Source organism: Mesorhizobium sp. ORM8.1, assembly GCF_053005525.2.
Genome location: NZ_CM132600.1, coordinates 3093537 through 3151207, shown reverse-complemented (window position 1 = coordinate 3151207; position 57671 = coordinate 3093537). Strand labels below are relative to the sequence as shown.

General features: G+C 63.2%; 49 protein-coding genes, 1 other RNA gene and 6 pseudogenes (2 of these 56 cut by a window edge). 41 read left to right on the top strand and 15 right to left on the bottom strand.

Annotation, left to right across the window (positions count from 1 at the left end; genetic code table 11):
• The 6 genes from ACVDG8_RS15925 to ACVDG8_RS15900 all read right to left on the bottom strand — a co-directional run.
• On the bottom strand, window positions 1-59 hold the beginning of the coding sequence (locus tag ACVDG8_RS15925; protein WP_447255507.1) for a hypothetical protein. The gene continues 175 nt to the left of window position 1, outside the view; 59 of the gene's 234 nt are visible here — the first part of the coding sequence; it begins with the start codon at window positions 57-59; the stop codon falls past the left edge of the window.
• A gap of 92 nt (window positions 60-151) precedes the next feature.
• Window positions 152-1291, bottom strand: coding sequence for an ABC transporter permease (locus tag ACVDG8_RS15920; RefSeq protein ID WP_447255506.1), 1140 nt, complete (start codon window positions 1289-1291; stop codon window positions 152-154).
• Entirely contained in the window at window positions 1291-2388 is a 1098-nt protein-coding gene (locus ACVDG8_RS15915) for a microcin C ABC transporter permease YejB (RefSeq protein WP_447255505.1), read from the bottom strand. Before ACVDG8_RS15915 ends, ACVDG8_RS15920 begins: the two co-directional genes overlap by 1 nt.
• A gap of 30 nt (window positions 2389-2418) precedes the next feature.
• The gene (locus ACVDG8_RS15910; protein ID WP_455707782.1) at window positions 2419-4368 is read right to left on the bottom strand and encodes an extracellular solute-binding protein; all 1950 of its coding nucleotides are present in this window, start codon (window positions 4366-4368) and stop codon (window positions 2419-2421) included.
• Complete coding sequence (locus ACVDG8_RS15905; RefSeq protein ID WP_447255504.1) at window positions 4286-6163, bottom strand: extracellular solute-binding protein; 1878 nt, start codon at window positions 6161-6163, stop codon at window positions 4286-4288. The genes ACVDG8_RS15910 and ACVDG8_RS15905 overlap by 83 nt, the downstream gene beginning before the upstream one ends.
• A 167-nt stretch (window positions 6164-6330) precedes the next feature.
• On the bottom strand, window positions 6331-7011 hold the full coding sequence (locus tag ACVDG8_RS15900) for a c-type cytochrome (protein WP_447255503.1): 681 nt from the start codon (window positions 7009-7011) through the stop codon (window positions 6331-6333).
• A gap of 193 nt (window positions 7012-7204) precedes the next feature.
• Here ACVDG8_RS15900 and ACVDG8_RS15895 point away from each other — a divergent pair, with 193 nt between their 5' ends.
• Both ACVDG8_RS15895 and ACVDG8_RS15890 read left to right on the top strand, forming a co-directional pair.
• Complete coding sequence (locus ACVDG8_RS15895; RefSeq protein ID WP_447255502.1) at window positions 7205-7933, top strand: 3-deoxy-manno-octulosonate cytidylyltransferase; 729 nt, start codon at window positions 7205-7207, stop codon at window positions 7931-7933.
• 10 nt (window positions 7934-7943) lie between these two features.
• Complete coding sequence (locus tag ACVDG8_RS15890) at window positions 7944-8807, top strand: prephenate dehydratase (RefSeq protein ID WP_447255501.1); 864 nt, start codon at window positions 7944-7946, stop codon at window positions 8805-8807.
• A gap of 40 nt (window positions 8808-8847) precedes the next feature.
• Here the strand turns inward: ACVDG8_RS15890 and ACVDG8_RS15885 are convergent, their stop codons facing one another.
• Genes ACVDG8_RS15885 through ACVDG8_RS15875 form a run of 3 tightly spaced genes read right to left on the bottom strand, consistent with a single transcriptional unit; the run spans window position 8848 to window position 10565 of the window.
• A complete protein-coding gene (locus ACVDG8_RS15885) occupies window positions 8848-9150 on the bottom strand; it encodes a Dabb family protein (RefSeq protein ID WP_447255500.1) in 303 nt (100 codons plus the stop codon).
• A gap of 10 nt (window positions 9151-9160) precedes the next feature.
• Window positions 9161-10102 (bottom strand): NAD(+) diphosphatase, encoded by a 942-nt coding sequence (gene nudC / locus ACVDG8_RS15880; protein ID WP_447255499.1) that lies wholly within the window; start codon window positions 10100-10102, stop codon window positions 9161-9163.
• A gap of 43 nt (window positions 10103-10145) precedes the next feature.
• Window positions 10146-10565 carry an HIT domain-containing protein gene (locus ACVDG8_RS15875; RefSeq protein WP_447255498.1) on the bottom strand — a complete coding sequence of 140 codons (420 nt, stop codon included), beginning with the start codon at window positions 10563-10565 and terminating at the stop codon, window positions 10146-10148.
• A gap of 187 nt (window positions 10566-10752) precedes the next feature.
• Between ACVDG8_RS15875 and ffs the strand changes: the two genes are divergently transcribed.
• The 12 genes and pseudogenes from ffs to ACVDG8_RS15815 all read left to right on the top strand — a co-directional run bounded on the left by ffs (window position 10753) and on the right by ACVDG8_RS15815 (window position 22353).
• Window positions 10753-10849: signal recognition particle sRNA small type (gene ffs, locus ACVDG8_RS15870), an RNA gene on the top strand.
• 205 nt (window positions 10850-11054) lie between these two features.
• Window positions 11055-12872, top strand: a complete 1818-nt coding sequence (locus ACVDG8_RS15865) for a DNA polymerase III subunit gamma/tau (protein WP_447255497.1) — start codon at window positions 11055-11057, stop codon at window positions 12870-12872.
• A gap of 66 nt (window positions 12873-12938) precedes the next feature.
• A pseudogene (locus ACVDG8_RS15860) lies at window positions 12939-13261 on the top strand (YbaB/EbfC family nucleoid-associated protein).
• Window positions 13262-13478: 217 nt separating this feature from the next.
• Entirely contained in the window at window positions 13479-14471 is a 993-nt protein-coding gene (locus ACVDG8_RS15855; protein ID WP_447255495.1) for a cell wall hydrolase, read from the top strand.
• A 160-nt stretch (window positions 14472-14631) separates the two neighbouring features.
• Window positions 14632-15237 (top strand): recombination mediator RecR, encoded by a 606-nt coding sequence (gene recR / locus ACVDG8_RS15850; RefSeq protein ID WP_447255494.1) that lies wholly within the window; start codon window positions 14632-14634, stop codon window positions 15235-15237.
• 19 nt (window positions 15238-15256) lie between these two features.
• On the top strand, window positions 15257-16507 hold the full coding sequence (locus ACVDG8_RS15845) for a lytic murein transglycosylase (protein ID WP_447255493.1): 1251 nt from the start codon (window positions 15257-15259) through the stop codon (window positions 16505-16507).
• A 234-nt stretch (window positions 16508-16741) separates the two neighbouring features.
• Window positions 16742-18379, top strand: a complete 1638-nt coding sequence (locus tag ACVDG8_RS15840) for an ABC transporter substrate-binding protein (protein ID WP_447255492.1) — start codon at window positions 16742-16744, stop codon at window positions 18377-18379.
• 18 nt (window positions 18380-18397) lie between these two features.
• Complete coding sequence (locus tag ACVDG8_RS15835; RefSeq protein ID WP_447255491.1) at window positions 18398-19465, top strand: ABC transporter permease; 1068 nt, start codon at window positions 18398-18400, stop codon at window positions 19463-19465.
• A complete protein-coding gene (gene nikC / locus ACVDG8_RS15830) occupies window positions 19462-20382 on the top strand; it encodes a nickel transporter permease (RefSeq protein WP_447255490.1) in 921 nt (306 codons plus the stop codon). Before ACVDG8_RS15835 ends, nikC begins: the two co-directional genes overlap by 4 nt.
• A 10-nt stretch (window positions 20383-20392) precedes the next feature.
• Window positions 20393-21232 (top strand): ABC transporter ATP-binding protein, encoded by an 840-nt coding sequence (locus tag ACVDG8_RS15825; protein WP_447255489.1) that lies wholly within the window; start codon window positions 20393-20395, stop codon window positions 21230-21232.
• Complete coding sequence (locus tag ACVDG8_RS15820; RefSeq protein ID WP_447255488.1) at window positions 21229-21978, top strand: ABC transporter ATP-binding protein; 750 nt, start codon at window positions 21229-21231, stop codon at window positions 21976-21978. The genes ACVDG8_RS15825 and ACVDG8_RS15820 overlap by 4 nt, the downstream gene beginning before the upstream one ends.
• A 39-nt stretch (window positions 21979-22017) precedes the next feature.
• Complete coding sequence (locus tag ACVDG8_RS15815; protein ID WP_447255487.1) at window positions 22018-22353, top strand: hypothetical protein; 336 nt, start codon at window positions 22018-22020, stop codon at window positions 22351-22353.
• Between the two features lie 12 nt (window positions 22354-22365).
• Here the strand turns inward: ACVDG8_RS15815 and ACVDG8_RS15810 are convergent, their stop codons facing one another.
• The 3 genes from ACVDG8_RS15810 to ACVDG8_RS15800 are packed head-to-tail and all read right to left on the bottom strand — an operon-like array spanning window position 22366 to window position 27667.
• Complete coding sequence (locus tag ACVDG8_RS15810; protein WP_447255486.1) at window positions 22366-25467, bottom strand: efflux RND transporter permease subunit; 3102 nt, start codon at window positions 25465-25467, stop codon at window positions 22366-22368.
• Complete coding sequence (locus ACVDG8_RS15805; RefSeq protein ID WP_447255485.1) at window positions 25467-26540, bottom strand: efflux RND transporter periplasmic adaptor subunit; 1074 nt, start codon at window positions 26538-26540, stop codon at window positions 25467-25469. The genes ACVDG8_RS15810 and ACVDG8_RS15805 overlap by 1 nt, the downstream gene beginning before the upstream one ends.
• The gene (locus ACVDG8_RS15800) at window positions 26537-27667 is read right to left on the bottom strand and encodes an efflux RND transporter periplasmic adaptor subunit (protein WP_447255484.1); all 1131 of its coding nucleotides are present in this window, start codon (window positions 27665-27667) and stop codon (window positions 26537-26539) included. Before ACVDG8_RS15800 ends, ACVDG8_RS15805 begins: the two co-directional genes overlap by 4 nt.
• 243 nt (window positions 27668-27910) lie before the next feature.
• Between ACVDG8_RS15800 and ACVDG8_RS15795 the strand changes: the two genes are divergently transcribed.
• Window positions 27911-29188: a 4-aminobutyrate--2-oxoglutarate transaminase gene (locus ACVDG8_RS15795; RefSeq protein WP_447255483.1), complete on the top strand. Its 1278-nt coding sequence runs from the start codon at window positions 27911-27913 to the stop codon at window positions 29186-29188.
• 118 nt (window positions 29189-29306) lie between these two features.
• On the opposite strand, the gene ACVDG8_RS15790 is transcribed toward ACVDG8_RS15795, so the two are convergent.
• Together ACVDG8_RS15790 and ACVDG8_RS15785 are read right to left on the bottom strand one after the other, a co-directional pair.
• Window positions 29307-29537: a ribbon-helix-helix domain-containing protein gene (locus tag ACVDG8_RS15790; protein ID WP_447255482.1), complete on the bottom strand. Its 231-nt coding sequence runs from the start codon at window positions 29535-29537 to the stop codon at window positions 29307-29309.
• A gap of 37 nt (window positions 29538-29574) precedes the next feature.
• Window positions 29575-30827 (bottom strand): annotated as a pseudogene (locus tag ACVDG8_RS15785) (NAD(P)/FAD-dependent oxidoreductase).
• A 434-nt stretch (window positions 30828-31261) separates the two neighbouring features.
• Between ACVDG8_RS15785 and ACVDG8_RS15780 the strand changes: the two are divergent.
• From ACVDG8_RS15780 to ACVDG8_RS15690, 19 genes and pseudogenes are all read left to right on the top strand, one after another.
• Complete coding sequence (locus ACVDG8_RS15780) at window positions 31262-32551, top strand: imelysin family protein (protein WP_455707781.1); 1290 nt, start codon at window positions 31262-31264, stop codon at window positions 32549-32551.
• Between the two features lie 66 nt (window positions 32552-32617).
• Window positions 32618-32929, top strand: coding sequence for a (2Fe-2S)-binding protein (locus tag ACVDG8_RS15775; RefSeq protein WP_447255480.1), 312 nt, complete (start codon window positions 32618-32620; stop codon window positions 32927-32929).
• The gene (gene bfr / locus ACVDG8_RS15770) at window positions 32895-33380 is read left to right on the top strand and encodes a bacterioferritin (RefSeq protein WP_447255479.1); all 486 of its coding nucleotides are present in this window, start codon (window positions 32895-32897) and stop codon (window positions 33378-33380) included. Before ACVDG8_RS15775 ends, bfr begins: the two co-directional genes overlap by 35 nt.
• Before the next feature lie 12 nt (window positions 33381-33392).
• The gene (locus tag ACVDG8_RS15765; RefSeq protein WP_447255478.1) at window positions 33393-34988 is read left to right on the top strand and encodes a di-heme oxidoreductase family protein; all 1596 of its coding nucleotides are present in this window, start codon (window positions 33393-33395) and stop codon (window positions 34986-34988) included.
• Window positions 34988-36067, top strand: a complete 1080-nt coding sequence (locus ACVDG8_RS15760) for an imelysin family protein (RefSeq protein WP_447255477.1) — start codon at window positions 34988-34990, stop codon at window positions 36065-36067. Before ACVDG8_RS15765 ends, ACVDG8_RS15760 begins: the two co-directional genes overlap by 1 nt.
• Before the next feature lie 12 nt (window positions 36068-36079).
• Window positions 36080-37185, top strand: a pseudogene (locus ACVDG8_RS15755) (DUF1513 domain-containing protein).
• Between the two features lie 256 nt (window positions 37186-37441).
• Entirely contained in the window at window positions 37442-38131 is a 690-nt protein-coding gene (gene tsaB, locus ACVDG8_RS15750) for a tRNA (adenosine(37)-N6)-threonylcarbamoyltransferase complex dimerization subunit type 1 TsaB (RefSeq protein WP_447255476.1), read from the top strand.
• Window positions 38131-38624: pseudogene (gene rimI, locus ACVDG8_RS15745) on the top strand (ribosomal protein S18-alanine N-acetyltransferase). The gene tsaB and the pseudogene rimI overlap by 1 nt, the downstream one beginning before the upstream one ends.
• Before the next feature lie 126 nt (window positions 38625-38750).
• On the top strand, window positions 38751-39551 hold the full coding sequence (locus ACVDG8_RS15740) for a lysophospholipid acyltransferase family protein (RefSeq protein ID WP_447255474.1): 801 nt from the start codon (window positions 38751-38753) through the stop codon (window positions 39549-39551).
• A gap of 220 nt (window positions 39552-39771) precedes the next feature.
• Window positions 39772-41073: a tRNA (N6-isopentenyl adenosine(37)-C2)-methylthiotransferase MiaB gene (gene miaB, locus ACVDG8_RS15735; protein WP_455707841.1), complete on the top strand. Its 1302-nt coding sequence runs from the start codon at window positions 39772-39774 to the stop codon at window positions 41071-41073.
• 83 nt (window positions 41074-41156) lie between these two features.
• Window positions 41157-42149, top strand: a complete 993-nt coding sequence (locus ACVDG8_RS15730; RefSeq protein WP_447257362.1) for a PhoH family protein — start codon at window positions 41157-41159, stop codon at window positions 42147-42149.
• 9 nt (window positions 42150-42158) lie between these two features.
• Entirely contained in the window at window positions 42159-42656 is a 498-nt protein-coding gene (gene ybeY / locus ACVDG8_RS15725; protein WP_447255472.1) for an rRNA maturation RNase YbeY, read from the top strand.
• Between the two features lie 27 nt (window positions 42657-42683).
• A complete protein-coding gene (locus tag ACVDG8_RS15720) occupies window positions 42684-43760 on the top strand; it encodes a hemolysin family protein (RefSeq protein ID WP_447255471.1) in 1077 nt (358 codons plus the stop codon).
• A 113-nt stretch (window positions 43761-43873) separates the two neighbouring features.
• Entirely contained in the window at window positions 43874-45463 is a 1590-nt protein-coding gene (gene lnt / locus ACVDG8_RS15715) for an apolipoprotein N-acyltransferase (RefSeq protein ID WP_447255470.1), read from the top strand.
• Between the two features lie 138 nt (window positions 45464-45601).
• Window positions 45602-46024, top strand: coding sequence for a helix-turn-helix domain-containing protein (locus tag ACVDG8_RS15710; RefSeq protein ID WP_447255469.1), 423 nt, complete (start codon window positions 45602-45604; stop codon window positions 46022-46024).
• Window positions 46025-46201: 177 nt separating this feature from the next.
• Window positions 46202-47466 (top strand): annotated as a pseudogene (gene metK, locus ACVDG8_RS15705) (methionine adenosyltransferase).
• On the top strand, window positions 47463-48173 hold the full coding sequence (gene trmB, locus ACVDG8_RS15700) for a tRNA (guanine(46)-N(7))-methyltransferase TrmB (protein WP_447257361.1): 711 nt from the start codon (window positions 47463-47465) through the stop codon (window positions 48171-48173). The pseudogene metK and the gene trmB overlap by 4 nt, the downstream one beginning before the upstream one ends.
• 162 nt (window positions 48174-48335) lie before the next feature.
• Window positions 48336-48635: a type II toxin-antitoxin system TacA family antitoxin gene (locus tag ACVDG8_RS15695; protein ID WP_447255467.1), complete on the top strand. Its 300-nt coding sequence runs from the start codon at window positions 48336-48338 to the stop codon at window positions 48633-48635.
• A gap of 3 nt (window positions 48636-48638) precedes the next feature.
• Entirely contained in the window at window positions 48639-49148 is a 510-nt protein-coding gene (locus ACVDG8_RS15690; RefSeq protein WP_447255466.1) for a GNAT family N-acetyltransferase, read from the top strand.
• Window positions 49149-49249: 101 nt separating this feature from the next.
• Here ACVDG8_RS15690 and ACVDG8_RS15685 read toward each other — a convergent pair whose 3' ends face one another.
• A complete protein-coding gene (locus tag ACVDG8_RS15685; protein ID WP_455707897.1) occupies window positions 49250-49519 on the bottom strand; it encodes a hypothetical protein in 270 nt (89 codons plus the stop codon).
• A gap of 210 nt (window positions 49520-49729) precedes the next feature.
• On the opposite strand from ACVDG8_RS15685, the gene rimP reads away from it, so the two are divergent.
• From rimP to corA, 7 genes and pseudogenes are all read left to right on the top strand, one after another.
• Window positions 49730-50356: a ribosome maturation factor RimP gene (gene rimP / locus ACVDG8_RS15680; protein ID WP_447255465.1), complete on the top strand. Its 627-nt coding sequence runs from the start codon at window positions 49730-49732 to the stop codon at window positions 50354-50356.
• A gap of 46 nt (window positions 50357-50402) precedes the next feature.
• On the top strand, window positions 50403-51998 hold the full coding sequence (gene nusA, locus ACVDG8_RS15675) for a transcription termination factor NusA (RefSeq protein ID WP_447255464.1): 1596 nt from the start codon (window positions 50403-50405) through the stop codon (window positions 51996-51998).
• Between the two features lie 38 nt (window positions 51999-52036).
• The gene (locus ACVDG8_RS15670) at window positions 52037-52687 is read left to right on the top strand and encodes an RNA-binding protein (protein ID WP_447255463.1); all 651 of its coding nucleotides are present in this window, start codon (window positions 52037-52039) and stop codon (window positions 52685-52687) included.
• Complete coding sequence (gene infB / locus ACVDG8_RS15665) at window positions 52684-55260, top strand: translation initiation factor IF-2 (protein ID WP_447255462.1); 2577 nt, start codon at window positions 52684-52686, stop codon at window positions 55258-55260. The genes ACVDG8_RS15670 and infB overlap by 4 nt, the downstream gene beginning before the upstream one ends.
• Before the next feature lie 623 nt (window positions 55261-55883).
• Window positions 55884-56306 (top strand): 30S ribosome-binding factor RbfA, encoded by a 423-nt coding sequence (rbfA, locus tag ACVDG8_RS15660; RefSeq protein WP_447255461.1) that lies wholly within the window; start codon window positions 55884-55886, stop codon window positions 56304-56306.
• Window positions 56306-57264 (top strand): annotated as a pseudogene (truB, locus tag ACVDG8_RS15655) (tRNA pseudouridine(55) synthase TruB). Before rbfA ends, truB begins: the two are co-directional and overlap by 1 nt.
• A 105-nt stretch (window positions 57265-57369) precedes the next feature.
• Window positions 57370-57671, top strand: the beginning of a protein-coding gene (corA, locus tag ACVDG8_RS15650; RefSeq protein ID WP_447255459.1) for a magnesium/cobalt transporter CorA. The gene runs 793 nt beyond the window's last position; 302 of the gene's 1095 nt are visible here — the first part of the coding sequence; it begins with the start codon at window positions 57370-57372; its stop codon lies beyond the right edge, outside the window.

Genomic DNA, 57671 nt, shown 5'->3' with positions numbered 1-57671 from the left:
TCTCGCAACTCATCCGGGAGTTTGGATGCGGGGTAATGCTCAAGGATGACCTTGTTCACAACTCGGTCCTTTCGTGGGGTACGCTACGCTCATTTTCGTTCGAAAAGCACACTGAGAATATATCATGCTGAATGCTGGTCCGCACCGTCGCTCATCGGAAGGCCTTGCGCGGATCGAACGCGTCGCGCGCCGCTTCACCGATGAACACCAGCAGCGACAGCATCAGCGAGATGACGACAAAGCCCGATATGCCGAGCCAGGGGGCGTTGAGATTGCTTTGCGCCTGTTTGAGCAGTTCGCCGAGCGACGCGGTGCCTGGCGGCAGGCCAAAGCCGAGATAATCGAGCGAAGTCAGCGTCGAGATCGAGGCGCTGACCAGGAAAGGCAAGAAGGTCAGTGTCGCCACCATGGCATTGGGCAGAAGATGGCGCAGCATGATGGTGCGGTTGGGCACGCCAAGCGCGCGGGCCGCATTGACATATTCGAAGTTGCGGGCGCGCAGGAATTCGGCCCGCACCACGCTGACAAGCGACGTCCAGGAAAACAGCAGCATCAGCCCGAGCAGGATGAAAAACCCCGGCGGCAGGATGGCGGCAACGATCAGCAAGAGATAGAGCAGCGGTATCGCCGACCAGATTTCGATGAAGCGCTGGAACAGGAGATCCGTCCAGCCGCCGAAATAACCCTGCAGCGCGCCGGCAGCAACGCCGATCACCGACGAGCCCAAAGTCAGGGTCAGTCCGAACAGCACGGAAATCCTGAACCCATAGATGATGCGCGCCAGCACGTCGCGCGCCTGGTCGTCGGTGCCCAGCCAGTTCCAGTTGCCGACAATGCAGTCGGGATCGGCGGCGCCCTTCGGATACTGGCTGCATCGCTTCTGCACGTCATATTCCCATGACGGTTTTGCCGGTGCGGCGTCGGGGATCGCATTGTTGACGGTGCGGTAGGAATAGCGGATCGGCGGCCAGATCATCCAGCCATTGGCATTGATCTCGTCGCGGATGACCGGATCACGATAGTCGGTGACGGCATAGAAACCGCCAAACTTCTCCTCCGGGTAGGCGACCGCCACCGGGAACAGGATCTCGCCCTTGTAGGAGGCGATGATCGGCCTGTCGTTGGCAATCAGCTCGGAAAACAGCGACAGCACGAACAGAGCTAGGAATATCCACAACGACCAGTAGCCGCGTCGGTTGGCCTTGAAGTTCTGCCAGCGCCGCTTGTTGAGCGGCGACAGCCAGGGGCGGGCGATCCTTGCTGGTGTGGTCTCGGTTGCGGCCTGCGTCATCAGACGTCTCTCCGCTCGAAATCGATGCGCGGATCGACCCAGGTGTAGATCAGGTCGGACAGCAGCGTCACGAACAGGCCAAGCAGCGAAAAGATGTAGAGGTTGGCGAACACGACCGGATAGTCGCGCGCCAGCACCGACTTGAAGCCAAGCAGGCCGAGGCCGTCGAGGGAAAAGATGTTCTCGATCAGCAGCGAGCCGGTGAAGAAGGCCGAGATGAAGGCGCCCGGAAAGCCGGCGATGACGATCAGCATGGCATTACGGAACACATGTCCGTAAAGCACCCGCCGCTCCGACAGGCCCTTGGCGCGCGCCGTCACCACATATTGTTTGCGGATCTCTTCCAGGAAGGAGTTCTTGGTCAGCAGCGTCGTCGTGGCAAAGGCCGACAGCACCAGCGCGGTCAGCGGCAACGTCATGTGCCAGAAATAGTCGACGATCTTGTCCGGCCACGACAGCTGGTCCCAATTATCGGAAACGATGCCGCGCAGCGGAAACCAGTCCCAAAACGAGCCGCCGGCAAACAGCACCATCAGCAAAATGCCGAACAGGAAAGCCGGTATGGCATAGCCGACGATGATGACACCGCTGGTCCAGACGTCGAAGGCGGACCCGTCCTTGACCGCTTTGCGGATGCCGAGCGGGATCGAGATGAGGTAGGAGAGCAGCGTGATCCACAGCCCGAGCGAGATCGATACCGGCATTTTCTCCAGGATCAGGTCGAGCACCGAGATGTCGCGGAAATAGCTGTCGCCGAAATCGAAGCGCGCGTAGTTCCACAGCATCATGCCGAAGCGTTCGAGCGGCGGTTTGTCGAAGCCGAACTGCTTTTCCAGCTTCTTGATGAATTCCGGATCGAGCCCTTGCGCGCCGCGGTATTTCGAACCGACATCGCTGGCAACATCGAAATTGCCGCCGGCGCCCGCATCGCCGCCGCCGCTGCCGAGGCGGTCGCTGCCGGCCTGATTGGTCAGGCTGGCGATGACCTGCTCGACCGGCCCGCCCGGTGCAAATTGAGTGACGACGAAAGCGACTGCCATGATGCCGAACAGGGTCGGGATCATCAAAAGGATGCGTCGCAGTATGTAGGCGCCCATCAGGCTGCTAATCCTGCGCGAACGGTCATCTCAGGCTTTGCCAATTCTTGCCGCCTTGCCCTTGTCGACCCACCACAGCGCTTCGACCGGAAAGTCGAAATCGGGTTTCCGCTCGGGAAAGCCGAACATGTCCCAAAAGGCGCTTCGGTGATTCGCCAGGAACCAACTTGGAATCCAATCGCGCCGCGCACGCAAGACCCGGTCGAGCGCGCGCATGGCGATTGTAAGGCTTTCGCGATCCGTGGCGGCGCCTGCGGCGTCGACCAGGGCGTCGACGGCCGGGCTCGATGTTCCAGGCAGGTTGCGTGTGCCCGGCAGGGCAGCCGCTCGCGAGTGGAAAATGGTTTCGAGGTCGTCACGGGTCGGCGTCGCCGGAAACGAGGCTGCGACCGAGACGAGATCGTAGTCGAACGAATTCTGCCGCAGCTGATACTGCGCCGCATCAACCAGCCGGATCGAGGCGTCGATGCCGACCGCCTTCATGTTTTCGACCCAGGGAGAATAGACCTGTTCGAAGACCTCGTCGTCGACAAGGAACTCTGCCGACAACCGACCGCCTTTTTCGTTCACGACGAAATTGCCGGACCGTTTCCAGCCAGCGTCCGTCAGGAGCTTGGCTGCCTTGCCAAGCAGTTGGCGGTCACGGCCGGAGCCATTCGACACGGCTTGCATAACGGCTTCGCCAAAGGCCTCGGCAGGAATCTGGTCGCGCAGCGGCTCGAGCAAGGCCAATTCCCCGGGCGATGGCCTGCCTTCGGCGCGAAAGTCGGATTGCTCGAAGCAGGATTGCGAGCGCTCGTAGGAGCCATAAAAGAAATTGCGCCGCGTCCATTCGAAGTCGAAGCACAGCCCGATCGCCTGCCGTACGCGCGGGTCGCGAAACTGCTCGCGCCGCTGGTTGACGGCGGTGCCCTGCATCGAAGGCACGGTTTCGGCCGGGAATTCGTGCTTCACCACCTTGCCGGCGGTGAAGGCGGGGAAGTCGTAACCTGTCGCCCAGACACGCGCGGTGTATTCCTCCCTGTAGAGGATTTCTCCCTTCTTGAACGCTTCGAAGGCAACGCTGCGGTCCTGGTAGAACTCAACGCGGATCCGCTGAAAATTGTTCTGGCCGCGATTGACCGGCAGGTCGTTGGCCCAATAGTCCGCCACACGCTCATATTCGATCCAAGCTCCTGCCGACCAGCGACCGACCTTGTAGGCGCTAGAGCCCAGTGGCGGGTTCATCTGCGAGGAATCGAACGGGTTGGCCGTGTAGAACGCCTTCGACAGGATCGGGAACTCTACGGCGTTGAGGATGGTGCGACTTGTCTGCTTGCCGGAAAACTTGAGCTGCAACGTGTGGGCATCCACGGCAATCGCGTCATCCAGATGCGTCAGCGGCAGGGAATAGTACGGGTGCCCCTTGTCCTTGAGCAACTTGAAGGTGAAGGCGGCATCCTCGGCCGTCAATGGCGTGCCGTCATGGAAACGCGCTTGCGGGCGTAGCGAGAAGGTGAAGTCGTTGCGGTCGTCCGAAATCGTCACCCCGTCTGCGATCAGCCCGTAGACGGCGTCAGGCTCGTCGAAGGCTCTCACCATCAGCGTATCGAAACACATCTCCATGCGCTGCGGCGCATCGCCTTTGGGCACGAACGAATTCAGCGTGTTGAAAGTTAGCGGCGTCTGGTTGGCGCGCCAGTTGCGCGGCAGGAAGTTGAAGGTGCCGCCTTGCGGCGCATCGACATTGACATAGTCGAAATGGGTGAAGTCCGGCTTGTATTTGAGGTCGCCGAAAGCCGACAGGCCATGCAGTTTCGCGCCGGTCGGGCTGGCTGCGAAAGCCCTGCCCGGCAGCAGCGCAGCGGCGGTCGCCGCGGCGCCGAGCGCGAGGAAATCGCGGCGGGGAGCACCGCCATCAATTGCTGCCCTTGTACTTAGCCGCGAGCGCCTTTTCCTTGTCCTGGTCGACCCACCAGGAATCGAGATCGGCGCCGACATAGGCAGGCTGTTTGTCGGGGATGCCGAATTTGTTCCAGTAAGCCAGCCAGACCACCGGCCGGTGCCATTGCGGCACGACGTAGTAGCTCCACAACAGCACCCGATCGAGTGCATGGGTGGCGGCGACGAGGTCGTCGCGGTCGGTGGCGAAGATGACGCGGTCAACCAGTGCGTCGACAATCGGATCCTTGATGCCCACCAGGTTTCGAGAACCCGGCGTATCGGCGGCCTTCGAGCTCCAGAAGTCGCGCTGCTCGTTGCCCGGCGACTCGGACTGGCCGAACAATCCCGTCACGACATCGAAATCGAAATTGCGGCTGCGGTTCACATACTGGCTGGGATCGACGATACGAAGATTGGCGTCGATGCCGATCTTGCGCAGATTGCCGACATAGGGATTGGCGATGACCTCATCGGTCGGGTCCTTGCCGAGTATTTCCAGCTTGAACTGTTGACCTGTCTGGGCGTTGACCATCTTGCCGCCCTTGATGACCCAGCCCGCCTCAGCAAACAGATCGACCGCCGCTTTCAGATATTTCCGCTCGGCCTGCGGGGAATCGTAGACAGGCAGCTTGAACGGTTCCGTGAACAGCTCCGGTGGCAGCTTGTCCCGGTACTGCTGCAGGATATCCAGCTCCTTGCCTTGCGGCAGGCCGCTCGATGCCAGTTCGGTGCCCTGGAAATAGCTTGAGGTGCGCGTGTTCAGGCCGAAGAACAGCGTGCGGTTCATGCTTTCGAAGTCGAGCACATCGGTCAGCGCATGGCGCACCCGGCGATCCTGGAACTGCGGGCGGCGCACATTGAGCACGAAACCCTGCATGGGCTGGGGAGATTCAGTCTTGAACTCCCTCTTGATGACGTCGCCTGCCTTGATCGCCGGAAAATTATAGAAGGTCGACCAGCGCCTTGAACTGTTTTCCGCGTTGATGTCCTCGAGTCCACCCTTGGTGAAGGCCTGCCAGGCGGCATTCTCATCGAGGATGTAGGTGTAGCGTCTGACGTCGAAATTCTCGCGGCCGATCTTTACCGGCAGTTTGGCGCCCCAATAGTCGGGCACGCGCTGCCAGACGATCTCAGAGCCTGCTTTGAAGCTGGCAATCTTGTAGGCGGCCGAGCCCAGCGGCGGCTCCAGCGTGCCCTTGGTGATGTCGCGCTTCTTGCCATTGGCGTCGGTGCCCTCCCACCAGTGCTTGGGTAGCACGACGAGGTCGCCCAGGATTTTGGGCAGTTCGCGGTTACCCTTCTGGCTGAAATGGAACTCGACCTCGCGGTCGGAGACGGCCACGGCATCGGTGACATTCTCGAAATAGCGGCTGTACATCGGGCTGTTGGCCTTCAGCACCTGGAACGACCAGATGACGTCATCGGCGGTGATCGGCTGGCCGTCATGCCACTTGGCGCGCGGATCGAGGCGGTACGTCGCCGAGGAATAATCCGGTGGAAATTTGTAAGCGTCGGCGATCAACGGGTGGCTGGCGCTGCCTTCGTCGGTCGCCTGCTCCATCAACGTGTCGTAGAGCAGTCCGCCGCCGAACTGGGAGAAGCCCGCAGCGGCCGAGCCCTGCACGATATAGGGATTGAAGCTATCGAAGGTGCCCGGCACCACTGAGTTCAGCGTTCCGCCCTTCGGCGCATCGGGGTTGACGTAGTCGTAGTGCTGGAAATTGTCGCCGTACTTGGATTGGCCGATCAGCGAAGACGTAGTCCGCCACTCGTCAGCTTGGGTCCCCTGCATCCCCACTGCAAGCAGGGCTGCCGTCAGCAACGACTTCAGAACCGTTCGGCCAACCGTCATGCACTATCCTCTTCGCGATGCGTGCCAGATCATCCAGACGGCAATCCTAGATGATTTGACGCTGGTGAAAACCGCAACGCGCCGACTTTGTCGCCGCACCATGCATTTCCCAACAAAAAAGCCGGGCTGAACCCGGCTTTTTTGAGATGGTCGAGATTACAAATCGGTTACTTGGCCGGCGCTGCCGGAGCCGGTGCGGCGGGCTTGGCAGGTGCCGCGCCTTCGGCCGGTTTGGCCGGAGCCGCACCCGCAGCGGGCTTGGCGGCATCAGCCGGCTTGGAAGCGTCGGCTGCGGCGCCCGGCTGCGGCAACGGCTTCGGATTGTCCGACAGCGTGCGCAGATAGGCGATCACGTCGGCGCGGTCTTCTTCCTTCGGCAGGCCGGCAAAGCCCATCGCCGTGCCCTTCACGTCCTTCTTCGGCGACGTGATGAAGTGGTTGATGTTCTCATAGGTCCACTTCTCGGTGCCGCCCTTGGAATATTCCTTCATGCCGGCTGAATAGGCAAAACCCTCGTGAGAGGCGACGGGGCGCTCGACGACGTCCCACAGATCGGGGCCGACCTTGTTGGGACCGCCTTTTTCGCCGGAATGGCAGGCCTGGCACTTCTTGAAGATGGCGGCGCCCTTTTCGACACTGGCGCTCGCCAGGAGGTCGGCGATCGGCTTTTCGGCTGCGGCGGGCGCGGCCGGGCCACCTTCGGTCGGCTCCTGGGCTTCGATGATGAAGCCGGGCTTCTCGGGCGTCGGCGAAGCGTAAAGCCCGTCGGAGATCAGGCCCACCGAGAAGAGGACGAAGCAGGTTCCCAGAAATCCGCCGAGCAGCTTGTTGACTTCGTTGGAATCCATGCGCCCCTTGCTCCCTTTTCCGGCGGACCGTCCCGTCCACTCCGTCCGTCGGTATCGCGAACAGCCCCGAAAGGCCAGTCAAATCGGGCGGAAACTAGGTCTTTTGCTTCGGCGTTGCAACACCTATAAGGGCGCTTCCAGTGAGACCTTTTGCCACTTTTCCATCCGCTTTTTCCGGCCACCCAAGAATCCGATGTCGACCTTGATCCTGATCCCCGCCCGCATGGCCTCGACGCGCCTGCCGGGCAAGCCGCTGGCCGATATCGCGGGCGTGCCGATGATCGTCCACGTCGCGCGCCGTGGCGCCGAGGCCGGGCTCGGCCGCGTGGTGGTGGCGACGGATACGCAAACGGTCGCCGAAGCCGTGCGGGAGCATGGTTTCGAGGCGGTCATGACCCGCATGGACCATGAATCGGGCTCCGACCGCATTTTCGAGGCGCTTTGCGCCCTCGATCCGGACAAAAAGGTCGAAACCATCGTCAACGTGCAGGGCGACCTGCCGACGATCGATCCCGACATCATCGGCGCGTCGCTGCGCCCGTTCGAGGATAAGTCGGTCGATATCGCCACGCTCGGCGTCGAAATCGTGCGCGACGAGGAGAAGACCAATTCGAACGTGGTCAAGATCGTCGGCTCGCCGCTCTCGGCGACACGGCTCAAGGCGCTCTATTTCACCCGCGCCACCGCACCCTGGGGCGAGGGGCCGCTCTATCATCACGTCGGCCTCTACGCCTATCGCCGCGCGGCGCTCGAGCGCTTCGTGGCGCTGAAGCCTTCGCCGCTGGAGCGGCGCGAGCGGCTGGAGCAGCTGCGGGCGCTAGAGGCCGGCATGCGCATCGACGCCGAGATCGTTAAATCGCTGCCGCTTGGCGTCGACACGCCGCACGACCTCGATCGCGCCCGGCAAATCCTTTCAAAATGAGACCATCCTTATGACCGCCAAGACCAACAGAATTTCCTTCCAGGGCGAGCCCGGCGCCAATTCCGACACCGCCTGCCGCAACATGTTCCCGTCGATGGAACCGCTGCCGTGCCCGACCTTCGAGGACGCCTTCAACGCAGTCGAGACCGGCAAGGCCGAACTCGCCATGATCCCGATCGAAAACACCATCGCCGGCCGCGTCGCCGACATTCATCATCTTTTGCCGGAATCGAAGCTCAACATCGTCGGCGAATATTTCCTGCCGATCCATTTCCAGCTGATGGTGCTGCCGGGCGTCAGGCGCGACGAGATCAAGACCGTGCATAGCCACATCCATGCGCTCGGACAGTGCCGCAAATACATCCGCAAGAATGGCTGGAAGCCGGTGATTGCAGGCGACACGGCGGGCTCGGCCAAGATGGTCTCCGAGGTCAAGGACCGCACCATGGCCTCGCTGGCGCCGGCTCTGGCCGCCGAACTTTATGGCCTCGACATCATCGAGAAGAATGTCGAGGACACCGATTCCAACGTCACCCGCTTCGTCGTGCTGACCAAGAACAAGCAATGGGCGGAGCGCCCAGCGCCGGACGCCAAGATGATGACCACCTTCATCTTCCGCGTCCGCAACGTGCCGGCCGCGCTCTACAAGGCGATGGGCGGCTTCGCCACCAACGGCATCAACATGACCAAGCTGGAGAGCTACCAGCTCGGCGCCTTCACCGCGACGCTGTTTTACGCCGACATCGAGGGCCATCCGGACGATCCGCTGGTCAAGCTGGCGCTCGACGAGCTGCGCTTCTTTTCGCGCGAGGTCCGCATCCTCGGCGTCTACCCGGCAAGCGCCTCGCGCGAGCAGTGGAAAGTGGCGGATTAGCAACGACCCAAATTCAGGTCAGGCCGGCCTCACCTGAATTTCAGCCGAAGCCGAGCGGCACGTAGTCGATCTCCATGAACGTCTCGACCTCGGGTACCCAGCGGTCGCGCACGAACGCCACATGGTCGGGATGTTCGTTGTAGCGGGTGTAGGCCGCCTGGTCGGCGAACTCCATCGAGAAGCCGTACTGGAAGTCGTTCTTCGGGCTGACCTGCCGCAACTGCTCGAAATGCGTGACGCCCTTGATGGCGGACAGGATCTTGCGCGCATCGTGCAGGAAGCGCTTGGTCTCAAGCGAATGCTGCTCATGCTTCAGCGTGAACACGACGGTATGACGGATCATTCTTCTGCTCCTATTCGCTGTCGACCCAGGCGCGGATGAGGTGATGCGCGATAGCCCCCTTCGGCGGCGTGATCAAGCTGTCGGCGTGCTGCCGGTCCAGCATCGTGCGCACCTCGTCGCGAAAAAACCAGCGGCAGTCTTCCAGCTCGTTGAGGTCGGCCTGGATGTCCTCGTTGAGCGGCTCGCCGAAACAGCCGATCATCAGCGAATAAGGGAACGGCCAGGGTTGGCTGGCGTGGTAGACGACGCGACCGAGCCGGATGCCGGCTTCCTCGAGCGTCTCGCGGCGCACCGCCGCCTCGATCGTTTCGCCGGGCTCGATGAAGCCGGCAAGCGCCGAATACATGCCTGGCGCGAAATGCCGGCCGCGTCCGAGCAGGCACTTTTCGCGCGTTGCCGTCAACATGATCGCCACCGGGTCGGTGCGCGGGAAATGTTCGGTGCCGCAGGCCGGACAATGCCGCTTGTAGCCGCCGGCGCGCACTTCCGAGCAATTGCCGCATTTCGAGCAGAAGGCGTGGCTGGCATGCCAGGCAAGCAGTGCCGCTCCTTGCGCCAGCGCGCCGGCCGCAGCCTCGTCGATCAGGCCTTGCATGTAGACGGAGCGATAATCGATCGCCTTGATCGTCTCGGGAAGTTTTTCCGGTTCGACGCCGGCGGGAACAGCCAGCACCGGCCCGCCGTCGGAAAAGCCGAGCAGCACGCCGCGGTCGAGGGATACCTCGAAGGGCTCGCTTCCACTGGCGTTGAACCAGGGGTCGAACTTGCCGTCGTCCAGTTTGAGATAGAGCCGGCCGGCATGCATCAGCATCAGCCGCGCGGCGGGGTCCGCCAGCGCTTTTTCGACCGAGTCGTCAGCCCGGTTCTCGGACTGCCGGTCGATCTGATTGCCGGCGAAACCGACAAACTGGCTGGGTTCGCGCAATGGCGCGTCAAACAGGCGAAAGCTCATGGGAGACTCGGGGGCAAGCTGCAAAGTGGACACGGACGTCAGCTTATAACGCCGCCTTGATCGTTTCGGCAAACCGTCGGATGTCGGAGCGGTGGTAGGGCTCGCGCATGCCATGCCCCCAGACGGGACCTGGCCAGCCGGGATCGCCCTCTGAGCGGGCCACGACATGGACATGCAGCTGCCGCACGATGTTGCCCAGCGCGCCGGTGTTGATCTTGGTGCAGCCGGTCGTCCGCTTCAGCGCCTGCGCCACCATATTGGTCTCGAAGGTCAGCATCGCCTGGTCGAGCGGCGTCATCTCGTGGATTTCTTCCACGCCCGGACGTTGCGGCACCAGCACCAGCCAGGGCCAGCGCCGGTCGTTCATCACCCTGAGTTCGCACAGGCCAAGCCACATAAGCTGCTCGCTGTCCGCCTCCAGCCGGGCGTCCAGCGTAAATCCGGCCTTCAGGCCAGGCAGCATGGGCGTTTCCTTCACTTTTGTTATTTTGCAGGCACTTTCCAAACCCGCAAACGCTAGAGCGGCGGCAAGGTGGCTGCAAGCGATTCATTGACCGCTGTATCGATTTGAAGGACTTTCCCGCGTCGATATGGCCGGGGTGCCTGCTCTGCCCTTGCATTTCGTCGCTGAATTGCCGATATGGAGCGCGGGAGGTTGGTGGTGGACGATCCACTCGCCAACCGGGTCAGGTCCGGAAGGAAGCAGCCCTAACGAGCCCGGAACGGGTCATTGTTCCAGCCTCCCACCTCATCGGACCCTCTCGCGACATTGACGACGCATTGCTGCGCGGGCGAGACTATTGGAGCAATTCCAGGGAAAGTGTGAGCGGTTTCCCGCCCGGAATTGCGTTAAAGCAAAGAGATAGAGCGGTTCGCCGTTTCCAGAAACGGTGAAACGCTCTAACAGGAATCGGCCACCCTTTGACGTGGCCTTTTGGAGCTCCACGGGCGAATGAGCGAAGCCGGAAATTCGGGACCAAAAAGCCTGGAGATAGCAAAGGCCGGCGTCTATCGCGTGCTGGCGCGCAAATACCGCCCGTCGAATTTCTCCGAGCTGATCGGCCAGGAGCCGATGGTGCGTACGCTGACCAATGCGTTTGCCACCGGCCGCATCGCCCAGGCCTGGATGTTGACCGGCGTGCGCGGGGTCGGCAAGACGACCACGGCGCGCATCCTGGCGCGTGCGCTCAACTACAAGACCGCCGCCGTCGACCAGCCATCCGTCGATCTCTCCATCCTCGGCGAGCACTGCCAGGCGATCATGGAAGGCCGCCATGTCGACGTCATCGAGATGGACGCCGCCTCGCATACCGGCATCGATGACATCAGGGACATCATCGACCGCGTGCGCTACGCGCCGGTTTCGGCCCGCTACAAGGTCTACATCATCGACGAAGTGCACATGCTCTCCACCCAGGCCTTCAACGGCCTGTTGAAGACGCTGGAAGAGCCGCCGCCGCACGTCAAATTCATCTTCGCCACCACCGAGATCCGCAAGGTGCCGATCACGGTCCTGTCGCGCTGTCAGCGCTTTGACCTTCGACGTATCGATCCAGCGGTAATCAAGGTCGATCTCGGTCGCATTGCCGGCCTCGAAGGCATCGATGCCGAGGATCAGGCGCTGGCGATGATTGCGCGCGCCGCCGAGGGATCAATGCGCGACGCGCAGTCGATCCTGGACCAGGCGATCGCCCACGGTGCCAGCAAGGTGACGGCCGAGGCCGTGCGTGCCATGCTAGGCTTGGCCGACCGCGCCCGCATCATCGACCTGTTCGAGCACGTCATGAAGGGCGACGTAGCGGCTGCGCTCGCAGAATTCCGCGCCCAGTATGACATTGGCGCCGATCCGGTCGCCGTGCTCACCGATCTTGCCGAATTCAACCATCTCGTCACACGGCTGCGCTTCATACCCTCGGCGGCCGAGGACGCCTCGCTGTCCGAGGATGAGCGTCGGCGTGGCGCGGATTTCGCCAACACGCTGTCCGTCAGGGTGCTGTCGCGGACCTGGCAGATGCTGTTGAAGGGCATTCCCGAGGTGCAGTCGTCCAACCGCCCGGTCAGCGCCGGCGAGATGGTGTTGATCAGACTGGCGCATGCCGCTGATCTGCCGACGCTGGACGAGGCGCTGAAGTCCTTGGAGGGCGCAGCGCCTGTGTCGAGTGGCGCGCCACGCCCGAACGGCGCACCCGCCAGTCCCGGCAATGGCGGCGGCGCCAGCGCGGTGGTGCAGGCGCGCATGCCCGCTGCCAATGGCGGCGCGCAGACCATGCGGTTGGTCGAGGCTCAGCCGGCGCCAGCAGCCTTCGTGCCGGCGCCGGAGCCCGTTGTCGAAGCGCCTGCCGTGCCGGTCAAATCGCTGGCCGACATTGTCGCGCTGGCCGACGCCAATCGCGACATGGCCTTCAAGGTGCTGATGAAGCGCTGCGTGCGACCGGTGCGCTTCGAGCCCGGCCGCATCGATGTCACCTTGACCGACGATGCGCCGAAGATGCTGCTCAATGACCTGACCTCCAAGCTGCGCGCCTGGACCGGCCGCAACTGGCTGGTGTCGCTGTCGAAGGACGAGGGCGGCCAGACGCTGGCCGAGATGGAATCGACCAAGCGCGAGAACGCGTTCTCCGACGCCAAGGCCGATCCCACGGTCGCCGCCATCCTGGCGCGCTTTCCCGGCGCCAAGATCATCGACGTGCGCATACCCGACGTGCCGGATGTGGAAGAGGCCGAGGCCGAAGTGCCGGTCGAGCCCGCCACCGACGATGATGAGATATGAAGCATGATCCATGGGCCGAATGCGGTCGGATCACTTGGGAACTGACAGAACAAGAGGACCAAACGGATGAAAGATCTTCTCGGCCTGATGGGTAAGGCGAAGGAAATGCAGGCCAAGTTCCAGGCCATGCAGGACGAGATCGCCACGCTGGAAGCGACCGGACAGTCGGGCGGCGGCCTGGTCAGCATCACGCTGACCGGCAAGTTCGAAATGAAGACGCTGAAGATCGATCCGTCGCTGATCAAGGCGGACGAAGCCGAGATCCTCGAGGACCTCATTCTGGCCGCCCACAATGACGCCAAAAATAAGGTCGAGGCCATCATGCAGGAGAAGACCAAGGCGCTCACGGCAGGCCTGCCGATTCCCCCGGAATGAAATTGCCGTTCTGAGGCGGTCCCCGCCAGTTAATTGATTATGAACGAAAATTGAGCGCGGACGGCGTTATTAACCAATTCCCCGGTGATGCTCACGCGCTCGTATCGCTCCATTCATAAAGTTTTACCTATGTCGAGAACTTGCTAACCTTCTAGCCATCTTTTTGCCTGAAAGAGTCTCATTCTTGCCACATCTCGGGGCGGGCTGGCATCTGGACATGAGGCTTTTTTGTTGATCGCGACGCGATGGAAGACGCCGCTGCTGCTTGTCGGCATCGTCTTTTCCCCCTTGCTCCTGGCCGGTTGCAGCCAGACGACCTCTTCCCATGGCATGTCGGTGTCGGGCCTGGCTGACGCGCTCACGCCGAGCTTCCTCACCACGCGCACCAGCCACTCGCTGAAGGACAGGGAGTGCCTGGAACGGGCGATGTTCTTCGAATCCAACCGGTCGAGCCGCGACGGCATGATCGCCGTTGGCACGGTGGTCATGAACCGGTTGCGTTCGGGCCAGCATGGCAACACCATCTGCGAGGTCGTCGGCGAGCAGGGCCAGTTCGCGCCCGGCGTGCTGACGCGGCCGATGAACTCGAGGGCGCTGCCGGATGTCGAGGAAGCGGCCGATGCGGTGCTGAGAGGCGAGCGCAAGGGCAAGCTCAAGAACACCATGTATTTCCACACCGCCGGCCTTCGCTTCCCTTACAAGAACATGCACTACACGATGGTGGCCGGCGGCAACGCCTTCTATGAGAAGCGTGGCCGCAACTGGCAGCCGCTGCCCGATGAGCCGATGGTCGCCATGAACACGGACCAGCCGCAGAAACCGGTGCCGGCTGCGCCGGTGCTGGTCGCCTCCGCCGAGCCTGTGGTGAAGACCATCGTGCGTCCGGACCCGGCCAAGCAGGCCGGTGTGACCACCGCCGCGGTGCCGGCATCTTCGGCCAGGAAGGTCAAAACCGTACCCGCTGATCAGACCTTTATGACCGCCTCGGTGGCTCCGTCGCAAAAGTCCGGCCGCGTCGCGCAGAAGCAGACCTTGGTCGCGATGCAGGAGCCGATGGCCGAGCCGGATGCCTCGCGTTTCGGCGGCGCCGTCAAGGCCCGCTACATCTCTTCGGTGCCGAACGCGCCGCAGGAAGCGGGGATGGGTTTCCAGTCGACGCCTGACAACACCGACGCCATAGGCGCGATGATCGTCAGCCAGGACCGGCCGCTCGAAACCAATTGACGTAATCTCATTCAACGACACAAGGCCTGCCATGGCAGCATGGCAGGCCTTGTGTCGTTGCGGCTGTTCCAAGCCGCGCGGAAAAATCTTGGACCGGTTGACGCAATTCCGGACGGAAAACCGCTTCGCACTTTTCCTGGAATTGCTCTAGATCAGAGCGATGTCGAAGAGAATCGCCGGTCCCGAAATCGAACGCCTGATCCAGCTCCTGGCCAAGGTGCCGGGGCTCGGGCCGCGTTCGGCACGACGCGCGGCACTCCATCTCATCAAGAAGAAGGAGCAACTGCTCGCGCCTTTGGCCGCCGCCATGGCCGAAGCGGTCGACACGGTGCGCATCTGCTCGACCTGCGGCAATGTCGATACCTCCGACCCTTGCATGATCTGCACCGATCCGCGCCGAGACGCCGCCACATTGATCGTCGTCGAGGACGTTTCCGACCTCTGGGCTCTGGAGCGCGCAGCGGCGATGAACGTGCGCTACCATGTGCTCGGCGGCACGCTGTCGCCGCTCGACGGCATCGGGCCTGATCAGTTGAATATCCGCTCGCTGGTCGATCGCGTCGCCGGTGGCGAGGTCAAGGAGGTGATCCTGGCCGTCAACGCCACGGTCGAGGGGCAGACGACGGCGCATTACCTGACCGACCAGCTGTCCGGGTTCGAGATCAAGGTGACCAGGCTGGCCCACGGGGTGCCCGTCGGCGGCGAGCTTGATTATCTCGACGAGGGCACGCTGGCTGCGGCGCTCAAGTCGAGGACGGCGTTCTAAAGATCGGGGGGACTTGGAAATGACGGCAGAACCCGGCCTAAATCTATTCACATTTTTCCTGGCAACGCTTTTCGCCCTCCTCCTCGCTCTCCCTACCCACGCCGCCCCCATCGACGACCAGTTCCGTGCTTGGCTGCAGACCGACCTCTGGCCGGAAGCCAAATCCAAAGGCATCTCCAAGAAGACCTTTGACGAGGCCTTTCTTGGCGTGAAGCCGAACCTGAAACTGCCGGACCTCGTAACGCCCGGTGAGACTCCGACCACGCCTGAAAAGCAGCACCAGGCCGAGTTCGGCCCGCCCGCCAACTATTTCGCCGAAAAAATCGTCCGCGCCGTCACCAGCGGAGGTCGCACGCGTGAGAGCGCCAATGCCAGGGTGCTCGGGCTGATCGAGAAACGCTACGGCGTGCCGGGCGAGATCGTGCTGGCGATCTGGGGCCGCGAGACCGGCTTCGGCGCCGCCAAGATGCCTTACGACGCCTTCGAGGTGCTGGGCACCAAGGCGTTCATGTCGACCAAGAAGGATTTCTTCCGCACTGAGCTGCTGGCGGCGCTCGACATCGTCGAGCGCGGGCTGGCGCCGGTCAATGCCATGAAATCGTCCTGGGCCGGCGCGCTTGGCCAGCCGCAATTCATGCCGACATCCTTCCTCAAGCATGCGGTCGATTTCGATGGCGACGGAAAGCCCGACATCTGGAACTCGACGCCCGACGTGCTCGCCTCGATCGCCAATTACTTCGTCCACTATGGCTGGGTGAAGGGGCGCGGCTGGGGCGTCGAGGTGACAGTGCCGGCAAGCGTGTCCTGCGCGCTCGAAGGCCCCGACCAGGGCAAGAAGATTTCCGACTGGGCGGCTATGGGCATCAAGCGCGTCGACGGCAAAGCGTTTCAGGCAAGCGAGCTGAAGGCACAAAGCTCTCTGCTGATGCCGGCCGGACGCAGTGGTCCGGCTTTCCTCGTCACGCCGAACTTCTATGTGATCAAGCAATACAACAACAGCGACCTCTACGGCCTGTTCATCGGCCATGCCGCCGACCGCATCGCCAAGGGCGACTACACCTTCTCCGGCAGTTGGGGCCCGGTCGGGGACCTCCACCGTTCCGATATCGCGGCCCTGCAGCGGGCGCTTGAGGCCAAGGGCTATGATGTCGGCAGCGTCGACGGGCTGCCCGGCTTCAAGACGCGCCGCTCGATCGGCGTGTGGCAGGCCAAGAACGGCAAACCCGCCACCTGCTTTCCTGATGCAAGCCTGGTCGCTGCGATCAAATAGCTGAACAAGCTGCGCTTTCCTGGTTGGAGGGTTCGCTTGAGGCTACCAGCTTTGCCTGGCCATTTTGTCATGCAAATCCGCGTTGCCGGTTCGAAAGCTGCCTTATATGCTGTTGACCAATTGGACAAAAACCACGACGCTACCGGATCAGAGCCGCCGTGCGGTTTCAAAAGAACGCTGCAATCCTGAGCCGGGAACTCAGGTCAATAATCAACAAAACAGGGAACGATCACCATGATGCTGGAAAAGTTTGCTTTGCGCTCGCGCGGCCTGCTCGTAGGCGTGGCGCTGTCGGCACTGTGCGCCGCACCCACTTTCGCGGCTAGCCCCGCCGACACGCTGGTCGAGGGCTTCGCCATCGACGATATCATCTCCATGGATCCGGGCGAGGCGTTCGAGCTGTCGACCGCCGAGGTCACCGGCAACACCTATGATCTCCTGGTCCGCCTCGACCTCAGCGACACCTCCAAAGTCAAGCCGGATCTCGCCGCGAGCTGGACCGTCTCCGACGATGGCCTGACTTACACCTTCAAGCTGAAGCCGGGCCTCAAATTCGCTTCGGGCAATCCGATCACCGCGGCCGATGTCGCCTATTCCTTCGAACGCGCCGTCAAGCTGGACAAGAGCCCGGCCTTCATCATCGGCCAGTTTGGCATCAGTGGCGACAACGTCACTGAAAAGGCCAAGGCCGTCGACGACTCTACGTTCCAGTTCACCGTCGACAAAGCCTATGCGCCGAGCTTCGTGCTGAACTGCCTCTCGGCTACCGTCGCCTCGGTTGTCGACGCCAAGCTGGTCAAGGAACATGTCGCCGCCGTGACGCCGAGCGCCGACTACAAATGGGACAATGATTTCGGCAACGCCTGGCTGAAGACCGGCTATGCCGGTTCCGGCGCCTACAAGTTGCGTGAATGGCGCGCCAACGAAGCTGTCGTCATGGAGCGCAACGACAATTATTACGGCGAGAAGGCCAAGCTCGCCCGCGTCATCTACCGCAACATGAAGGAAAGCTCGGCCCAGCGCCTGGCGCTCGAAGCCGGCGACATCGACGTTGCCCGCAACCTCGAGCCGAACGATCTCGACGCCATTGCCAAGAATGCCGACCTCGTCACCACCAGCGCGCCGAAGGGCACGGTCTATTACATCAGCCTCAATCAGAAGAACCCGACGCTTGCCAAGCCCGAGGTTCGCCAGGCGTTCAAATATCTGGTCGACTATGACGCGCTGAGCACGACCATCCTCAAGGGCATCGGCGAGATCCACCAGACCTTCCTGCCCAAGGGCGTTCTGGGTGAACTGGACGAGAACCCGTTCAAGCTCGACGTCGCCAAGGCCAAGGAACTGCTGGCCAAGGCTGGCCTGCCCGATGGTTTCAAGGTGACCATGGACGTTCGCACGGGACAGCCGACCACCGGCATGGCGGAATCGATCCAGCAGACGCTCGGCCAGGCCGGCATTCAGCTGGAGATCATCCCGGGCGATGGTAAGCAGACGCTGACCAAGTATCGTGCCCGCAACCACGACATCTATATCGGCAATTGGGGCCAGGATTATTTCGACCCGAACTCCAACGCCCAGACCTTCGCCTCCAATCCTGACAATTCGGATGCCGGCAAGTCTCACACGCTCGCCTGGCGCAACAGCTGGGACATTCCGGACCTGACCAAGGAAACGGAAGCAGCGCTTCTGGAGAAGGATGCGGGCAAGCGCGCCGATATGTACAAGGATCTCGAGAAGAAGATCCTCGACACCAGCCCCTTCGTCATCATCCATCAGCAGCTGGAAGTGGCCGGGTTGCGCAAGAACCTCAAGGGCTTTGCGCTCGGCCCGAGCTTCGACACCAACTTCGTCGGTCCGGTCTCGAAAGAGTAGTGCCCGCGGACGCGACGCGTGAGCGTGGCTGACAATCAGGCGGCGGCAGGGCGTGGAAGCGTCCGTGCCGTCGCGATTCTATCGTCGCTCGGCCGCTTTTTGATCATCGCGGTGACGACCTATCTCGGCCTGCTGGCGGTGACCTTCTTCATCGGCCGCGTCATCCCGATCGATCCGGTTCTGGCCGTCCTCGGCGACCGGGCGCCCACGGCGGTGGTTGAGCGCACGCGCCGCGAGATGGGGCTCGACCTGCCCTGGATCGAGCAGTTCTACATCTATGTCAAACACGCGCTGAGCGGTGATTTCGGCACGTCGGTGCTGACCACAAACCCGGTGATGTCCGACATCCGCCGCGTCTTCCCGGCCACCATCGAATTGGCGACGCTAGGCACGCTGATCGGCGCCATCATCGGCGTGCCGCTCGGCGTGCTGGCCGCCGTCAAGCGGGGCAGCCTGATCGACCAGGTGGCGCGCATCGTCGGCCTCATCGGCTATTCGGTGCCGATCTTCTGGCTGGGGCTGCTCGGCCTGGTGCTGTTCTATGCCAAGCTGCAGTGGATCGCCTTCCCGGCGCGGCTCGACGTCGTCTACGAATACACCTTCACGCCGATCACCGGCTTCTATCTGCTCGATGCCGCGATCCAGGGGCAATGGGACGTTTTCTACGACGCCTGGCGCCACATCGTCCTGCCGGCCGCGCTGCTCGGCTATCTGTCGCTAGCCTATATCAGCCGCATGACCCGGTCCTTCATGCTGAACGAGCTGGCGCAGGAATACATCGTCGCCGCGCGCGCCAAGGGCTTGTCGGAAAGCCGCATCATCTGGGGCCACGCGCTGCGTAACGCCGCGGTACCGATGGTGACGGTGATCGCGCTCTCCTACGCCAACCTGCTGGAGGGCTCGGTGCTGACCGAGACCGTTTTCTCCTGGCCCGGCATCGGCCTCTACATCACCAATTCGCTGCAGAACGCCGACATGAACGCCGTGCTTGGCGGCACCATCGCCATCGGCTCTGTCTTCATCGGCATCAACCTGTTCTCCGATCTGCTCTACCGGCTTCTCGATCCAAGGACCAAGGTCGGATGAGCGTCGAAACCCTCCAATCCCGGCGCGCGTGGCTGCTCAGCGAGCGGCCGGCCTCGCGCCTGCAGGCAAGGCTCGGCCGGGCCTATGTCGCCTGGCGGCGCTTCTCCGCCAACCGGCTGGCTTTGGTCGGGCTGTTGATCATCATCGCGCTTGTGGTGATCGCGGCCCTTGCCGGTGTGCTGGCGCCTTACTCCCCGACCTTCGGCGACCTCAAGAATGCCCGCCTGCTGGCGCCTGGCGCCGCGCATTGGTTCGGCACCGACGACCTTGGCCGCGACATCTATTCGCGCATCATCTATGGCACGCGCTGGACGCTTTACGTCGTGATCCTCGTCGCCATCATCGCGGCACCCATCGGCCTTCTGGTCGGCACGGTCGCCGGCTATGCCGGCGGCTGGACCGACGCCATCCTGATGCGCGTCACCGACATTTTTCTGGCGTTTCCCAAGTTGGTGCTGGCGCTGGCTTTTGTCGCCGCGCTTGGCCCCGGGATCGAGAACGCGATCATCGCGATCGCCATCACTTCCTGGCCGCCTTATGCGCGTATCGCGCGCGCCGAGACGCTGACCGTGCGCAACTCCGATTACATCAAGGCGGTTGAACTGATGGGCGCATCGTCCTTCCGCATCGTGCTGCGCCACATCATGCCGCTCTGCATCTCCTCGCTGATCATCCGCGTGACGCTCGACATGGCGGGCATCATCCTCATCGCCGCCGGCCTCGGCTTCCTCGGCCTCGGCGCGCAGCCGCCGCTGCCCGAATGGGGCGCGATGATCGCGTCCGGCCGCCGCTTCATCCTCGACCAGTGGTGGGTGGCCGCCGCACCTGGGGTCGCTATCCTCATCGTCAGCCTTGGCTTCAACCTGCTCGGCGATGGCCTGCGCGACGCGCTTGACCCCCGGAGTGGTGATCAATGAGTGGTGACCAATGAGCGGCGACACGCTTCTCGACGTCGACGATCTGCGCGTCACCTTTCCGACCCGCACCGGTCTCGTCCAGGCCGCTCGCGGCGTGTCGTTCTCGCTCGGCCGAGAGCGGCTGGGCATCGTCGGCGAGAGCGGCTCCGGCAAGTCGCAGACCGGCCGCGCCATCATGGGCCTGACCCCGCCGCAGGCCGAAGTTTCAGCGAAGAAGCTGAATTTCGACGGCATGGATCTGCTTTCGATATCTTCGCGTCAGCGCCGGGCGTTGCGCGGAAATCGCATCGCAATGATCCTGCAGGATCCGAAATACTCGCTCGACCCGGTGATGAGCATCGGCCGTCAGATCGTCGAAACGCTGCGCACGCATGAGAAGGTCTCCAAGGCCGAGGCGCGCGAGCGGGCGTTGGCCATGCTGCAGGCGGTGCAGATCCGCGACCCCAAGCGCGTTTTCGACCTCTATCCACATGAAGTCTCGGGCGGCATGGGCCAGCGCGCAATGATCGCCATGATGCTGATCGCCGGGCCAGAGCTGATGATCGCCGACGAACCGACTTCGGCGCTCGATGTCACCGTGCAGCTCGATGTGCTGGGCATCCTCGACAAATTGGTCAGCGAGCGTGGCATGGGGCTGATCTTCATCTCGCACGATCTGCGCCTGGTCTCCTCTTTCTGCGACCGCGTCGTCGTCATGTATGCCGGCAAGGTCGTCGAGCAGCTCAAGGCCTCCGAACTGCGCAGTGCCCAGCATCCCTATACGCGCGGGCTTCTCGACTGCATGCCGCGGATCGGCTTCGAGCGCCATCCGCTGCCGGTTCTCGACCGCAAGCGGGAGTGGGCGGCATGACCGCCGCGATCGCCGTCGAGGAGCTGGAGGTGGTCTTCGACCGTTTTCGCGCGCTGAAGGGCGTTAGCCTGGAGGTGGGCGAGGGCGACTCCTATGGGCTGGTCGGCGAAAGCGGATCCGGCAAGTCGACGCTGCTGCGAGCGATCACCGGCCTGGCGCCGGTCGCGTCAGGCACCATCACCGTCAACGGCAAGAAACTCGGCAGGACCCGCGACAAGGCCTTCTACCGCGAGGTGCAGATGGTCTTCCAGGATCCGTATGGCTCGCTGCATCCGCGTCAGACCGTCGATCGCCTGCTGCAGGAGCCGCTGGCGATCCACGGCATTGCCGATGGCGAAAAGCGCATCGAGCGCGCGTTGGACGAGGTCGGCCTCGGCACTGGTTTCCGCTTCCGCTACGCGCATCAGCTGTCCGGCGGCCAACGCCAGCGCGTGGCGATCGCGCGTGCGCTAATCCTCGAACCGTCGATTTTGCTGCTAGACGAGCCGACCTCGGCGCTCGATGCCTCGGTGCAGGCGGAAGTGCTCAACCTTCTCGAAGAGGTTCGCCGGCGCCGCAAGCTCACCTTCCTGATGGTCAGCCACGATCTCGCCATCGTCACCCATATGTGCGAGCGGCTGATGGTGATGCAGAACGGCGAGACGGTGGAGAAGCTGACCGCAAGCCAGCTCATCGGCCATCGCGTGAGCGCGGATTATACGCGCAATCTGCTCCGGGCGAGCGAGGGGTTTGTGCGGACGGCTTGATCTTCCCACACATGGCCAACGGCGTTCCGGGGAATTCCTATGGATGATTGGAAGTTCGAAGATCCACGCAATGTCGCCGTGTTGTCGGACAGGAGCATATTTAAACGTGGCGACTGGATCGCATACGTTGTGCATGAAGCTGATGACGACGACAACTACAATGATGAAGGTGGCAGTTGGCAATTTCATAGCAGCGACAAGCAAAATCGGGAATGCGAGGTAATGCTCGTCGGTCTGGAGCAGGTGGTTCGGCTGGATGAAAGCCTCCTTGCCTTGGCCGATTTGCCAAAAGGCTGGCATGCTTGGCGTACCTCGAAATTGTCGCCTTGGCAGCGCGCCAAATCACTCCCCGTACCCTCAAACGACAACGAATGATGCAGCAGGGCCTTAAGTCGAACTTTGCACCAGTTCGCTGTTCTCCGGAACGGATGGTGCGTCCCCCTGCTTCGGAGGCTCCTTGATCCGGAACCACGTCACATAAAGCGCCGGCAGGAACAGCAGCGTGATCGCGGTACCCGCGATAATGCCACCCATCATGGCGTAGGCCATCGGTCCCCAGAACACTTCGCGCGCGATCGGGATCAGCGCCAGGCTGGCCGCCGCCGCTGTCAGCGCGATCGGCCGCATGCGATGCTCGGTCGCTTCGATCACGGCCGCCCAACGATCCTTGCCCTCGCGCACCAGATCCTCGATCTGCACGATCAGGATGACCGAGTTGCGGATCAGGATGCCGATCAGCGCCAAAACGCCGAGGATGGCGACGAAGCCGAGCGGCGCGCCGCTCGGCACCAGGGCCGCCACCACGCCGATCAAGCCGAGCGGCGCCACCGCCACCACCAGGAACAGGCGCTGGAAGCTCTGCAATTGCACCATCAGGATGGTTGCCATGATGAACAGCATCAGCGGCACAACGGCGGCGATCGGCCCTTGGCTCTTTGCGCTTTCCTCGACAGAGCCCGCGGTCTCGACCGAATAGCCGGGCGGCAGCTTGGCGATGAAGGCCTCGACGGACGGTTTCAGCTCGTTGACGACGGTTGCCGGCAGCACGTCGCCGACCAGGCCGGCGCGAACGGTGATCGTCGGCGTGCGGTTGCGCCGCCACACCGTCGGCTGCTCGAGGTCGTAGCGGAAGTTGGCCACAGCGGCCAACGGGATCGCCTCGCCATTGCCGGTCGGCAGCTGAATGTTCTGCAGCGTCTCGATCGAGCCGCGCTCGGCCTCGCGCGAGCGCGCCACGACGTTGATCAGGTAGGTGGCGTCGCGCACCTGCGTGATCGTCGCGCCGCCGACCGTACTGTTCAGCGTGCTGGCGATGTCGGACGAGGTGATGCCGAGCTGGCGCGCTTTGTCCTGCAGCACCTCGACCCTCAGCACACGCTGCGGCTCGTTCCAGTCGAAGGTCGGTGCTGCAAGTTTCGGATTGGCCGAAATCAGCCCGGCGAATTGCTGCGCCAGCTCGCGCACCGTCTGGATATCGGGACCACCGACGCGGTACTGCACCGGCCTGCCGACCGGGGGTCCAAGCTCGAGCGGCTTGACGAAAGCGTCGGTGCCGACGAACTCCGCGCGCAGCAGTTTCTCCAGCGCCGGCTTTACCCGGTTGCGTGCCTCGATGCTCTTGGTGACGATGACGGTCTGGCCGAAATAGGGATTGGCCGGCTGCACGTCATAGGCCAGCACGAAGCGCACCGCGCCCTGGCCGATATAGGAACTGAAATGGTCGATGTCGGGGTTGCCGACCAGTGCGCGCTGCTCGAAGCGCTCCATCTGGTCGCGCGTCTCGGCGATCGAGGAGTTCTGCGGCAGGTTCCAATCTACGATCAGCTCCGGCCGGTCCGACGGCGGGAAGAACTGCTGCTGGACGAGGCCGAAGCCGGCGATCGAAGCTGCGAATAGCAACACGGTGACGATGATGGTCAGCCAATGATGGCGCACCGAGCCGACAAGCACGCGCCGGAACAGCGAGGTGAAGCGTCCGGGCTGGTCGTGGTGCTTGGTCTTCATCGTCGCCGGCAGGATGGTGACGCCCAGCAACGGCGCAAACAGCACCGCCACGATCCATGACACCAGAAGCGAGACGGCGATGACGACGAACAGCGTAAAGGTGTATTCGCCGGCAGCGCTTGAGTTGAGGCCGATCGGAATGAAGCCGGCGACCGTCACCAGCGTTCCGGTCAGCATCGGAAAAGCGGTTGAGGTGTAGACGTAGGTCGCCGCCTTGCGCAGATTGTCGCCGACCTCCAGTCGCGCCACCATCATCTCGACCGCGATCATGGCGTCGTCGACCAAAAGGCCGAGCGCGATGATCAGCGCACCGAGCGAAATGCGCTGCAGCGATATGCCGAGATACTCCATGACGGTGAAGGTGATGGCCAGCACCAGCGGGATAGACAGCGCCACGACGAAGCCGGCGCGCATGCCGAGGCTGATGAAGGACACCGCAAGCACGATGGCGACGGCCTCGAACAGCGCGCGCGTAAAGCCCGAGACCGCCTCCTCGACGATGACCGGCTGGTCGGCCACCAGATGCACGCCGACGCCGACCGGCAGGTCGGCCAGCACCTTGTTCATTTCCTCATGCAGGGCCTCGCCGAATTTGAGCAGATTGGCGTTGGGCTTCATGCCGATGGCAAGCCCGATCGCGTCCTGGCCGTTGAAGCGGAACAGCGCCGTCGGCGGGTCGGCATAGCCGCGCGTGATCGTCGCCACGTCGCTCAGCCGGAAGAAGCGATCGTTGACGCGCAGGTTGATGGCGCGCAGGCTCTCCTCGGAGGTGAACTGGCCGCCGACGCGCACGCTGATCCGCTCCGGGCCGGACTGGATGACACCCGACGGCGTGATGGCGTTCTGCGCCTGCAGGCTGGCGACGATCTGCTGCTGGTTGAGGCCAAGTGCCGCGATCTGGCGGGTCGAGAATTCGAGATAGATAGCTTCGTCCTGGGCACCGACCAGATCGACCTTGCCGGCATTCGGCACGGTCAGGATCTTGCTCCGCACGTCCTCGACATAGTCGCGCAGCTGGCGCGGTGTCAGCCCATCCGACGTGAAGGCGTAGATGTTGCCGTAGACATCACCGAAGCGGTCGTTGAAGAACGGTCCCTGCACGCCTTGCGGGAACTGCGCCTTGATGTCGTCGACCATGTTGCGCACCTGAATCCAGTTCGGCACGACATCGCGCGCCTTGGTGGTGTCCTTCAGGTTCACGAAGATGACGGTCTGGCCGGCGGTTGTGACGGACCTGGTGAAGTCGAGGCTGTCGAGTTCCTCGAGCTTCTTTTCGATGCGGTCGGTGACCTGCTGCACCGTCTCCTTCACTGACGCGCCCGGCCAATTGGCCTGGACGATCATCGTCTTGATGGTGAAGTTGGGGTCTTCCTCACGGCCGAGATTGAGGTAGGAGAATACGCCGGCCACCACGAAGACCAGCATGAAATACCAGACCATGGAGCGATGGCCGAGCGCCCAGTCGGAGAGATTGAAGCCCTTCATCAGACGCCGCCCTCCAGGACTTTGACCTTCTGGCCTTCGCTCAGGCTGTGGACGCCCGCGGTGATGACGCGCATGCCGGCCTCAAGTCCTTCGGTCACCGTGAAGCGGCCGCCATTCTTGGACGCGATCTTGATCTCGCGCGTGGCGACGTTTGATGTCTGCGGATCGACGACCCATACCTTGGTGGCCCCGTCCTTCTCGAGCAGCGCCGAGATCGGCAGTTCGATCGTCGGCGCCACCTTGGTCATGCGCGTTGCCGTGATCGTCGAGCCGAGCCGGAAGGCCGTCGGCGGGTTGACGAGCGTCAGTTTCACGCGGCGGCTGCGCGTCGCGCCTTCCGACTGCGGCGCGATCTCGCGCAGCTTCGCCTCTGTTTTGATCGTCGGCAGCGATTGCAGGACGATATCGAAGGGCATGCCGACACTGAGGTCGCCGGTCAGCTGATCAGGAATGTCGACCACTGCCTCGCGCGGATCGGTGCGCGCCACGGTGACGACGGTCTGCCCGGCCGAAACCGTCTGGCCGACTTCGGCGCCGACCGCCGTGACGACGCCATCGAAATCGGAGAACAGCCGGGCGTAGCCCAACTGCTCCTGCGATTTGGCCAAAGCGGCGTTGGCGCGCTCGACCCCGGCTTGCGCGGCTTGCCTTGCCTGTTGCGCGGTATCGAAGGTGGCTTGCGGCGTGTTGGCGGAGGCAAGCAACTGCCGCTGACGGTCCTCGCTTGCGGCGGCGTTGGCGAATTGCGCCTGGGCATTTGACAGATCCGCTCTCGATACCTGCACGGCAAGCTCCAGCGCGGTCGGATCGAGCGCAGCGATGGTGGTGCCCTTGGTTACGAGGTCGCCGACCTTTACGTCGCGCGAGACGACGCGGCCGAGGAGGCGGAAGGCGAGGTCGGCGCTGTATTGCGGCTGCACCGTGCCGGCGAAGCCGAAGATCTCGACGGTCTTCGGCTCGACCACCATCGACAGCACCGGCCGGATGACCTCCGGCGGCTTTTCTTCCGAGCGCGAACAGGCGCCAAGCGATGCAAGGACGAGCAGGACGGGGATGCCGGGCAAACGTTTCATTGGCTGGCCCCCGCGATGTCGACGGTCTGTCCCGGACTGAGCAATTGTCCGCCGGCGGTGACGACGCTTTGGCCCTCCTGCAAACCCTTGTCGACGGCGACCACGCCGGAATCGAAGGCAAGCACATCGACCGCCGCCGCCGCCACCGCCTTGCTCGACGGATCGACGACCCAGACGGCGGGTTTGCCGGCGGCTGAGGTCAGCGCCTGCCAGGGCAGGAGAATAGCCTTCACCGGCTTGGCGCTGACGGTGCCGATCACCGCGGCCCCGAGCGGCATGCCGGCCGGCGTATCGGGAATGCCGATCTTGACCCGGATCGAGCCCGACGCGGTATCCACTGCCGGCGAGATTTCGCGCACCTTGCCCACTGCCCGGACCTGCGGGTCCGAAAGCAGGGTGATCGTTACCGCCGGGGAAGGCGCCGTCTGGGCGACCAGCGTCTCATGCACGTTGAACACCGCGTCGCGGTCGCCGTCCTCGGCGACGGTGAAGACGGTCTGCGCCGCCTGCACCACCTGTCCGGCCTCGACCTGGCGCGCCGTGATGACGCCGGCGGCGCCCGCCTTGAGCTCGGTGTAGGACAGGTTCTCCTTGGCGTTGGCCAAGGCGCTGTTTGCCGCGTCGACGCTGCCTTGCGCCACCTTCAACACCTGGTCGGTGCTGTCGAAATCGCGCCTTGTCGTATAGCCTTGCAAAAGCAGTGTTTTCTGCCGCTGGAAGGCGGCCGCGGCCTGGGTCTGCTGCGCCTGCGCGGCGTCGAGATCGGCCTGCGCCGAACGCAGGTCCGATTCCTGCTCCTGCGGATCGATGCGCGCCAGCACCTTGCCGACGTCGACATGCTGGCCGACATCGACCAGCCTTTCGGCGACGCGGCCGCCGACGCGGAAAGACAGGTTGTTCAGAGTGCGCGCCGCGATCACGCCGGTCAGCGAGGTTCGCGGCGCATAATCGGCAAGCGCCACCGTTTGCGTCGTCACCATCACAGGCAGCTTCTTTTCCGCCGCCTGCTGCTTCTGGCAGCCGGCGGCGGCGAGCGCGGCGCAGGCCACAAGCAAAAGCACGGATGGATGAGACGAAAGGCGGGATGGTGAAGACGGCAAGGCGGACGATGTCGCGTTCCTGCTCATGGTTCCCCTCAGTTCCGCGCAGGCTCTTCCAGGGGCGGCACGTCGCGGATGGACGTGAAGATAATCGATCCTCATAAAAAGGAAACCGTCCCCGTACGCGTACCGCCCCAGCTGGTTAAGAACGGTTCAGTGCCATCCGACAGGCCCAATCGACTGGGCCATGGTGCCGACTTGAGGAAAACGTGAAATAAGGTCAGAAGACACTGATTAAACGCAACGGGCTTTCGCCCGATGGGGGATGAGATGAAGAATTCAGCGATTTCCGAACGCAAGAACCAGTCGATCTCGCGCGGCGTCGGCATGACGACGCAGATCTATGCCGATCGCGCCGAAAATTCGGAAATCTGGGACGTCGAGGGCCGCCGCTACATCGACTTTTCGTCGGGCATTGCGGTCGTCAACACCGGCCACCGCCATCCCAAGGTGATCGAGGCGGTCAAGGCGCAGCTCGATCGTTTCACCCACACCTGCCATCAGGTCGTGCCCTATGAGAGCTATGTGCATCTGGCCGAGCGCCTGAACGGCATACTGCCCGGCAAGTTCGATAAGAAAACCGTCTTCGTCACCACTGGCGCCGAGGCGGTGGAGAACGCCATCAAGATCGCCCGCAACGCCACCGGCCGCCAGGCCGTCATCGCCTTTTCCGGCGGCTTCCATGGCCGCACCTTCATGGGCATGGCGCTGACCGGCAAGGTCGTGCCTTACAAGGTCGGTTTCGGCGCCATGCCGGGCGACGTCTTCCACGCGCCGTTCCCGGTCGCGCTGCATGGCGTTTCCGTGGCGGACTCGCTCGCCGCGCTCGATAAACTGTTCAAGGCCGATGTCGATCCGAACCGCGTCGCCGCCATCATTCTCGAGCCGGTCCAGGGCGAGGGCGGCTTCTACGAGGCGCCGCGCGATTTCATGGCCGCGCTGCGCAAGATCTGCGACCAGCACGGCATCCTGCTGGTCGCCGACGAGGTGCAGACCGGCTTTGCCCGCACCGGCAAGATGTTCGCCATGGAGCACTACGATGTGGCGCCCGATCTCACAACCATGGCCAAGAGCCTTGCCGGCGGCTTCCCGCTGTCGGCCGTCACCGGTCGCGCCGAGATCATGGACGCGCCTGGCCCTGGCGGCCTCGGCGGCACCTATGGCGGCAGCCCGATCGGCGTCGCCGCCGCGCACGCCGTGCTCGACGTCATCGAGGAGGAAAAGCTCTGCGACCGCGCCAACGCACTCGGCGCCAGGCTGAAGCAGCGCCTGGACTCGATCCGCGACGACGTGCCGGAGATCGTCGACATCCGTGGCCCGGGCTTCATGAACGCGGTCGAATTCAACGACGTGAAGAAGGGTATGCCGTCGGCTGAGTTCGCCAACGCGGTCAGGCTGAAGGCGCTCGACAAGGGCCTGATCCTGCTCACCTGCGGCGTCTACGGCAACGTCATCCGCTTCCTGGCGCCGATCACCATCCAGGACGGCGTCATGACCGAGGCGCTGGATATTCTGGAAACCTCGATCCGCGACGCGCGCGCCGCCTGAATGGGCGGTGCGGTGTTCCCTGACGGTCTGCACTTACGTGCATGAATGAGCCGTCAGGGCTCGGATTCCGCAACTAGGCCGGAATGTCTGTCCTGGGTGCAGAGCTCGAGACGCCGGTCTATCGGACTTGTGCTCGTCTTCGCAGCGCCGCGAAATAATTATCGTCAACGGGTGCGCCCGGCGCGGATGACGCCCCCTCGAGTAGCAAGCCGCGCAGAAGTTGACGATCCTGATCGTGGCGGATTAACTCACGCACATACTCGCTGCTGGTGCCATAGCCGCGCTCCGTCACCTGCCGGTCGACAAAATGCTTCAGGCTGTCGGGGAGTGAGATGTTTAACATGCTCATTCAGGCATTTTGTTGCCTATGGCAAAAATTGGCAACCCTATGCGCTGGCCTTGGCCGGCTCCATATCCTGAAACGCGGCAAGCGCTGCCTTCAGCCCTTCGGGACCCATGGCCACCGTCTGTGGCGTCGGCGAAAAGCCGGCGCCGAGCATTTTGCGTCCGAGCATGTGGTCACCGGGACGGTTGACGGATTCGATGCCGAGCAGCCGGTTGCCGGCATAGTGGTAGATCGAGAACTTGTTCTCGGCGAGATCGCCGAGCACGACATGGTGATCGCCGCCTTGCGTCAGCCCGACCATCTGCAGCTTCATATCGCCGATATCCGACCAGAACCACGGCACGGCGGAGAAAGGTTCGGCATGGCCGACGATGGTGCGTGCGGCAAGCCGCGCCTGGTCGGTGGCGTTCTGCACCGATTCCAGCCGCACATCCCCGCCGGTGAACCAGTGCCGGTAGGAGGCGGCGTCGCCGATGGCGAGGATTTCCGGGATCGAGCTCTGCATATGCTGGTCGACGCGGATGCCGTTGGCGGTCGCCAAGCCGGCGGCTTCCGCCAGTTCCACATTGGGCACGACGCCGATGCCGACGATCACCATCTGCGCCGGCAGGCGTTCACCCCCGACGCGATCGCGGCCGCGACACGGCCGCTTTCGCCCTCGAGGCGAGCGACGGTGGTGCCGGTCAGGATGCGCACGCCGATCGCCTCCAGGCGCTGGCGCACATGGCTCGCGATCACCGGCGCCACGGCGCGGCCGAGCAATCTGTCCACGGCCTCGACGACGGTGACGTTGCGGCCGGCGGCGCGCAATGTCGCCGCGATCTCAAGACCGATGAAGCCGCCGCCGAGGATAACAACATCCTCGGTTCGAGCGCTGAGCTCGCGGATCAGGCGCGCGTCGGCAACGGAGCGCAGCGAGACCACGCCGGCGAGCCCGGTTCCGTCGAGCTTGAGCACGCGCGGCCGCGAGCCGGTGGCCAGGACCAGCCGGTCGAAGGCAAGTGGGCTGCCGCCCGCGACGTTCAACTGGCACGCGCGGGCGTCGATGCTGTCGATGCGCGTGCCTGGCCGGAAATCGATGCTGTTGCCCGTATAGAAGGCTTCGCCGCGCAAGGGCTGCGGCTTGGCCTCGGCGTCCTTGATGAAGGTCTTGGACAGCGGCGGTTTGTGATAGGGCAGTTCCTGCTCATCGCCGATGAGGATGACCGGACCGCCATAGCCCTCCTCGCGCAGGCTCGCGGCTGCCTGCACGCCGGCATGGCCCGCACCGACAATCACAATCCCGTTCGTCATCGCCATCCTTTTGTTTTTAGAAATCTAGGCTCTTGCGCCAGGTGGCGATTGTCTGCCGCCGCCGCAAGAGTGGGCGTCGGGGTCGCACCCAGGACGGCTCTCTGTCAATTGCGCCACCGATCGAATTCCTTAGGCAGGCTTGAGGTCTTAAAGTTGATAGTTCTAGTTTAGAATAATTCTAAACTATTGTTTCAATTGAATTTTCCGCGTCGCGCCAGTTGACTTCCGACCCTTCCATCGTTTTATGAAGGGCTGCGCGCAAAGCGCATTCCTTTGATGTCTGGGCCTTGAACCCGTTCGATTGGAGGCTACCGGTGACTTTTTATCGCGAACCGCGCATTGGCGCGGCCCACATCTTATCGGGCATGTCGATGCCTCGGCGCGGGTGGACGCGTGCGCCTTTTGTTGAATTCCCAAGGAACTGGAGAAAGATAATGACGGCACGTAATGGCAGCAGGCTGGCAGCGATCTGCGCCACGGCTGCATTGACCGCGGCGGTTTTCGTGCTGCCGGCGAACGCCGAGACCGATGCGAAGGCGGTGATCAAAACCTATTCGGACATCGCGCTGGCCAAATACGAGGATCTGCTGACCACCGCGCAGGCGCTGGACAAGGCGGTCGACACGCTTCTCGCCAAGCCTTCCGCCGACACGCTGAACGCGGCCCGCGAAGCCTGGAAGGCGTCGCGCATCCCTTACCAGCAGACCGAAGTCTACCGTTTCGGCAACAAGATCGTCGACGACTGGGAAGGCCGGGTCAATTCCTGGCCGCTGGACGAAGGCCTGATCGACTATGTCGCCAAAAGCTACGGCAGCGAGTCGGACGAAAACGCGCTCTACACGGCCAATGTCATCGCCAACAAGGAAATCGAGATCAACGGCAAGAAGGTCGACGCCTCGAAGCTGACGCCCGAATTCCTGTCCAGGACGCTGCAGGAAGCCGGCGGCGTCGAGGCCAATGTCGCGACCGGCTATCACGCCATCGAATTCCTGCTCTGGGGCCAGGACCTGCATGGCACCGGGCCCGGCGCCGGTGAGCGTCCGTATACGGACTACGACCTCAAGAGCTGCACCAATGGCAATTGCGACCGCCGCGCCGAATATCTGAAATCGGCGAGCGACCTTCTGGTGTCCGACCTGCAGGAGATGGTCGGCAATTGGAAGGAAGACGGCGCCGCGCGCAAAGCCCTCTCAGATGGTGAGCCGAATGCCGGCATCTCGACCATCCTGACCGGCATGGGCTCGCTGTCCTATGGCGAGCTTGCCGGCGAGCGCATGAAGCTCGGCCTGTTGCTGCACGATCCGGAAGAGGAGCAAGACTGCTTCTCCGACAACACCTATATCTCGCACCTCTATGATGCCGTCGGCATCCGCGACGCTTACCATGCCAGCTACAAGCGGCTCGACGGCTCGGTGGTTTCAGGCCGGTCGGTGTCCGACATGGTGAAGGTGGCCGATCCGGCGATCGACAAGGAATTGTCCGGCAAGCTCGACACCACCGTCGCCAACATGGAAGCCATCCAGAAGCGCGCGCTCGGCGGCGAGGCTTACGACCAGCAGATCGCCGAGGGTAACACCGAAGGCAACGCCACGGTGCAGGCGGCGATCGACGCGCTGATCGAGCAGACCAAGTCGATCGAACGCGCCGTCGGCTCGTTGAAGCTCAACGCCATCGCCTTCGAAGGCTCAGACAGCCTCGACTCACCGGACAAGGTGTTTAAATAAGAAGGCCGCAGGGCCAGTAACAAGCCAAGCGGCGCCGGAAGGGGCGCCGTCAGCCAGAGCAAATAAATGCTGATCTGCCATTGCAACATCATCACCGAGAAGGAGATCGAGCAGGCCATCATTGGCCTGCTGGATGAGGATCCCTGGCAGCTTATCGTGCCGGCCAAGGTCTATCATGCCATGCGCAAGCGCGGTCGCTGTTGCGGCTGCTTTCCAAATGTGGTGGAAACGATCATTCGGGTCACCGAGAATTACCACACCCGCTCAGAGGTGGGCGGCGTGGACATCGTTTCACACTTGGACCGCGTAAGAGGCTTGCGCGTCCAATACGGGAGCAGAACCCATGAAAGGCGAACCGCAGATCATCGAGCGGCTTAATGATGCTCTGTTTCTGGAGCTTGGAGCCGTCAATCAGTACTGGGTCCACTATCGTCTGCTCGAGGACTGGGGCTACACCAAGCTGGCCAAGAAGGAGCGGGCCGAATCGATCGAGGAAATGCATCACGCCGACCGGCTGATTGCTCGCATCATCTTCCTCGAAGGCCATCCGAACCTGCAGTCGGTCGCGCCGTTGCGCATCGGCCAGAACGTCAAGGAAGTGCTCGAATCCGATCTTGCCGGCGAATATGACGCACGCACCGCCTACAAGCGCTCGCGCGAGATCTGCCACGATACCGGAGACTATGTGTCGATGAAGCTGTTCGAGGATCTGCTGTCGGACGAAGAGGGTCACATCGACTTTCTCGAGACGCAGCTCGACCTGCTTGCCTCGATCGGCGAGGAAAAATACGGCCAGCTCAACGCCGACTCGGCCAACGAGGCGGAGTAAGGACATGCGGGAATGCGGCGCACCGTAGATTTTCCGCGCCGCCCGCGGGCCGCAGCCAGCGGCCCGCCATTCCCGAAGAACCCGCGATACCAAAACCATCGCGGGGCTTCGCTTCTGCTGGCAATCGTGCTTTCCACACCCGCTTTGGCCGGCGAGCCAGCCGGTCTGCCCACCAGCCGAACCGACTTGTCGCCGAAAGACCAGGCGAGGGTGCTGGCCGTCACCCGGCCGACCACCGACTTTTCCAAACCCGAGCCCTTCGAACGGATGCAGGGTGGCGCCGGTACCTCGCGCAAGGACGTCAACCGCGACGCCTTCTCGCAGTCCTCCGCCAACATCACCTTCGAGGAAGAGGGCACCTTCAAGCTCGGCAATGCGCTTTTCCGCAAGAATTGGGTGTCATCGCCGTCCTCGACGCAGGCCTCCGATGGCCTTGGTCCGCTGTTCAACGAGCGCGCCTGCCAGAACTGCCATCTGAAGGATGGCCGCGGCCGTCCGCCGGAAGGCGCGGGCTCGACCTCGATGTTCCTCAGGCTCGCGCGCGACGCCGGCAACGCTGGAGAAGAAGCAGCACTTGCCGGCCACAAGGTGCTGAACTTCCCCGATCCGGTTTACGGCACGCAATTGCAGGAGCTGGCGGTTCCCGGCCTGAAGGGCGAAGGCCGCATGCGTGTCGACTATTCCGAAGTGAAGGTGGCACTTGCCGATGGCACCGTCGTTCCGCTGCGCAAGCCGAGCTACGCGGTCGAAAACCCAGGCTACGGCCCGCTCGATCCACGCATCACGCTGTCGCCGCGCCTGACACCGCCGATGATCGGGCTCGGCCTGATCGAGCAGATCGCGCCGGCGGACATCCTGGCCCGCGCCGATCCGGAAGACCGTAACAGCGACGGTATCTCCGGCCGTCCCAACATCGTGCGTGACGAGCTGGGCGGCGAGATAAGTTTGGGCCGCTTCGGCTGGAAGGCGCAGACCGCCTCGATCCGCCAGCAGGCCGCCGATGCCTTCGCCGGCGACATCGGCATCTCGACGCCGGAAATGCCGAAGCACTGGGGTGATTGCACCCAGGCGCAGAAAGATTGCCTTGCCCTGCCGAATGGCGTTCAGAAGCGCCTCGGCATCGCGGAGGCGCCGCCGCCGGTGATGGACCTCGTCACCTTCTATTCGCAGAACCTGGCCGTGCCGGCGCGCCGCGATCTCGACAAACCCGACATGCTTGCCGGCAAGAAGCAGTTCTACGAGATGGGCTGTATTGCCTGCCACACGCCGAAATTCGTCACCATGCGCGGCACGCCCAACAAAGCGCAGGCCTTCCAGTTGATCTGGCCTTATTCCGATTTTCTTCTGCATGACATGGGCGAAGGCCTCGCCGATGGTCAGCGCGTCGGCGAAGCCACCGGCAGCGAATGGCGCACGCCGCCGCTCTGGGGCATCGGGCTTACCGCGACCGTCAACGGCAACAGTTTCTACCTGCATGACGGGCGCGCCCGCAGCCTTGGCGAGGCGATCCTGTGGCATGGCGGCGAGGCCCAGAAGGCGCGCGACCGCTTTGCGGGTGCTGCCGCCGCCGATCGTGATGCGCTGATCAAATTCCTGGAGTCGCTCTGATGTCGAAACGCCTCGCGGCCGTTCTTGCCCTTCCGCTCCTGCTGGCCGCCGCATTGCCGGCATCAGCGGCCGTGAAAGCCTCCGATGTCATCGGGCGCGCGATCGACGGCTTCGTCCGCCCGGCCTATGCCGCCCTCGACACTCACGCCGAAAGCTTGGCCAAGGCGATGCATCAGCTTTGCGATGCACCGTCCGAGCAAAATCTGGAAGCGGCGCGTTCAGAGTTTTCCGGCACGGTCGAGGCCTGGTCGGTGGCCGAGGTCATCGGTTTCGGCCCGGTCAAGGAGAACAACCGGCTGGAGCGCATGCTCTATTGGCCGGACCGCAAGAGCATCGGCCTGCGGCAGGTGCAGGCGACGCTCGCCGCGAAGGACCCGTCATCGACCGATCCGGTGCAACTGGCGGGCAAGAGCGTCGCCATGCAGGGACTGGGCGCGCTCGAATATGTGCTCTACGGCGACGGCGCCGAAACGCTTGCCAAAAAGGGCGACCCTTATCGCTGTGCCTATGGCGCGGCGGTGGCCGGCAACATCAAGACGATCTCAGGCGAGGTTCGCGACGCCTGGCAGAAGCCCGACGGCTTTGCTTCGCTGTGGGCCAATCCAGGTCCGAAGAACCCGCTCTATCGCGACGGCACCGAAGCGGTGACGGAGCTGGTCGGCGTCTTCATCAACGAACTGGACATGATCCGCGACGTGCGGCTCAAGGGGTTCCTCGGCGCAAAGCCGGACGCCGACAAGCCGAAACAGGCGATCTACTGGCGCTCGCGGAACACGGCCGCATCGCTGGCCGGAAACCTGTCCGGCATCGACCAGCTCTTCCAGGCTTCCAAGCTTGGCGATGCGCTGCCCGCGGATGCGCAATGGATGGCGCAATCCATCCACATCCAGCTCACCAATGGCGTGGCGACGGCAAAATCGGTCACTGGACCCATCGACAAGGCGCTCGCCGATCCGGCTTTGCGCGACAAGCTTGAGCATTTCGCACTGATCACCTCCAGCCTTTCGACCTTGATCGGCACCAGGATGACGGCCGAGTTCGGCCTGACCGCCGGCTTTTCCTCGCTGGATGGGGATTGAGCGATGGCTCGGCTGGGTACAGCGCTCATCGACCGCCGCGACTTCCTTCGGGCAGCAGGCGCCAGCTTCGCCGCCGCGCTGGCGCCGCGCGCCTGGGCCGACACGCTGGCAGCGGACGCTGTCTTCGCCACGGCTTTCGCCAAGCGCGACGGCAGTTTTGGCGCCGCCGTGCTGTCCGAAGCCGGCAAGATCCTGCACATAGTCGATCTGCCGGACCGCGGCCATGACGTCACCTTCGATCCCATGTCGAAGCGATCGGTCGTCTTTGCCCGCCAGCCCGGAACTTTCGCCGTGGTCTTCGACCATGCCGGCCGCGAGCAGCCCCTGACGATCCCCAGTATCGCCGGCCGGCATTTCTTCGGCCATGGCGTGTTCTCGCGCGATGGCGCCGTGCTCTATGCGACGGAGAACGACTTCGACAATGCCGCCGGCGTCGTCGGCATTTACGACGCGCGCGCGAAATTCAACCGCATCGGCGAATTTCCGACCTATGGCATGGGCCCGCATGAACTCTTGCTGCTCGGCGATGGCCGGACTTTGGCGATTGCCAATGGCGGCATCGAAACCCATCCCGATTTCGGCCGCGCCGAGCTCAACATCGCGACCATGAAGCCGTCCTACACGCTGGTCGACCGCATCACCGGCGACCTGATCGAAAAGCACGAATTGCCGCCGTCGCTCCACCAGCTGTCGATCCGCCATATGGACCGCGACCAGGCCGGCACCGTCTGGTTCGGTTGCCAGTATAGGGGACCGGCGACCGACCGTCCGGCGCTGATCGGGCGTGCGGTTCGCGGCAAGGACCTTGAACTCTTGGAGATGCCGCAGGACGTGCTCTCCGGCTTCCGCAACTATATCGGCTCCGTCGCCGCCAATCCCGGCGCCGGCACCGTCGCCGTCACATCGCCGGAGGAAACGCGCTGGCGGTGATCGACGCGGCCAGCGGCCAAGTCGTCACGACCAGGTCGCTTGTCGAAGTGTGCGGCCTCGCGCCAGACGGCGCCGGCTTCATGGCAACGACAGGCGCCGGTGAGATTATCGGCGGCGCAGGCGCGACCCGTTCCGAGCCCGACTATGTCTGGGATAACCACATGCTGCGCATCTCCGCCACGGCCTGACGGCCTGCCGAAGCAATTCCAGGAAAAGTGTGAAGCGGTTTTCCGTCCGGGATTGCGTCAAACAAGCCGAAGCAATTCCAGGAAAAGTGTGAAGCGGTTTTCCGTCCGGGATTGCGTCAAACAAAAAGTCCTGATGTTGCGCGGAAGCCAAGCCGTTTAACTTTCTCGACCGTGGCCCTTGCGGCGGCAGGCCCTGGCGGGCACAGGGAATATCGTTCGATCCTGTTCGTTGACCGGCTAAAATGAAGCTGCCTGTATGAAGCTCCTTGCCATCGACTGCGCCGCCAGTCTCTGTGCCGCCTGCGTCTATGACGCGGCTGCTGGCAATGAGCTTGGCCGGCAGGTGCTGGATCTCGGCAAGGGCCATGCCGAGCATCTTATGGCTGTCATCGAGGCTACCCTTGAAGCCAGTGGGATAGGCTATCGCGACCTGAGCGCCATTGCCGTATCGATCGGCCCGGGTTCCTTCACCGGCTTGCGTGTCGGCGTCTCGACGGCGCGTGGGCTGGCGCTGGCGCTCAAAATCCCCGCCATCGGCGTGACGACGCTGGAGGCGCTGGCGGCTGAGGCGGCTGGGGTTTTCCCCGGCCGCGCCGTGCTTGCCGCGCTCGATGCCGGCCGCGCGGAAATCCATGCCGCGCTCTACGATAAAGCGTTAGTTTTGACTTACGGACCTGCTGTGGCTAATCTTGCCGAGGCGAGTGCCATGGCTGAGCGCGCCGACGCGATCCTTGCCGGCACGGCCGCGCCGCTGATCGCGGCGGCAGGACATGTCCTCGACATCGGGCCGGTAACCTCTACCGCCGACATTGCGACCTACGCCAGACTGGCCGCCGCCAAAGGACCGGGCGAGAGGCCGAAGCCGCTCTATCTGCGTGGCGCCGACGCCAAGCCGCAGGCTGGCTTCATTTTGCCAAGGCAGGACCCAAGGGGAAAACAGCCCTGATGCGCATACCGTTCTTTCAACCGCGCCGCAGGGATTATGCGCTCGAACCGCTGACGGTTGGCGACAGCGCCGCCGTCTCGGTGCTGCACCGCGAGGATTTCGTGCGGCCCTGGACCGATGGCGAGTTCGCGTCATTGCTCGGGCAGGACACCGTGTTCGGCTATGCCGCGCGTGAGACCGGGCAGGAGCGAAGCCTCCGGTCGGCTTCGTGCTGGCGCGGCTCGCGGCCGGCGAGGGCGAAATCCTGACTGTCGCGGTTGCCCGCGCGCATCGCCGTCAGGGCCTCGGCTGGCAGCTGATGGACGCCGTGCTGCGCGAATTGCATGCGCAGCGCGCCGAAGCGCTGTTCCTCGAGGTCGACGAGACCAATGCGCCGGCGATCGCGCTTTATCGCAGGCTGGGTTTCCGCCAGGTCGGCCAGCGCCCCAATTACTATCGCTCGACCGAGCACGGTCCGACCGGCGCGCTTGTCATGCGCCGCGATCTTCGCTAGCCACACGGCGCATGACCCCGGCAATCGTCCCCGATTGCCGGGGTCATGCGCCAGAATTCGAGCGTTACAGCGTCCTTTGCGCGCCCGAGAGGGCGCGCGGCGCTGTAATGGGCAGGGCCGGAGCGAATGATCAAGAGATTGCGGATTTTCCTGGCGCTCGGCTGCGTTGTCGTTTGCACGTTGGTGCTGGTGCCCCTGCAGATCCTGTCGATAAAGACCGGGCTGTGGCCCGAGACGGTCATCCTGAAAATCTGGCACCGCATGATCCTGAGGGCGCTCGGCATTCGCGTTCACATCAAAGGCGCGCTGGCGAACGAACGCCCGTTGCTGGTCGCGGCCAACCACATTTCCTGGACCGACATCATGGTGCTCGGCTCTTTCGCCGACGTGAAGTTCATCGCCAGGGCCGACATGGAAGGCTGGCCGCTGATCGGCATGCTGTCCAAGCTGCAGCGTACTGTCTTCATCGAGCGCGAGCGCAAGCGCACCTCCGGCGACCAGGCGAGCGAAATCGGCGGGCGCATGGCCAAGGGCGATACCATGGTGCTGTTTCCCGAGGGCTCCACCGGCGACGGCAATCTGGTGCTGCCGTTCAAGAGCACCTTGTTTGGCGCGGCCTCGATGGCAATTTCGGAAGGCGCGACGGACAAGGTCTTCATCCAGCCGGTGGCGATCGCCTATACGCGCCTGCACGGCGTGCCGATGGGCCGCCGTCACCGGCCGATTTCCGCGTGGATCGGCGATCAGGATCTGATGCCGCATCTGAAAGTGCTGCTTGCCGAAGGCGCGCTCGACGCCGAGGTGCATTTCGGCGATCCAGTGGCCTTCTCCAAGGGCTCGAACCGCAAGGAAACCGCGCGGTTGATGGAAGCCAAGGTACGCGAGATGATGCAGGCGGCCCTCGCGAACCCGGCTCCAGGCCGGTAAACGCTGCATGGCGCCCAAACTGTGTAGGGATGACGACCGAGATCCCTGCAGTCGGCGTGCCTTGGCTAGAATCGTCTGTTTTTTGTCACGGAAAGGCGTTAGAAGCCGCCCGATGGAGTTAAACACGATCGAAAGCCACGACATCGGCATTGCAGCCGAGCATTCGGCCAGCACTGTCCCGACGGCGAAAAAGGTCTTCGTCAAGACCTATGGCTGCCAGATGAATGTCTACGATTCCCAACGCATGACCGATGCGCTGGCCGCCGACGGCTATGTCGCCACCGACGCGATCGACGATGCCGATCTGGTGCTGCTCAACACCTGCCATATCCGCGAAAAGGCCGCCGAAAAGGTCTATTCCGAGCTCGGCCGCATCCGCGACATGAAGGCTGAGCGCGCCAGCGCCGGCCGCGAGCTTTTGATCGGCGTCGCCGGTTGCGTGGCGCAGGCCGAGGGTGCCGAGATCATCCGCCGTTCGCCGGCCGTCGATCTCGTCATCGGCCCGCAGACCTATCACCGGCTGCCCGACGTGCTGGCAAGGGTGCGCGGCGGCGAGAAGATCGTCGAGACCGAATACGCCATCGAGGACAAGTTCGAGCATCTGCCGCAGCCCAAGCGCGCCGAACTGGCCAAACGTGGCGTCACTGCCTTCCTTACGGTGCAGGAAGGCTGCGACAAGTTCTGCACCTTCTGCGTCGTGCCTTATACGCGCGGCTCGGAAGTGTCGCGGCCGGTGGCGCAGATCGTCGCCGAGGCCGAGCGCCTGGCCGAGGCCGGCGTGCGCGAGGTGACGCTGCTCGGCCAGAACGTCAACGCCTGGCATGGCGTTGGCGAAAACGGCGAGGAATGGGGCCTTGGCCGCCTGCTGTTTCGCCTGGCGGAAATTCCTGGACTGGCGCGCCTGCGTTACACCACCAGCCATCCGCGCGACATGGATGATGAGTTGATCGCCGCGCACCGCGACTTGGCCGCTCTGATGCCCTATCTGCACCTGCCGGTGCAGTCCGGCTCCGACCGCATCTTGAAGGCGATGAACCGCCGGCACACGGCGCGCGATTATCTGGCGCTCATCGACCGCATCCGCAATGCCCGCGCCGATATCGCCATGTCCGGCGACTTCATCGTCGGCTTCCCGGGCGAGACGAATGACGATTTCGAGGCGACGATGGAACTGGTACGGGAGGTCAACTATGCCTCGGCCTTCTCGTTCAAATATTCGCCGCGACCCGGCACGCCGGGCGCCGAAATGAGCGACCAAGTGTCCGAGGCGGTCAAGGATGAACGGCTGCAGCGGCTGCAAGCCCTGCTTTTGAAGCAGCAGCAGGATTTCGGCCTGAGCCTGGTCGGCAAGACCATCGGCACGCTGATCGAGAAGCCGGGCCGCCAGGCTGGCCAGAAAGTCGGCCGCTCTCCGTGGCTGCAACCGGTTATTGTTGACGACAAGGCCGGTGGAATCGGTGACATTATCGACGTACGAATCACAAGGACGGGCTACAACAGCCTGTTCGCCGAGTTGGCCTGATGGCTTCGGCAGATGAGGAGAGACGGTTGAGCGCTGCTGAACTGAAGAATCCGCCCCAGACCCAAGCGTCCGGGGCTTCCGACATGGCGCACATCGTACTGACCTTCGACAACAACAAGCTTGCCAGCGCCCTTTACGGTCAGTTCGACGAGAACCTCGCCCGGCTCGAGCAGAAGCTCGGCGTCGACATCCGTTCGCGCGGCAACCAGCTTACGATCAAAGGCTCGGCAACCGCGGCCGAACAGGCGCGTCGCGCCCTCGATACGCTCTACGGCATCCTGCAGAAGGGCGTCGACGTCGGCCAGTCGGATGTCGACGGCGCCGTGCGCATGGCGATCGCCGCCGACGACCAGCTGACGCTGCCAACCATGGAGCGCAAGGGCAAGGTTTCGGCCGCCCAGATCGCCACGCGCAAGAAGACCATCTATGCCCGCTCGCTCAACCAGGATGCCTATATGCGGGCGCTGGAGCGGTCGGAACTCGTGTTCGGCATCGGTCCGGCCGGCACCGGCAAGACCTATCTGGCGGTGGCGCATGCGGCGATGCTGCTCGAACGCGGCATGGTCGAACGCATCATTCTGTCGCGTCCGGCTGTCGAGGCCGGCGAGCGGTTGGGCTTCCTGCCCGGCGACATGAAGGAGAAGGTCGATCCGTATCTGCGTCCGCTCTACGACGCACTTTACGACATGATGCCGGCCGACAAGGTCGAGCGAGCGATTGCCGCCGAGGTGATCGAGATCGCACCGCTCGCCTTCATGCGCGGCCGCACGCTGGCGCATGCCGCGGTCATCCTCGATGAGGCGCAGAACACCACGCCGATGCAGATGAAGATGTTTCTCACCCGTCTCGGCGAGAACTCGCGCATGATCGTTACCGGCGATCCGACCCAGATCGATCTTCCTCCGAGCACCAAGTCGGGCCTTGTCGAAGCCTTGCGTGTCCTCGATGGCGTGGCAGGCGCGGTAACCGTGCGCTTCAACGATGTCGACGTCGTTCGCCATCCGCTGGTGGCGGAAATCGTCAGGGCCTATGATCGCGACGGCAAGCTGGCCAGGGGCCTGGGCGCGGAAAGCTGACAAGGCCGCATGGCTGAAGCCGCCAAACCAGCTGGCAAAACGCCGGTCGATATCGATATTTTCGTCGAGGCCGGCGATTGGCCCGCGCAAGCCGAGCTGAAGCGGCTGGTCGGTCTGGCCGTCACGGCGGCCTTTGCCGAAACCGGCGCGAGCGGCGTCTCGGAACTCAGCATCGTTTTTTCCGACGATGCCCATATCCAGGCGCTGAACGCGCAATGGCGCGGCAAGGACAAGCCCACCAACGTCTTGTCTTTCCCGGCTTTTCCGTTCGCCAAAGGTCGCCCGCTACCGCCGATGCTGGGCGATATCGTGCTGGCGGCGGAGACGATCGCGCGCGAGGCCGCACTGGAAGACAAGCCCCTGGCGAACCATATCACCCATCTTGTGATCCATGGCCTGCTGCATCTTCTGGGCCATGATCACGAGACCGGCGCCGAGGCTGAGGAGATGGAAGCGATCGAGCGCAGGGCGCTTGCAAGGCTTGCCATTCCCGATCCCTACGCGTAACAAAAAAGCTCAATTGACCCGATGGCGATGAACGACAAACCAGAAACTGCCGCCCGTCCGGACGCCGGCAGTGCTGCCAAGCCTTCCGAAAAGTCGGAAGAGGGCTCCAGTCCGAGTATTCCGACCGGCAGCGCGGCCGCCGAGCCGCAGCATGCCGGTCCTTCGCTCTTTGATCGCGTTGTCGGCCTGTTCAGGCACCGCAACGGCACCAGTCTGCGCGAGGAGATAGCCGATGCGCTTGCCGAGACGGCGAGCGATGCCGAGTCGTTCTCGCCCGGCGAGCGCGCCATGCTCAACAACATCCTGCGCCTGCGCGAAGTGCGCGTCGAGGACGTGATGGTGCCGCGCGCCGATATCGAAGCGGTCGAGATCAACACCACGCTTGGCGATCTGCTCGGCCTGTTCGAGCAATCCGGCCATTCGCGCATGCCGGTCTATTCCGAGACGCTCGACGATCCGCGCGGCATGGTCCACATCCGCGACGTGCTGGCCCACATCACCAAGCTCGCCCGCGTCAAGAAGGGCCGCGCCAGAGCGAAAGCCCCGGTGACGGCCGCGCTCGACCTTGCCCAGGTCGACCTGGCGCGCACCATCGGCGATCTCAGCCTGATCCGCCCGGTGCTGTTCGTGCCGCCGTCGATGCTTGCCTCCGACCTGATGGGGCGCATGCAGACCAACCGCACCCAGATGGCGCTGGTCATCGACGAATATGGCGGCACCGACGGCCTCGCTTCGCTCGAGGACATCGTCGAGATGGTCGTCGGCGACATCGAGGACGAGCACGACGATGACGAGCCGATGATCACCCAGACCGGCGACGGCGTGTTCGTCGTCGACGGCAAGGCCGAGATCGACGAGGTCGCCAAGATGATCGGCGAGGATTTCGCCGCCGGCGAGCATGGCGAATATGTCGACACCATCGGCGGCATGATCTTCAACACGCTGGGACGCGTCCCGGCGCGCGGCGAAGTGGTCCAAGCCATCCCCGGCTTCGAATTCCATGTGCTTGACGCCGACCCGCGCCGCGTCAAGCGCGTGCGCATCGTCCAGAGCCAGAAGGGCGAGCGCCAGCGCCGTCGCGCCGCACGCACCGAGCAGGCCTGAAGCGGGCGGCGCCGACCGTAGGCGCAGCCCCATCTCTCAAGTCGGCGTCATTTGGAGCAGGCGGCGCAGCCTGTTAAACCTTCGCAACTGATTCGCGCGACTCGGACGTCTGCATGGAGCGCCTTGCCGGCCGGATAATTCTGCTCTGGGGTTGGCGGCGGGCGCTGGTGGCGTTTCTCGCCGGCGCGCTCGCCGTTCTGGCTCAGGCGCCCTACGACTTCTTCGCCGTCTGCTTCATCTCGTTTCCGGTCCTCGTGTGGCTGCTCGACGGCGCCACCGGCGAAGCCTCCGATGGATGGCTGAAACGCCTGAAGCCGGCCTTCGCCACCGGCTGGTGGTTCGGCTTCGGATATTTTCTCGCGGGTCTCTGGTGGATCGGCCAGGCGCTGCTGGTCGAGGCCGACAGCTTTGCCTGGGCCTTGCCCTTCGCCGTCGTCGGCATCCCCTTCGCGCTCGCCTTCTTCTACGGCTTCGCCACCGTCGTGGCGCGGCTGTTCTGGAGCAGCGATATTGGTCGTATCGCAGCGTTGGCCTTCGGCTTCGGCCTGGCCGAATGGCTGCGCGATTTCCTGTTCACCGGCTTCCCCTGGAATGCCGTCGGCTATGCCGCAATGCCGGTGCCGCTGCTGATGCAGAGCGTATCGGTGACCGGAATGATCGGCATGAACGCGCTCGCGGTCTTTGTCTTTTCGCTGCCTGCGCTGCTCGCCGCGCGACGCCATCTCAGGCTGGGCTTCGCCCTGTTCGTCATCCTCATCGCCGGCCATGTCGGCTTCGGCTATGTCAGGCTTGCCACGCCGGTCAAACCGACCCGATCGATCGACGTTCGCATCGTGCAGCCGGCCGTCGATCTCAGCGAGAAGTGGGACGCTTCGGTGCGCGACCGTATCTTCGCGACCTTGCTCGGAATATCCGCAAAGGCGCCGGAAGAGGGTCACGCCAAGCCGCAGTTGATCCTGTGGCCGGAAACGTCGGTGCCGTTTCTGTTCACCGAGCGGCCGGACGCGCTGACGGCGCTCGGCGACATGCTCACCGACGGCCAGCTGCTGGTCGCCGGTGTCGTGCGCGAGGAAGGCGGCGCTGTCGCCAACGCTGACAGCCGCTATTACAATTCCGTGGTGGCGATCAATGACAAGGGCGAGATCGTCGACGCCGTCGACAAGGTGCATCTGGTGCCGTTCGGCGAATACCTGCCTTTCGCCGAACTGTTCCAGCGCTTCGGCATCGGCCAGCTGGTTGCCGGACCGATGAATTTCGCCGCCGGCAACGAGCGCCATCCGATCGCCCTGCCGAATGGCCTGCGCGCCGCGCCGTTCATTTGCTACGAGGTGATCTTTCCCGACCTTGTGGCAGTTGACGCAGCGTCATCCGATCTTATTGTGAACGTCACCAACGATGCCTGGTTTGGCGACACGCCGGGCCCTTATCAGCACTTCAGGCAGGCGCAGATCCGTGCGGTGGAAAATGGGAAGCCTTTGTTGCGCGCGGCTAACAATGGCATTTCCGCCGTGGTCGATTCGCGCGGGCGCATTGTCGATGCGCTGGCCGTCAACGCGCGCGGCGCCATCGATGCGCATGTGCCAATTTCGGGCCAAGCTCGGTTCTCCGCCGATCAGCGGCGAATTAACGGATTGCTGATCATGTTGCTGTTTGCCCTGACGGCCTTCACATTGAATGTAAGGCAACGGCTACGGGCGAATTGACAGTCGACACATTAGAAACTCATACTGTAACGCCTAAAATTTTCTCGAAGTCGGTTGGGGTTTCTGTTGGGGCAGGTGGCTCCGGTTTCGTATGGGCGGGAAAAATAGAAAAAGCCGGAAAAATTCGGCGAGGAAAAAATGACAGAAGAAAACAAGAAGAAGCCGAATCCGATCGACATCCATGTCGGGAGCCGTATTCGTCTGCGTCGCAATATGCTTGGCATGAGCCAGGAAAAGTTGGGTGAAAATCTCGGCATCACGTTTCAACAGATCCAGAAGTACGAAAAGGGGACAAACAGGGTTGGCGCAAGCCGTTTGCAGGCGATCGCCTCCATCCTGAGTGTTCCCGTCGCGTTCTTCTTCGAGGATGCCCCGGGTGAGGAGGCCGGCGGCGTCAACCGGGGATTTGCCGAGGACTCCTCCATGTCCTTCGCCATCGAATTCTGCGGCAGCCCGGAAGGACTTCAGCTCAACCGGGCTTTCGTCAAGATAGCCGATGTCAAGGTGCGGCGCAGGATCATCGATCTGGTGAAGTCGCTCGCCGCCGACGACGCCGATTGATTTCGGCCCATCTCCTCGACTGACGTCACCGGTGGCGCCCCGCCGCCGGTGGCATAAGCCGGCAATGCCGACATTCATGCCAGATCCGTCGCGCCGCTTGACGAGCAGCGCCCGGCACCGCTAACACGTGGCGCGCCAAAATCGGCAGCCTGCCGATCTTTTCAAGAGGGGACACCCGTGACGCGGCAGAACTATCTCTTCACCTCGGAATCCGTTGCCGAGGGCCATCCCGACAAAGTCTGTGACCGTATCTCCGACGAGATCGTCGATCTGGTCTATCGCGAAGCCAAGAAGACCGGCATGGATCCATGGAAGGTCCGCGTCGCCTGCGAGACCTTGGCGACCACCAACCGCGTCGTCATCGCCGGCGAGGTCCGCGTTCCCGAAACGCTTTTGAAGAAGGACAAGGCAGGCAAGGTCCTCACGGACGGCGCCGGCCACCCTGTCGTCAATCCGGCCAAGTTCAAGTCGGTTGCCCGCAAGGCGATCCGTGAGATCGGCTACGAGCAGTCAGGCTTCCATTGGAAGACGGCCAAGATCGAAGTGCTGCTGCACGGCCAGTCGCCCGACATCGGCCAGGGCGTCGACAATGCCGCCGACCGCCAGGGCGAGGAGGGTGCCGGCGACCAGGGCATCATGTTCGGCTATGCCTGCCGCGAAACGCCGGATCTGATGCCGGCGCCGATCTATTACAGCCATAAGATCCTCGAATTGCTGGCCGCCGCGCGCCATGAAGGCAGTGGCGAGGCCGGCAAGCTCGGACCGGATGCCAAGAGCCAGGTCACTGTCCGCTACATCGACGGCAAGGCCGCCGAAGCGACGCAGATCGTGCTGTCGACCCAGCATATGGATTCAAGCTGGGATTCCAAGAAGGTCCGCCAGGTCGTCGAGCCGTATATCCGCGAGGCGCTGGGCGATTTGCGGATCGCGGACGATTGCATGTGGTACATCAACCCGACCGGCAAGTTCGTCATCGGCGGTCCGGACGGCGACGCCGGCCTTACCGGCCGCAAGATCATCGTCGACACCTACGGTGGCGCGGCCCCCACGGCGGCGGCGCGTTCTCCGGCAAGGACACCACCAAGGTCGACCGTTCGGCCGCTTATGCGGCGCGCTATCTTGCCAAGAACGTCGTGGCGGCCAAGCTCGCCGACCGTTGCACCATCCAGCTCTCCTACGCCATCGGCGTTGCCCAGCCATTGTCGGTCTATGTCGACCTGCACGGCACCGGCAAGGTCGACGAATCGAAGCTGGAAGAGGCGTTGCGCAAGGTGATGGATTTGTCGCCGTCGGGCATCCGCCGTCATCTCGACCTCAACAAGCCGATCTACGCGAAAACCTCGTCCTACGGTCATTTCGGCCGCAAGGCAGGCCGTGACGGGTCTTTCTCCTGGGAGAAGACCGATCTGGCCAAGGCGCTCAAGGACGCTGTCGCCGCCTGACGCCGGAGGACCACAAAGACCGCCCGAGCCGCGCGACCGAAGGATTCTTCGGCCGCCGGCACGGCAAGACCATCCGGCCACAGCAGGCGGTTGCCCTCGAAAGCGGGCTGCGCGCCCATGGGATCGATCTGGCGGTCCCGCCACCGGCGGACCTTGCGGAACTGTTCAAGGCCGATGTTTCAGCGCTTCAGCTGGAAATCGGCTTCGGTGGTGGCGAGCATCTTCTGCATCGCGCGACCGAAGCGCCGGCGACCGGCTTCATCGGCGTCGAGCCTTTCGTCAACGGCATGGCCAAGATGATGACGGCGCTCGGCAAGACGCCGCTCGCCAATCTCAGGGTCTATGACGACGACGCCACGCGCCTGCTCGACTGGCTGCCGCAGGCCTCGCTCGACGGCATCGACCTGCTCTACCCCGATCCCTGGCCGAAGAAGAAACACTGGAAGCGGCGCTTCGTCGGCCCGGCCAATCTCGGCCGCTTCGCCCGTGTCTTGAAACCGGGCGGCAGGTTTCGTTTTGCTTCCGATATAGACAGCTACGTGAACTGGACGCTGCTCGCCTGCCGCGACCACGGTGCCTTTGAATGGCAAGCGCGGGATGCTGCGGACTGGCACCGTCCCTATGAGGGCTGGCCCGGTACGCGTTACGAGACGAAGGCCATCCGCGAAGGCCGGCGTCCCGCCTATCTGACTTTCATTCGGAAATAGGTCAAACCGAGGCACCAGGTGCAGGTGATCAGCCGCTTGTACGCTGCCGATGCCCTCGAAAGTCGTTTCGCATTGGGTTCGGCTTGCTGACTATCTCGATGAATCGACGCGATGTATTGCATTTAGCGCTACAAATCTGTATGTAGGTGGCAAGGAGACAATATGGCCACCACGGGTGAACGTAAGGAATATCCGATCTCGATGCGCCTGCCGGAAGCGGACGTGGCGATGATTGACCGTGCCGCCACTCTCCGTGGCCGGTCCCGCACGGACTTTGTGCGCGATGCCGCCGTGCGCGCGGCCGAGGACGTGTTGATGGATAGCCGGTTGATCCGCATGAGCCAAGAAGGGTTCGCGGAGTTCATGGAGGCTTTGTCGGCCCCCGCCGCTCCGGTTCCCGACATGGTGGAATTGGCAAAGCGTCGAGCGCCCTGGGAAACCGCGCACAAAACGAAACGCTAGGCCGTGGCCTTATCGGCCCCTGAACCGCTTACCGCCGTCCACGACGTTTCCGGATTTTCCTGCGGGAAGCCTGCGCTTGATCACTGGTTGAAAACGCGCGCGCTCTCCAATCAGGAAAAAGGTTTTACGGCCGTACTCGTCGTCCATGAATCCAACCGGGTGGTTGGATACTACGGTTTGGCGCCGACGGCTGTTGTGCCGTCGATCTTGCCTCGGTCGATCCGCACAGGCCAACCGCCCGACCCGGTCCCCTGCCTCCTCCTCGGTCAGCTTGCCACCGACACTGGATGGGCTGGGCTCGGCATCGGTGTTGGTTTGGTGAAACATGCCCTTCAGCGCTGCGTTCAGGCTGCGGAACTGATCGGAGGGCGCGCTCTGATGGTCAATGCAATCGACGACGAAGCCGCCCAATTCTGGCAGCGGAGAGGATTTCTGCCCACGAAGGACGACCCGCTCCTCTTGTTCCGCTCGATTGCAGCAATTGCTGCGTCGCTTGTGGAAGCCCAGCAGTAAAGCGATGGACTGTCGTTCAGAAAACGCGACGGGCGGGAAATCTCGCATGCGTCACGGTCGTAGCTAGCGACTCGTCGCGGCTGGCTCCGTCCGCGATTGCCTCAGAACCGGCCAATCCTGTCGAAAGCGGCGGGGTCGATGCCAAGCTTCTTGAGGTCGCTGGGGCGGGGCTTGCGGCCAGCCTCGACGGCGCGTGATGCTGAAGCGGCGCTGCTGAATGTGCTGAAGAAGTCACCGATGACGAAAAACAATCCACGATCCATGATAAAAACAACACGCGCGCCACCGCGCGCGTCCTTCTCTTTTGCTGTGCGAAATAAGTGGGTGCAGCGGCCCCTTGTCCGCAAGGCCGCCCGCCGCATGGCGGCCATGCTCGGCGCGCAACCCTGCCCGAACTTGGCGCCGGCCCTGAACTTCGCCCGGCCCTGAACTTCGCCCGAGCTTGCCTGCAGGCTTGAAACACGGTTCGGTATCGTCTATATCAGCCTCAAATTCTTGGTCGGTATGACGAAGAGTGGGTCCACCCGGTCCCGCTCTTTTTATTACCTGCCCGCCGGAAGCGACAAAGCGACAGGGATCTGATGACTGCAGCGGCAAGCGAAGCCGACGACCGTATCATCCGCGAAAGCGGCATCGATGCGCGCATTGCGCTGATCGTTCAGCCGGTGCTGAAGGCTATTGGTTTCCGCCTCGTGCGCGTGCATTTGACCGGCCAGAACGGGTTGACGCTGCAGATCATGGCCGAGCGTGAAGACGGCACCATGACCGTCGAGGATTGCGAAGAGGTCAGCCGCGCGGTGTCGCCGGCGCTCGATGTCGATGATCCGATCGAAAAGGCATACCATCTGGAAGTCTCCTCGCCTGGCATCGACCGGCCGCTGGTGCGCAAATCCGATTTCACCACTTGGACCGGCCATCTGGTCAAGCTGGAAACGTCGGTTCTCGTCAGCGACCGCAAGCGCTTCAAGGGCAAGATCGCCGAGGCCGATGCCGACGGCATCCTTTTGGAGCGCGACAAGGCGGCCTATGGCGAAGAGCCGACGGTGCGCGTGCCTTATGACGCGATTGCCGAGGCCAGGCTGGTGCTGACCGACGATCTCATCCGCGATGCCCTGTCGAAGGACAACCGGGCGCGCAAGGAAGCCAAGAAACGCCGAGGCGAAGCGGAAGACGCCGCCGAGGAAAACGAAACCGAACAGGAAAGTTGATAGCGCCGCGGGGCCGCGTGTCCAGGGCGAAGTCGGGAGAAAGACAATGGTTGTAAGCGCCAACAGGCTTGAACTGCTGCAGATCGCCGATGCGGTCGCGCGTGAAAAGTCGATCGACAAGTCGATCGTCATCGCCGCCATGGCCGATGCGATCCAGAAGGCGGCGCGTTCGCGTTACGGCCAGGAGACCAACATCCGCGCCGACATCAACCCGACTACCGGCGAGATGAAGCTGCAGCGGCTGATGGAAGTGGTCGAGAAGGTCGAGGATTACGCGACGCAGATCGCGCTTTCCACCGCCCGCGAGCGCAACCCCGACGCCCAGGTCGGCGACTTCATCGCCGAGCAGCTGCCGCCGATGGATTTCGGCCGCATCGCCGCCCAGTCGGCCAAGCAGGTCATCGTGCAGAAGGTGCGCGAGGCCGAGCGTGACCGGCAGTATGACGAATACAAGGACCGCATCGGCGAGATCGTCAACGGCACCGTCAAGCGCGTCGAATACGGCAATGTCATCGTCGATCTCGGCCGCGGCGAGGCGATCATCCGCCGCGACGAGCTGATCCCGCGCGAGAACTACAAGTATGGCGACCGCGTCCGCGCCTATGTCTACGACGTGCGCCGCGAGCAGCGCGGCCCGCAGATCTTCCTGTCGCGCACCCATCCGCAGTTCATGGCCAAGCTCTTCACCATGGAAGTGCCGGAGATCTACGACGGCATCATCGAGATCAAGTCGGTCGCCCGCGACCCGGGTTCGCGCGCCAAGATCGCCGTCATTTCGCGCGATTCCTCGATCGACCCGGTCGGCGCCTGCGTCGGCATGCGCGGCAGCCGCGTCCAGGCGGTGGTCGGCGAGCTGCAGGGCGAGAAGATCGACATCATTCCGTGGTCGCCGTCGGCTGCCTCCTTCATCGTCAATGCGTTGCAGCCGGCCGAAGTCGCCAAGGTGGTGCTCGACGAGGATGCCGAGCGTATCGAAGTGGTGGTGCCGGACGACCAGCTGTCGCTGGCCATCGGCCGCCGCGGCCAGAACGTGCGCCTCGCCTCGCAGCTCACCGGCTGGGACATCGACATCCTGACCGAAGCCGAGGAATCCGAGCGCCGCCAGAAGGAATTCGTCGAGCGCTCGGCGCTCTTCATGGAAGCCCTGGACGTCGACGAGATGGTCGGCCAGGTGCTCGCCTCCGAAGGCTTCACCAGCGTCGAGGAAGTCGCTTACGTCGACTCCGGCGAAATCTCCTCGATCGATGGCTTCGACGAGGACACCGCTTCGGAGATCCAGACCCGCGCCCGCGAATATCTGGAAAAGATCGAGGCCGAGCACGACGAGAAGCGCAAGGCGCTCGGCGTCCAGGACGAGCTGCGCGACATCCCCGGTGTCACCACCGCCATGATGGTGACGCTTGGCGAGGATGGCGTGAAGACCGTCGAGGACTTCGCCGGCTATGCCGCCGATGACCTGGTCGGCTGGAAGGAACGCAAGGACGGCGAGACCAAGGTCTATCCCGGCGTGCTCGCCTCTCACGGCGTCTCGCGCGCCGACGCCGAACAGATGGTGCTTGCCGCCCGCAAGAAGGCCGGCTGGATCACCGAAGACGAGCTTGCGGCCGAGGAAACATCGGCTGACGAAGCCGTTGGTGCGTGAGGTGAAACCGCATCGTACACAACCCGCCCCAGGACGAGATGAACGATCGCACCTGCATCGTCACCCGCAAGCAGGCCGAACCGGATGATCTGATCCGGTTCGTCGTCGGCCCGGATTCGGCCGTCGTTCCCGATCTCAAGAGAAATCTGCCCGGCCGCGGTTGCTGGGTCACCGCCGACCGCCTACATATCGACAAGGCAGCGGCGAAGAACCTGTTTGCCCGCGCCTTCAAGGCGCAGGTAGCCGTTCCTCCCGATCTTGGCGCCATGGTCGACGGACTGCTTTCCAGGTCCGCTCTGGGCATGCTTGGCCTGGCTCGCAAGGCCGGCGCCATTGCCCTCGGCGCCACCAAGGTCGAGAGCGCGGTGCGCAGTGGACTGGCGCTTTTCGTGCTTCACGCGACCGAAGCGTCCGAAGATGGCGTGCGCAAGATCAGCCAGGCTCGGCGGGCAACCGTCCATCTCGGTGGCCCCGCAGTCCTTGCCTACAAACTTTTCTCCGAGGCCGAGTTGAGCTTGGCATTGGGGGGTACAAATGTGATACATGCTGCCGTTCTCGCGGGAGACGCGGGCAAGGCGGTTGAGAAGCGCATGGTTGCGCTCGACCGATATCGGGGCGGAACCCCGGACGATCTGGCAATGCTTGCGGCCGTTGCTGACGAAGATGATGCCGCAGAGGATATGGAATGAGCGATACGAAATCGGGCGACGATAAGACGTTGAGCGTTACGCCGAAGAAGACCTTGACGCTGAAGCGCCCCGGTACCGAGCAGGGTACCGTGCGCCAGAATTTCTCGCATGGCCGCACCAAGCAGGTCCAGGTCGAGATCAAGAAGCGCAAGTTCTCGATGCCTGGCGACAAGCCGGAGCCGGTGGCGGCGCCTGTCTTCACGCCGAAGCCCGCCCCTGTTGCCGCCGCGCCCGCGCCGGTCGTGCGCGAAGCGCCGAAGGCGCCGCCACCCCAGCCGGAGCGCTCGGGCATGGTGCTCAACGAATTGTCTCGCGGCGAGATGGAAGCGCGCCGCAAGGCGCTCGAGGGCTCCAAGGCGCGTGAGGTCGAGGACCGTCAGCGCGCCCAGGAAGATGCCAAGCGCCGCACCGAGGAAGAAGAGCGCCGCAAGCGCGAGCGCGAGGAATCCGCGCGCCGTCAGGCCGAGGAAGAAGCCCGTTTGCAAACCGAGGCGGAGTCCCGCCGCCGCGCCGAGGAAGAGGCTCGCCGCCGCGCCCCGCAAGCCGCCGAGCTGGTCACGGTCGAGGACGAGGAAGAGACCAAGCCGCGGCGTCCTGGTGGCGCCGGCGCCGGTACGCCGGTGCGCCGTCTGGCCACGCCGGAAGTCGCACGGCCGGCCAAGCCCACCAAGGGCGAGGAAGATCGTCGTCGCGGCAAGCTGACACTGAATTCGGCGCTGTCGGATGAAGATGCGCGCGCCCGCTCGCTGTCGTCGATGCGTCGTCGCCAGGAAAAATTCAAGCGCGCGATGCACAATGAGCCGCGCGAGAAAGTCATGCGCGAAGTGATCCTGCCTGAAACCATCACCATCCAGGAACTGGCGCAGCGCATGTCCGAGCGCGCCGTCGACGTGGTCAAGTTCTTCATGAAGCAGGGCCAGATCCTGAAGCCGGGCGACGTCATCGACGCCGATACGGCCGAGCTGGTCGCCACCGAGTTCGGTCACACGGTCCGCCGCGTTGCCGAGTCCGACATCGAGGAAGGCCTGTTCAACATCGCCGATCATGCGGAAGACCTGGTGTCGCGTCCGCCCGTGGTCACCATCATGGGCCATGTCGATCACGGCAAGACCTCGCTACTCGACGCCATCCGCAATGCCAATGTCGTCTCCGGCGAGGCCGGCGGCATCACCCAGCATATCGGCGCCTACCAGATCGAGAAGAACGGCCACAAGATCACCTTCATCGACACGCCCGGCCACGCCGCCTTCACGGCGATGCGCGCCCGTGGCGCGCAGGTCACCGACATCGCAGTGCTGGTGGTGGCTGCCGATGACAGCGTGATGCCGCAGACGATCGAATCGATCAGCCACGCCAAGGCGGCCGGCGTTCCGATCATCGTGGCCATCAACAAGATCGACAAGCACGACGCCGACCCGCAGAAGGTGCGGACCGAGCTGCTGCGCCACGAAGTGTTCGTGGAATCGATGGGCGGCGAGGTGCTGGACGTCGAGGTTTCGGCGACCAAGGGCACAAATCTCGACAAGCTCCTGGAAGCGATCCTGCTGCAGGCCGAAATCCTCGATCTCAAGGCCAATCCCGACCGCACCGCCGAAGGCGCGGTCATCGAGGCGCAGTTGGACAAGGGCCGCGGTCCCGTCGCCACCGTGCTGGTGCAGACCGGCACGCTGATGCCGGGCGATATCATCGTTGCCGGCAATGAGTGGGGCCGTGTTCGCGCGCTTGTCGACGATCGTGGCGGGCATGTGCAGGAAGCCCCGCCGGCCATGCCGGTCGAAGTGCTTGGTCTCCAGGGCACGCCACAGGCGGGCGATCGCTTCGCCGTCGTCAACAACGAAGCGCGCGCCCGTGAGATCACCGAATATCGCCAGCGCCTGGCGCGAGACATGGCGGTGGCCAAGCATGCCGGCCAGCGCGGCTCGCTCGAGCAGATGATGTCGCAACTGCAGACGAGCGGATTGAAGGAATTCCCGCTGGTCATCAAGGGTGACGTGCAGGGTTCGATCGAGGCGATCAACGCCGCGCTTGAAAAACTCGGCAACGACGAGGTGCGCGCGCGTATCGTTCACGCCGGCGCCGGCGGCATCACCGAAAGCGACGTCTCGCTCGCCGAGACGTCCGGAGCGGCTATCATCGGCTTCAACGTCCGCGCCAACGCGCAGGCACGTGCGGCCGCGGTCGCCGCCGGTATCGAGATCCGCTATTATTCGATCATCTACAATCTCGTCGATGACGTGAAGGCGGCACTTTCCGGCATGCTTTCGCCGGAGCGGCGCGAGACCTTCATCGGCAATGCCGAGATTCTGGAGATCTTCGACATCTCGAAGATCGGCAAGATCGCCGGTTGCCGTGTCACCGAAGGCAAGGTCGAACGTGGTGCTGGCGTGCGCCTGATCCGCGACAACGTCGTCATCCACGAAGGCACGCTGAAGACGCTGAAGCGCTTCAAGGACGAGGTTTCGGAAGTCCCGGGCGGCCAGGAATGCGGCATGGCCTTCCAGAACTACGAGGATATGCGTGTCGGCGACGTCATCGAGTGCTTCCGCATCGAGATGGTGACCAGGACGCTGTAAGGCGCTTTTTGCCCATATGGAAGGCGATCATTCAAGCTCGGAAGGTGCACTTCTATGGGAGTACATCTTCTGGAATGATCGCCGACACCGCAAGGATGTGGGCCGGTTAATATACAAGCTGCGACACGGGCGCCTGAGGCTCTGGACTGCCATAGCGGTTCTCCGGGTCGTTGGTGTGGTGGTCCTGTTTGGGATTATTTGTGTCTCTTTGGTCGCGTCACGGGCGATAGTGGCTCCTCTTGAAAAGATATTGACCAGCGATGCGATGATTGCTGCTCACGTTGGTGGGTTCATTTTTGTGTATTCGTCTACCGTGTTTATGATCAGAAATCTGACGATCAAAAAAAGAATGAAGATGATGATGGTGTCATCAAGATATACGATGACTATACGGTGGCGTTTTCCGATGAAGACTCTGTTGCTTTCCGAAAGATCGAGAATTTGATAACCACTGAGAAGTACATACTTTTAAAGATCGAGGACGGAAAGAGATTTGTATACCTCCCAAGGGAAGTCGTAAGCTCAGGGGATTTTGAAAGCATAAAAAGCTGGGCAGCGGGAATCTCGCCAGCCTAGCGTTTGAAAGCGCTGTTCGGCGACGGCATCCGGAGACAAAGACAAGAATGGCTGCACAATCCACCAAAGGCCCCTCCCAACGCATGCTGCGCGTTGGCGAACAGGTGCGCCATGCGCTCTCCGAAACCTTGCAGCGCGGCGAGATCATCGATCCGGTGGTCGAGAACAGCGTCGTCTCGGTCTCCGAAGTCCGCATGTCGCCGGACCTCAAGATCGCCACCGCCTTTGTCTCGCTGCTCGGCACCGGTGACGCCGATGCCGTGATCGAGGCGCTCAACAAACATGCGAAATTCGTTCGTGGCCGCGTCTCGGGCGCGCTTCGGCAGATGAAGTACATGCCGGAGTTCCGCTTCCGGCTGGATACGTCCTTCGACAATTTTGCCAGGATCAATGAACTGCTGAAGTCGCCCGAAGTCGCGCGCGATCTCGGTCCGGACGACCAGAACAAAGACGACAAGGACCAGGAATAGTGGGGCGCCGCGGCAAGAAGAAGGGCCGGCCGGTTTCCGGCTGGGTGGTGCTGGACAAGCCGGTCGGCATGGGCTCGACCGAGGCGGTCTCCAAGATCAAATGGCTGTTCCAGGCCGAGAAAGCCGGCCATGCCGGCACGCTCGATCCGCTGGCATCCGGCATGCTGCCGATCGCCTTGGGCGAGGCGACCAAGACCGTGCCTTATGTGCAGGACGGCGCCAAGGTCTATCGTTTCACCGTCGCCTGGGGCGAGCAGCGCTCGACCGACGATCTCGAAGGTCCGGTGACCAACAGCTCCGATCGTCGTCCGGCCGAGGCCGAGGTGAGGGCGCTCTTACCGAAATACACCGGCGTCATCATGCAGACGCCGCCGCAATTCTCGGCCATCAAGATTGCCGGCGAGCGCGCCTATGATCTTGCCCGCGACGGCGAGACCGTCGAGATACCCGCCCGCGAAATCGAGATAGGCCGCTTGGATATCATCGAACACGGCGCCGACAAAACCGTCTTCGAGATCGAATGCGGCAAGGGCACTTACGTGCGCTCGCTGGCGCGCGACATGGGCCGCGATCTCGGTTGCTTCGGCCACATCGCCGAATTGCGCCGCGTCGAGGTCGAGCCGTTCACGCCGGAAGATTTCGTCACCGTCGCTGAGCTGGAGAGAGCCCGCTTTGGCGCCAAGACCGAAGAGAATTCGAGGAAGCCGAGGCGCCTGTCGATTTCAGCGCCATCGACGCGCTCCTGGTGGATACGGCGGTCGCGCTCGACTGCCTGCCGCAGGTCGCCGTCAGCGACGATGCCGCGACGAAAATCCGGCTCGGCAATCCCGTCATCATCCGCGGCCGCGATGCGCCGGTCGAAGCCGAGGAAGCCTGCGCCACCGCGCGCGGCAAGCTCGTCGCCATCGGCGCCATCGAGCAAGGCATGTTCAAGCCCAAGCGGGTCTTTGTCGGTTGATGGCGTTCGACCAAAGCAAATTCCAGGAAAAGTGCGTAGCGGTTTTCCGTCCGGAATTGCTAGAAACCTAGAGCACTTCGTTTCGGGTTCACGCCTGAGGTTCTGATGGCAAAGGCTGATACGGGCAGGAAACGCGGGCCGCTGCAAATGCGGCGGCCACCGGTCGGCGCGTCGCCGGGCACGCTCATTGCCGATCCGGCCGCGCGGCGCAGCGAGCTCAGGCTGACGCTGATTGCGCCGGAAAAATTCAAGACTATCGACAATGCCTCGATCGACGACCTCAACACCCATTGCGAGAAATGGCCGGTCGTCTGGCTGGATTGCACGGGGTTGGCCAACATCCCGCTGATCGAGGAGATCGGCCGCATCTTCAGCCTGCACCCGCTGGCGCTGGAAGATGTGGTCAA

Bases quoted from the DNA above. Each gene is read 5' to 3' on its own strand.
- ACVDG8_RS15920 (WP_447255506.1), bottom strand. From the start codon at position 1,291: ATGACGCAGGCCGCAACCGAGACCACACCAGCAAGGATCGCCCGCCCC.
- ACVDG8_RS15915 (WP_447255505.1), bottom strand. From the start codon at position 2,388: ATGGGCGCCTACATACTGCGACGCATCCTTTTGATGATCCCGACCCTG.
- ACVDG8_RS15910 (WP_455707782.1), bottom strand. From the start codon at position 4,368: ATGTCGGCGCCGATCTCGATTCCTGGTGGGTCGACCAGGACAAGGAAA.
- ACVDG8_RS15905 (WP_447255504.1), bottom strand. From the start codon at position 6,163: ATGACGGTTGGCCGAACGGTTCTGAAGTCGTTGCTGACGGCAGCCCTG.
- ACVDG8_RS15900 (WP_447255503.1), bottom strand. From the start codon at position 7,011: ATGGATTCCAACGAAGTCAACAAGCTGCTCGGCGGATTTCTGGGAACC.
- ACVDG8_RS15895 (WP_447255502.1), top strand. From the start codon at position 7,205: ATGTCGACCTTGATCCTGATCCCCGCCCGCATGGCCTCGACGCGCCTG.
- ACVDG8_RS15890 (WP_447255501.1), top strand. From the start codon at position 7,944: ATGACCGCCAAGACCAACAGAATTTCCTTCCAGGGCGAGCCCGGCGCC.
- ACVDG8_RS15885 (WP_447255500.1), bottom strand. From the start codon at position 9,150: ATGATCCGTCATACCGTCGTGTTCACGCTGAAGCATGAGCAGCATTCG.
- nudC (WP_447255499.1), bottom strand. From the start codon at position 10,102: ATGAGCTTTCGCCTGTTTGACGCGCCATTGCGCGAACCCAGCCAGTTT.
- ACVDG8_RS15875 (WP_447255498.1), bottom strand. From the start codon at position 10,565: ATGCTGCCTGGCCTGAAGGCCGGATTTACGCTGGACGCCCGGCTGGAG.
- ACVDG8_RS15865 (WP_447255497.1), top strand. From the start codon at position 11,055: ATGAGCGAAGCCGGAAATTCGGGACCAAAAAGCCTGGAGATAGCAAAG.
- recR (WP_447255494.1), top strand. From the start codon at position 14,632: ATGTCGAAGAGAATCGCCGGTCCCGAAATCGAACGCCTGATCCAGCTC.
- ACVDG8_RS15845 (WP_447255493.1), top strand. From the start codon at position 15,257: ATGACGGCAGAACCCGGCCTAAATCTATTCACATTTTTCCTGGCAACG.
- ACVDG8_RS15840 (WP_447255492.1), top strand. From the start codon at position 16,742: ATGATGCTGGAAAAGTTTGCTTTGCGCTCGCGCGGCCTGCTCGTAGGC.
- nikC (WP_447255490.1), top strand. From the start codon at position 19,462: ATGAGCGTCGAAACCCTCCAATCCCGGCGCGCGTGGCTGCTCAGCGAG.
- ACVDG8_RS15825 (WP_447255489.1), top strand. From the start codon at position 20,393: ATGAGCGGCGACACGCTTCTCGACGTCGACGATCTGCGCGTCACCTTT.
- ACVDG8_RS15820 (WP_447255488.1), top strand. From the start codon at position 21,229: ATGACCGCCGCGATCGCCGTCGAGGAGCTGGAGGTGGTCTTCGACCGT.
- ACVDG8_RS15815 (WP_447255487.1), top strand. From the start codon at position 22,018: ATGGATGATTGGAAGTTCGAAGATCCACGCAATGTCGCCGTGTTGTCG.
- ACVDG8_RS15810 (WP_447255486.1), bottom strand. From the start codon at position 25,467: ATGAAGGGCTTCAATCTCTCCGACTGGGCGCTCGGCCATCGCTCCATG.
- ACVDG8_RS15805 (WP_447255485.1), bottom strand. From the start codon at position 26,540: ATGAAACGTTTGCCCGGCATCCCCGTCCTGCTCGTCCTTGCATCGCTT.
- ACVDG8_RS15800 (WP_447255484.1), bottom strand. From the start codon at position 27,667: ATGAGCAGGAACGCGACATCGTCCGCCTTGCCGTCTTCACCATCCCGC.
- ACVDG8_RS15795 (WP_447255483.1), top strand. From the start codon at position 27,911: ATGAAGAATTCAGCGATTTCCGAACGCAAGAACCAGTCGATCTCGCGC.
- ACVDG8_RS15790 (WP_447255482.1), bottom strand. From the start codon at position 29,537: ATGAGCATGTTAAACATCTCACTCCCCGACAGCCTGAAGCATTTTGTC.
- ACVDG8_RS15780 (WP_455707781.1), top strand. From the start codon at position 31,262: ATGACGGCACGTAATGGCAGCAGGCTGGCAGCGATCTGCGCCACGGCT.
- ACVDG8_RS15775 (WP_447255480.1), top strand. From the start codon at position 32,618: ATGCTGATCTGCCATTGCAACATCATCACCGAGAAGGAGATCGAGCAG.
- bfr (WP_447255479.1), top strand. From the start codon at position 32,895: ATGAAAGGCGAACCGCAGATCATCGAGCGGCTTAATGATGCTCTGTTT.
- ACVDG8_RS15765 (WP_447255478.1), top strand. From the start codon at position 33,393: ATGCGGCGCACCGTAGATTTTCCGCGCCGCCCGCGGGCCGCAGCCAGC.
- ACVDG8_RS15760 (WP_447255477.1), top strand. From the start codon at position 34,988: ATGTCGAAACGCCTCGCGGCCGTTCTTGCCCTTCCGCTCCTGCTGGCC.
- tsaB (WP_447255476.1), top strand. From the start codon at position 37,442: ATGAAGCTCCTTGCCATCGACTGCGCCGCCAGTCTCTGTGCCGCCTGC.
- ACVDG8_RS15740 (WP_447255474.1), top strand. From the start codon at position 38,751: ATGATCAAGAGATTGCGGATTTTCCTGGCGCTCGGCTGCGTTGTCGTT.
- miaB (WP_455707841.1), top strand. From the start codon at position 39,772: ATGAATGTCTACGATTCCCAACGCATGACCGATGCGCTGGCCGCCGAC.
- ACVDG8_RS15730 (WP_447257362.1), top strand. From the start codon at position 41,157: ATGGCGCACATCGTACTGACCTTCGACAACAACAAGCTTGCCAGCGCC.
- ybeY (WP_447255472.1), top strand. From the start codon at position 42,159: ATGGCTGAAGCCGCCAAACCAGCTGGCAAAACGCCGGTCGATATCGAT.
- ACVDG8_RS15720 (WP_447255471.1), top strand. From the start codon at position 42,684: ATGAACGACAAACCAGAAACTGCCGCCCGTCCGGACGCCGGCAGTGCT.
- lnt (WP_447255470.1), top strand. From the start codon at position 43,874: ATGGAGCGCCTTGCCGGCCGGATAATTCTGCTCTGGGGTTGGCGGCGG.
- ACVDG8_RS15710 (WP_447255469.1), top strand. From the start codon at position 45,602: ATGACAGAAGAAAACAAGAAGAAGCCGAATCCGATCGACATCCATGTC.
- ACVDG8_RS15695 (WP_447255467.1), top strand. From the start codon at position 48,336: ATGGCCACCACGGGTGAACGTAAGGAATATCCGATCTCGATGCGCCTG.
- ACVDG8_RS15685 (WP_455707897.1), bottom strand. From the start codon at position 49,519: ATGGCCGCCATGCGGCGGGCGGCCTTGCGGACAAGGGGCCGCTGCACC.
- rimP (WP_447255465.1), top strand. From the start codon at position 49,730: ATGACTGCAGCGGCAAGCGAAGCCGACGACCGTATCATCCGCGAAAGC.
- nusA (WP_447255464.1), top strand. From the start codon at position 50,403: ATGGTTGTAAGCGCCAACAGGCTTGAACTGCTGCAGATCGCCGATGCG.
- ACVDG8_RS15670 (WP_447255463.1), top strand. From the start codon at position 52,037: ATGAACGATCGCACCTGCATCGTCACCCGCAAGCAGGCCGAACCGGAT.
- infB (WP_447255462.1), top strand. From the start codon at position 52,684: ATGAGCGATACGAAATCGGGCGACGATAAGACGTTGAGCGTTACGCCG.
- rbfA (WP_447255461.1), top strand. From the start codon at position 55,884: ATGGCTGCACAATCCACCAAAGGCCCCTCCCAACGCATGCTGCGCGTT.